The organism is Pseudomonas sp. CFBP13509, from assembly GCF_005233485.1.
Lineage (GTDB): Bacteria > Pseudomonadota > Gammaproteobacteria > Pseudomonadales > Pseudomonadaceae > Aquipseudomonas > Aquipseudomonas marginalis.
Window position 1 is genome coordinate 56,339 of sequence record NZ_QGAA01000002.1, and the last position, 57,671, is coordinate 114,009.

The 57,671-nt window shown below is 62.8% G+C and carries 50 protein-coding genes (2 of these 50 running past the window's edge); 39 read left to right on the forward strand and 11 right to left on the reverse strand.

Annotated features, from left to right (window positions below; translation table 11 throughout):
• The 4 genes from speA to PspCFBP13509_RS03700 form a co-directional block, all read right to left on the reverse strand.
• Positions 1-1,539: the 5' portion of an arginine decarboxylase gene (gene speA, locus PspCFBP13509_RS03685; RefSeq protein ID WP_065925556.1), read on the reverse strand. The gene continues 375 nt to the left of window position 1, outside the view; only the first 1,539 of its 1,914 coding nucleotides appear in the window; it begins with the start codon at positions 1,537-1,539; its stop codon lies beyond the left edge, outside the window.
• 143 nt (positions 1,540-1,682) lie between these two features.
• On the reverse strand, positions 1,683-2,054 hold the full coding sequence (locus PspCFBP13509_RS03690) for a translation initiation factor Sui1 (protein WP_027607992.1): 372 nt from the start codon (positions 2,052-2,054) through the stop codon (positions 1,683-1,685).
• Positions 2,055-2,370: 316 nt separating this feature from the next.
• A complete protein-coding gene (locus PspCFBP13509_RS03695) occupies positions 2,371-2,907 on the reverse strand; it encodes an NUDIX hydrolase (RefSeq protein WP_065925557.1) in 537 nt (178 codons plus the stop codon).
• A gap of 2 nt (positions 2,908-2,909) precedes the next feature.
• The gene (locus PspCFBP13509_RS03700) at positions 2,910-3,887 is read right to left on the reverse strand and encodes a DUF2333 family protein (protein WP_370671257.1); all 978 of its coding nucleotides are present in this window, start codon (positions 3,885-3,887) and stop codon (positions 2,910-2,912) included.
• A gap of 389 nt (positions 3,888-4,276) precedes the next feature.
• Between PspCFBP13509_RS03700 and PspCFBP13509_RS03705 the strand changes: the two genes are divergently transcribed.
• The 13 genes from PspCFBP13509_RS03705 (at position 4,277) to PspCFBP13509_RS03770 (ending at position 21,147) form a co-directional block, all read left to right on the forward strand.
• On the forward strand, positions 4,277-5,947 hold the full coding sequence (locus PspCFBP13509_RS03705; RefSeq protein WP_074848656.1) for a response regulator: 1,671 nt from the start codon (positions 4,277-4,279) through the stop codon (positions 5,945-5,947).
• Positions 5,948-6,000: 53 nt separating this feature from the next.
• Positions 6,001-7,962 (forward strand): methyl-accepting chemotaxis protein, encoded by a 1,962-nt coding sequence (locus PspCFBP13509_RS03710; RefSeq protein ID WP_074848654.1) that lies wholly within the window; start codon positions 6,001-6,003, stop codon positions 7,960-7,962.
• Between the two features lie 246 nt (positions 7,963-8,208).
• On the forward strand, positions 8,209-8,664 hold the full coding sequence (aroQ, locus tag PspCFBP13509_RS03715) for a type II 3-dehydroquinate dehydratase (RefSeq protein WP_137211579.1): 456 nt from the start codon (positions 8,209-8,211) through the stop codon (positions 8,662-8,664).
• 24 nt (positions 8,665-8,688) lie between these two features.
• Positions 8,689-9,159, forward strand: a complete 471-nt coding sequence (gene accB / locus PspCFBP13509_RS03720) for an acetyl-CoA carboxylase biotin carboxyl carrier protein (RefSeq protein ID WP_137211580.1) — start codon at positions 8,689-8,691, stop codon at positions 9,157-9,159.
• Between the two features lie 17 nt (positions 9,160-9,176).
• Positions 9,177-10,538, forward strand: coding sequence for an acetyl-CoA carboxylase biotin carboxylase subunit (gene accC / locus PspCFBP13509_RS03725; RefSeq protein WP_027607998.1), 1,362 nt, complete (start codon positions 9,177-9,179; stop codon positions 10,536-10,538).
• Positions 10,539-10,712: 174 nt separating this feature from the next.
• Entirely contained in the window at positions 10,713-11,591 is an 879-nt protein-coding gene (gene prmA, locus PspCFBP13509_RS03730) for a 50S ribosomal protein L11 methyltransferase (RefSeq protein ID WP_137211581.1), read from the forward strand.
• A 30-nt stretch (positions 11,592-11,621) separates the two neighbouring features.
• On the forward strand, positions 11,622-12,860 hold the full coding sequence (locus PspCFBP13509_RS03735; protein ID WP_137211582.1) for a DUF3426 domain-containing protein: 1,239 nt from the start codon (positions 11,622-11,624) through the stop codon (positions 12,858-12,860).
• 185 nt (positions 12,861-13,045) lie between these two features.
• Entirely contained in the window at positions 13,046-14,059 is a 1,014-nt protein-coding gene (gene dusB / locus PspCFBP13509_RS03745; RefSeq protein ID WP_065925562.1) for a tRNA dihydrouridine synthase DusB, read from the forward strand.
• Positions 14,056-14,376 carry a DNA-binding transcriptional regulator Fis gene (fis, locus tag PspCFBP13509_RS03750; protein WP_002555375.1) on the forward strand — a complete coding sequence of 107 codons (321 nt, stop codon included), beginning with the start codon at positions 14,056-14,058 and terminating at the stop codon, positions 14,374-14,376. Before dusB ends, fis begins: the two co-directional genes overlap by 4 nt.
• An 81-nt stretch (positions 14,377-14,457) precedes the next feature.
• Positions 14,458-16,065 (forward strand): bifunctional phosphoribosylaminoimidazolecarboxamide formyltransferase/IMP cyclohydrolase, encoded by a 1,608-nt coding sequence (gene purH, locus PspCFBP13509_RS03755; RefSeq protein WP_065925563.1) that lies wholly within the window; start codon positions 14,458-14,460, stop codon positions 16,063-16,065.
• 171 nt (positions 16,066-16,236) lie between these two features.
• Positions 16,237-17,529 (forward strand): phosphoribosylamine--glycine ligase, encoded by a 1,293-nt coding sequence (purD, locus tag PspCFBP13509_RS03760; RefSeq protein ID WP_065925564.1) that lies wholly within the window; start codon positions 16,237-16,239, stop codon positions 17,527-17,529.
• Positions 17,530-17,631: 102 nt separating this feature from the next.
• Positions 17,632-20,403, forward strand: a complete 2,772-nt coding sequence (locus PspCFBP13509_RS03765) for a hybrid sensor histidine kinase/response regulator (protein ID WP_027607753.1) — start codon at positions 17,632-17,634, stop codon at positions 20,401-20,403.
• Positions 20,404-20,550: 147 nt separating this feature from the next.
• Positions 20,551-21,147 (forward strand): MarC family protein, encoded by a 597-nt coding sequence (locus PspCFBP13509_RS03770; RefSeq protein ID WP_003217330.1) that lies wholly within the window; start codon positions 20,551-20,553, stop codon positions 21,145-21,147.
• Here PspCFBP13509_RS03770 and PspCFBP13509_RS03775 read toward each other — a convergent pair.
• From PspCFBP13509_RS03775 to cobG, 5 genes are all read right to left on the reverse strand, one after another.
• Entirely contained in the window at positions 21,144-21,923 is a 780-nt protein-coding gene (locus PspCFBP13509_RS03775; protein WP_065925566.1) for a hypothetical protein, read from the reverse strand. The genes PspCFBP13509_RS03770 and PspCFBP13509_RS03775 overlap by 4 nt on opposite strands.
• Before the next feature lie 237 nt (positions 21,924-22,160).
• On the reverse strand, positions 22,161-23,798 hold the full coding sequence (gene cobJ, locus PspCFBP13509_RS03780; RefSeq protein ID WP_137211583.1) for a precorrin-3B C(17)-methyltransferase: 1,638 nt from the start codon (positions 23,796-23,798) through the stop codon (positions 22,161-22,163).
• A complete protein-coding gene (locus PspCFBP13509_RS03785; protein ID WP_137211584.1) occupies positions 23,798-24,529 on the reverse strand; it encodes a precorrin-2 C(20)-methyltransferase in 732 nt (243 codons plus the stop codon). The genes cobJ and PspCFBP13509_RS03785 overlap by 1 nt, the downstream gene beginning before the upstream one ends.
• Positions 24,529-25,155: a precorrin-8X methylmutase gene (locus tag PspCFBP13509_RS03790; RefSeq protein WP_065925569.1), complete on the reverse strand. Its 627-nt coding sequence runs from the start codon at positions 25,153-25,155 to the stop codon at positions 24,529-24,531. The genes PspCFBP13509_RS03785 and PspCFBP13509_RS03790 overlap by 1 nt, the downstream gene beginning before the upstream one ends.
• On the reverse strand, positions 25,148-26,494 hold the full coding sequence (gene cobG, locus PspCFBP13509_RS03795) for a precorrin-3B synthase (protein WP_137211585.1): 1,347 nt from the start codon (positions 26,492-26,494) through the stop codon (positions 25,148-25,150). Before cobG ends, PspCFBP13509_RS03790 begins: the two co-directional genes overlap by 8 nt.
• Before the next feature lie 38 nt (positions 26,495-26,532).
• Here cobG and cbiE point away from each other — a divergent pair, with 38 nt between their 5' ends.
• The 4 genes from cbiE to PspCFBP13509_RS03815 all read left to right on the forward strand — a co-directional run bounded on the left by cbiE (position 26,533) and on the right by PspCFBP13509_RS03815 (position 29,352).
• Positions 26,533-27,738 carry a precorrin-6y C5,15-methyltransferase (decarboxylating) subunit CbiE gene (cbiE, locus tag PspCFBP13509_RS03800; RefSeq protein WP_137211586.1) on the forward strand — a complete coding sequence of 402 codons (1,206 nt, stop codon included), beginning with the start codon at positions 26,533-26,535 and terminating at the stop codon, positions 27,736-27,738.
• Positions 27,735-28,460 (forward strand): cobalt-precorrin-6A reductase, encoded by a 726-nt coding sequence (locus PspCFBP13509_RS03805; protein WP_137211587.1) that lies wholly within the window; start codon positions 27,735-27,737, stop codon positions 28,458-28,460. The genes cbiE and PspCFBP13509_RS03805 overlap by 4 nt, the downstream gene beginning before the upstream one ends.
• 128 nt (positions 28,461-28,588) lie before the next feature.
• Positions 28,589-28,867, forward strand: a complete 279-nt coding sequence (locus PspCFBP13509_RS03810) for a hypothetical protein (RefSeq protein WP_065925573.1) — start codon at positions 28,589-28,591, stop codon at positions 28,865-28,867.
• The gene (locus tag PspCFBP13509_RS03815) at positions 28,864-29,352 is read left to right on the forward strand and encodes a PIN domain-containing protein (protein WP_027607744.1); all 489 of its coding nucleotides are present in this window, start codon (positions 28,864-28,866) and stop codon (positions 29,350-29,352) included. The genes PspCFBP13509_RS03810 and PspCFBP13509_RS03815 overlap by 4 nt, the downstream gene beginning before the upstream one ends.
• A gap of 58 nt (positions 29,353-29,410) precedes the next feature.
• Here the strand turns inward: PspCFBP13509_RS03815 and PspCFBP13509_RS03820 are convergent, their stop codons facing one another.
• Positions 29,411-29,662 (reverse strand): DUF6124 family protein, encoded by a 252-nt coding sequence (locus tag PspCFBP13509_RS03820; RefSeq protein WP_137211588.1) that lies wholly within the window; start codon positions 29,660-29,662, stop codon positions 29,411-29,413.
• A 518-nt stretch (positions 29,663-30,180) separates the two neighbouring features.
• Between PspCFBP13509_RS03820 and PspCFBP13509_RS03825 the strand changes: the two genes are divergently transcribed.
• The 11 genes from PspCFBP13509_RS03825 to PspCFBP13509_RS03875 all read left to right on the forward strand — a co-directional run bounded on the left by PspCFBP13509_RS03825 (position 30,181) and on the right by PspCFBP13509_RS03875 (position 40,933).
• A complete protein-coding gene (locus PspCFBP13509_RS03825) occupies positions 30,181-30,489 on the forward strand; it encodes a type II toxin-antitoxin system RelE/ParE family toxin (protein WP_065925574.1) in 309 nt (102 codons plus the stop codon).
• A 3-nt stretch (positions 30,490-30,492) separates the two neighbouring features.
• Positions 30,493-30,780 (forward strand): addiction module antidote protein, encoded by a 288-nt coding sequence (locus tag PspCFBP13509_RS03830; protein ID WP_065925575.1) that lies wholly within the window; start codon positions 30,493-30,495, stop codon positions 30,778-30,780.
• Positions 30,781-30,877: 97 nt separating this feature from the next.
• Positions 30,878-31,273 (forward strand): DUF2946 domain-containing protein, encoded by a 396-nt coding sequence (locus PspCFBP13509_RS03835; RefSeq protein ID WP_137211589.1) that lies wholly within the window; start codon positions 30,878-30,880, stop codon positions 31,271-31,273.
• Positions 31,274-31,320: 47 nt separating this feature from the next.
• Positions 31,321-31,803, forward strand: coding sequence for a copper chaperone PCu(A)C (locus tag PspCFBP13509_RS03840; protein WP_137211590.1), 483 nt, complete (start codon positions 31,321-31,323; stop codon positions 31,801-31,803).
• Positions 31,804-31,814: 11 nt separating this feature from the next.
• Positions 31,815-32,216, forward strand: a complete 402-nt coding sequence (locus PspCFBP13509_RS03845) for a DUF2946 domain-containing protein (protein ID WP_065925578.1) — start codon at positions 31,815-31,817, stop codon at positions 32,214-32,216.
• 93 nt (positions 32,217-32,309) lie between these two features.
• Positions 32,310-34,379: a TonB-dependent copper receptor gene (locus PspCFBP13509_RS03850; protein WP_137211591.1), complete on the forward strand. Its 2,070-nt coding sequence runs from the start codon at positions 32,310-32,312 to the stop codon at positions 34,377-34,379.
• Positions 34,380-34,511: 132 nt separating this feature from the next.
• Positions 34,512-35,894: a PepSY-associated TM helix domain-containing protein gene (locus PspCFBP13509_RS03855; RefSeq protein WP_137211592.1), complete on the forward strand. Its 1,383-nt coding sequence runs from the start codon at positions 34,512-34,514 to the stop codon at positions 35,892-35,894.
• Between the two features lie 152 nt (positions 35,895-36,046).
• On the forward strand, positions 36,047-38,155 hold the full coding sequence (locus tag PspCFBP13509_RS03860; RefSeq protein WP_137211593.1) for a TonB-dependent receptor: 2,109 nt from the start codon (positions 36,047-36,049) through the stop codon (positions 38,153-38,155).
• 44 nt (positions 38,156-38,199) lie between these two features.
• Positions 38,200-38,982 carry an ABC transporter ATP-binding protein gene (locus tag PspCFBP13509_RS03865; RefSeq protein ID WP_137211594.1) on the forward strand — a complete coding sequence of 261 codons (783 nt, stop codon included), beginning with the start codon at positions 38,200-38,202 and terminating at the stop codon, positions 38,980-38,982.
• On the forward strand, positions 38,979-39,926 hold the full coding sequence (locus PspCFBP13509_RS03870; RefSeq protein WP_065925583.1) for an ABC transporter substrate-binding protein: 948 nt from the start codon (positions 38,979-38,981) through the stop codon (positions 39,924-39,926). The genes PspCFBP13509_RS03865 and PspCFBP13509_RS03870 overlap by 4 nt, the downstream gene beginning before the upstream one ends.
• Positions 39,923-40,933 (forward strand): FecCD family ABC transporter permease, encoded by a 1,011-nt coding sequence (locus tag PspCFBP13509_RS03875; protein WP_137211595.1) that lies wholly within the window; start codon positions 39,923-39,925, stop codon positions 40,931-40,933. The genes PspCFBP13509_RS03870 and PspCFBP13509_RS03875 overlap by 4 nt, the downstream gene beginning before the upstream one ends.
• Before the next feature lie 3 nt (positions 40,934-40,936).
• On the opposite strand, the gene PspCFBP13509_RS03880 is transcribed toward PspCFBP13509_RS03875, so the two are convergent.
• Positions 40,937-47,497, reverse strand: coding sequence for a DUF4329 domain-containing protein (locus tag PspCFBP13509_RS03880; protein ID WP_161985713.1), 6,561 nt, complete (start codon positions 47,495-47,497; stop codon positions 40,937-40,939).
• A 312-nt stretch (positions 47,498-47,809) separates the two neighbouring features.
• Between PspCFBP13509_RS03880 and urtA the strand changes: the two genes are divergently transcribed.
• The 11 genes from urtA to ureC form a co-directional block, all read left to right on the forward strand.
• Complete coding sequence (gene urtA / locus PspCFBP13509_RS03885; RefSeq protein ID WP_027607732.1) at positions 47,810-49,075, forward strand: urea ABC transporter substrate-binding protein; 1,266 nt, start codon at positions 47,810-47,812, stop codon at positions 49,073-49,075.
• A 137-nt stretch (positions 49,076-49,212) separates the two neighbouring features.
• Entirely contained in the window at positions 49,213-50,715 is a 1,503-nt protein-coding gene (urtB, locus tag PspCFBP13509_RS03890; RefSeq protein ID WP_065925586.1) for an urea ABC transporter permease subunit UrtB, read from the forward strand.
• Positions 50,715-51,782: an urea ABC transporter permease subunit UrtC gene (urtC, locus tag PspCFBP13509_RS03895; RefSeq protein ID WP_065947150.1), complete on the forward strand. Its 1,068-nt coding sequence runs from the start codon at positions 50,715-50,717 to the stop codon at positions 51,780-51,782. The genes urtB and urtC overlap by 1 nt, the downstream gene beginning before the upstream one ends.
• Positions 51,779-52,612, forward strand: a complete 834-nt coding sequence (gene urtD, locus PspCFBP13509_RS03900; RefSeq protein WP_174562753.1) for an urea ABC transporter ATP-binding protein UrtD — start codon at positions 51,779-51,781, stop codon at positions 52,610-52,612. The genes urtC and urtD overlap by 4 nt, the downstream gene beginning before the upstream one ends.
• 12 nt (positions 52,613-52,624) lie before the next feature.
• Positions 52,625-53,323 carry an urea ABC transporter ATP-binding subunit UrtE gene (urtE, locus tag PspCFBP13509_RS03905; RefSeq protein ID WP_027607728.1) on the forward strand — a complete coding sequence of 233 codons (699 nt, stop codon included), beginning with the start codon at positions 52,625-52,627 and terminating at the stop codon, positions 53,321-53,323.
• 33 nt (positions 53,324-53,356) lie between these two features.
• Complete coding sequence (locus PspCFBP13509_RS03910; protein WP_098480467.1) at positions 53,357-54,196, forward strand: urease accessory protein UreD; 840 nt, start codon at positions 53,357-53,359, stop codon at positions 54,194-54,196.
• Positions 54,197-54,343: 147 nt separating this feature from the next.
• Entirely contained in the window at positions 54,344-54,646 is a 303-nt protein-coding gene (ureA, locus tag PspCFBP13509_RS03915) for an urease subunit gamma (RefSeq protein WP_003171437.1), read from the forward strand.
• Positions 54,647-54,655: 9 nt separating this feature from the next.
• The gene (locus PspCFBP13509_RS03920; protein ID WP_065925589.1) at positions 54,656-55,168 is read left to right on the forward strand and encodes a GNAT family N-acetyltransferase; all 513 of its coding nucleotides are present in this window, start codon (positions 54,656-54,658) and stop codon (positions 55,166-55,168) included.
• A gap of 5 nt (positions 55,169-55,173) precedes the next feature.
• On the forward strand, positions 55,174-55,707 hold the full coding sequence (locus PspCFBP13509_RS03925; RefSeq protein WP_027607725.1) for a GNAT family N-acetyltransferase: 534 nt from the start codon (positions 55,174-55,176) through the stop codon (positions 55,705-55,707).
• A complete protein-coding gene (locus PspCFBP13509_RS03930) occupies positions 55,704-56,009 on the forward strand; it encodes an urease subunit beta (RefSeq protein ID WP_137211597.1) in 306 nt (101 codons plus the stop codon). Before PspCFBP13509_RS03925 ends, PspCFBP13509_RS03930 begins: the two co-directional genes overlap by 4 nt.
• Positions 56,010-56,119: 110 nt before the next feature.
• Positions 56,120-57,671 carry the 5' portion of an urease subunit alpha gene (ureC, locus tag PspCFBP13509_RS03935; protein WP_137211598.1) on the forward strand. Its footprint extends 149 nt past the window's final position, so only the first 1,552 of its 1,701 coding nucleotides appear in the window; its start codon is at positions 56,120-56,122; its stop codon lies beyond the right edge, outside the window.

Consider the following 57,671-nt stretch of genomic DNA (forward strand, 5'->3'; position numbering starts at 1 on the left):
CTTGCCGTCGGAGTCGCAGGTCAGGTCTTGCAGCACGGCGCGGCGCAGCGGCTCTTCGTCGAGGCGGTGCAGCGGCAGGATCGGCAATACCTGGCCGATGGCCCAGGTGTCCGGCAGGCTCTGGAACACCGAGAAGTTGCAGATGTACTTGTCGGCCAGCTTGTCGTTGAGTTCGTCCAGCACCTGGCGGTGCGAGCGCTGGCGGGCTTTCAGCGAGTTGTGCAGGCGGCGGCACACGGCGAAGTAGCACTGTTCGGCCAGGGCTTTTTCGGCCAGGGTCAGTTTGCCGTCGGCGTACTGGGTGGCCACGTCGCTCATGTAGTGGGTGGCGCGCCAGTAGGTTTCGGTGACCATCTCGATGTCGGTCGGGCCCAGCAGGTCTACCAGCCACTGCACGGTTTCCGGCAGGCTTTCCTTGTTTTCGATGGTCGGGATTTCGTCGTTGTGTTTCTCGACGTCGGTCACCTGCACCACCAGCATGGCGTGGTGCGCGGTCAGGGAGCGGCCGCTTTCAGAGAAGATATTCGGGTGCGGCAGGCTCTGCGCGTCGCAGAATTCCTTGAGCATGCCCACGACCACACCGGCGTAGTCGTCCATGTCGTAGTTGATCGAGCTGGCGTTACGCGAGTGAGTACCGTCGTAGTCCACGCCCAGGCCACCGCCGACGTCGATGTGATCCACCGGCAGGCCGAGGTTGCGCAGTTCGCCGTAGTAACGAATGGCTTCCTTGAACCCGTGCTGGTAGTCGGCCAAGTTGGCGATCTGCGAACCCATGTGGAAGTGCAGCAGGCGGATGCCCTGGTCCAGGCCCGCCGCGCGGAAGCGCTCGACCACCGACAGCAGTTGCGCCGCCGACAACCCGAACTTGGACTTCTCGCCACCGGTGTCCGCCCACTTGCTCGACGCCAGGGAAGACAGGCGCACGCGCAGGCCCACCTGTGGCTTGACCTTGAGGCTGGCGGCCTCTTCGATCACCAGTTCAACCTCGGATTCTTTCTCGATCACGATAAATACGTTGTGGCCGAGCTTCTGGCCCATCAGCGCCAGGCGGATGAACTCGCGGTCCTTGTAACCGTTGCAGACGATGGTGCCGCCCTTCGGCGCCAGAGCCAGCACGGCCAGCAGCTCAGGCTTGGAGCCGGCTTCGAGGCCGATGGAAACATTCTGGGTGGCGATGATGTTCTCTATCACCGCTTCCTGCTGGTTCACCTTGATCGGGTACAGTGCGGTGTACTTGCTCTGGTACTCCAGGCGCTCGATGTTGGCATCGAAAGCGCCGGTCAGCTGGCGTACACGGTCTTGCAGGATGTCGGGAAAACGCACCAGCAGCGGCAGGGAAAGGCCGCTCTTGCGCAGCTCGTCCACTTGCTCGTAGAGGTCGACGGGTGTGCTGTTCGGGCCGTTCGGACGGACTTCAACGCGACCGGCATCATTGATCGCGAAATACCCGGCCCCCCAATGGCGAATCCCGTAAACACTGCGGCTGTCCGCAACTGTCCATTGGCTGCCATCGTCTTTGCGTGTGCGTCGTACGGACATCGAAGTCCCCTATAAATGAAGGCGAAGGCGCCACCTCTCGTTCGAGGCTGGCGCAGTCTAAAGAATGAAAATGACGATTTGCCTGTAAGCAAGGTAGACCCCACTCGCAGGACAGAGTTTAGACACAGGTTGGGAAGAGGCTCTCAGCCGCCGGACTTCTTGGCCTTGTAACCCAGCCTGATCAGCTCGGCCAACAGCAGTTCGACGTGATCGCCCTGGATCTCGATGACACCGTCTTTCAACGCGCCACCGGTGCCACAGCGCTTTTTCAGCGTGGTGGCCAGTGCCTTGAGCGGCTCTTCGGCCAACGGCACGCCGGTGATGGTGGTCACCGTCTTGCCGCCACGGCCTTTGCTTTCGCGGCGCACGCGGGCAATACCGTCGCCTTCGGGGATCAGGGTCTGTTTGCAGGTACACGAATCCACGGGCTGACGACAGTCCGGGCAGTGTCGACCTGCGTCGGTGGAAAATACCAGGCCGCCGAGGGCGGCGAAGGATGCGGCTTTTTTGGCCACCGGCAATCCTCTCGGGAGGACAAAGACTGATCGGCCTCCGCTAAGGGACGACCGACCGCGAAGCCCCACTCAGGCAGGGGCAGCGCTACCGAGCCGCCAAGGCTAATCCCCACCTGTAGGAGCGAGCTTGCTCGCGAAAATCGTCAACGATGAAGCGTGCATTCCGAATGCACGCGGCGTTCTTGAGTTTTTCGCGAGCAAGCTCGCTCCTACAGTGATCCCAGGGTGAAACAATGGCGGTTCGGGTGAAAAGTCGCGCAGTGTAACGGCAAAAAGCCCACTTGCTAAGAGCCAAATGGCGCCAATTTATGCAGCTTTAGCGACGCGAGGCCAGATAGCGCCGCAAGCCCTCCTGGGCGTCCGGGCAGTAAGGCTTGTGCTCGGCTTCCTGCAGGACCGTTTCTACGGGCAAAAAGCGCGCCTCCATGACTTCTTCAGGCTGCAGGCGCAATGGCCCATCCCAGATCGCCGAGTAGGATTTGCACCAGAGCCGACTCTCGCCATCCTCAAAGTAGAAATGGTCATGCTCGGTCAGTTCCACCCCGCCAACACCCAGTTCCTCTTCCAGCTCGCGGGCCGCAGATAACGCGTAGGACTCTCCCGCCGCGACCATCCCGCCCGCCGCCGTATCCCAGAACCCCGGGTACAGGGCCTTGCTCAGGGTGCGCCGATGCACGCACAGCTCACCCTTGGAATTGAACAGGAAGATAAAGGTGCAACGGCCGATCAGGCCGCGCTGGCGCAAATCGGACCTGACGAGGTGGCCGAGCAGGTTGTCCCGCTCGTCGACCCAGCAGATCAGTTCGGCATCAGAGGCCGCACGGTGCGCGGCCTCGTTTTGAGCTGCGTCCATCATCAACCCTGGTTGAGCAGTTGACGCAAATCGATCACCGCCGCGTTGGCCCGGGAAATGTAGTTGGCCATGACCAGCGAATGGTTAGCCAACACGCCGAAACCGCTGCCGTTGAGGATCATCGGGCTCCAGACCGGCTCTTGCGAAGCCTCCAGCTCACGAATGATCTGACGCACGCTGACGGTGGCGTTTTTCTTGGCCAGCACGTCGGCAAAGTCGACTTCGATGGCACGCAACAGGTGGGACAGCGCCCAGGCCTGGCCACGGGCCTCGTAGAACACGTTATCGATCTGCATCCAAGGGGTTTCCACCACTTCTTCGTCGACCTGCGGCACTTCACCCGGCGCCAGGGCTTCGGTTTTCAGTGCGGTGTTCAATTTGACCCGGCCCACGCTGGCCGACAGGCGTTGCGACAGCGAGCCCAGGCGGGTGGCCACATCGCCCAGCCAGTTGTTCAGGTTGTCGGCGCGGGCATAGAACAAGGCGCCACGCTGATTCGGGTCGGACAGGCGTGCTTCATAGCGGTTCAGGGAGTTGATGCCCTCCTGGTACTCCGACTCACTGGACGGCAGCACCCAGCTCTTGTTGTCGAAGTTGAAACGCGGCTCGGCCTTGGCCAGATCGGCGTCTTCGGCCGACTGCGACTGGGAGCGGGCGAAGTCTTTACGCAAGGCGCGGGTCAGGTCGCGCACCTGCACCAGCACGCCGTATTCCCAGCTGGGCATGTTGTCCATCCACAGGCCCGGCGGGAAACGGTCGTTGGAAATATAGCCACCGGGCTTGTTCAACAACGTGCCAACCACGGTCTTGAGGGTTTCGACGGTGGTATAGCCCACCACCATCTGCTTGCCTTCCTTCTCGGCGGCAAGCTGCGCATTCTGCTGGACCGGGAACAGCGCCGGCTCTTCGCTCCAGTACCAGCCCAGGGCGCCGGTGACCAACAGATACAGGCCGAGCACGCTGAGCACGGCTCGGCTCATCAGCAAGGTACGAAAATAGCTGCGGTTGGCCGACTTGGGCTCAGGGGCAGGGCCTTTGGCACTGCCCGCACGGTTTTTCCAGTCCAGCATGGCGATATCCTTTCAATCACTTGAGTTCATGCACTTGAATTGAGGGCGTGCGTTCAAACACTCCGACCACAACCCTACCCCATCGTGCCCGCCCATGCGGGGCTTTTCACCAAACGTGCATACGGCAAGCATTCGACTATAAAGGATGCACGCTTTTTAAGCTGCGCGACCGTCAGGTCACCAACTGAATATCAGGGACACGCAGTTAATTGACATATGACACTCATCCCATTGGAAAGAGGTGCTAGCATAGAGCCATCAGTTCGACCTCAGCATGCACCCTCACTAGTAGTCAGGATATGACCGAGCCAGAAGACCCCAGCCGTGAGCGTCTCAAGCAGCATTTTGCCCAGCGGGTAATTCATCAGGCACGTCAAATTCTTGAGATCTGGCAGCGCCTGCAACGCAGCGAATGGTCAGGCGCCGACCTCTCCGAACTCAGCGAGGCCAACCTGCGCCTGCAACGCTTCGCCGAGCGCTTCGAACAACCCGAACACGGCCAACTGGCCCGGCACATCGGCGAATCGCTCAAGGCCGTCGACGAAAACCGCGGACGCCTGAGCAGCCACCTGATCACCGAACTCAACCGCTTGATGCAGCGCCTGTCCCGCACCGGCCTGCGCCAGGGCGACCAACTGGAACAAACCTTCCTGCCGCCGATGCGCAAGCCGATCTACGTGATGCTGGCCGATCACGACCGCGCCGAGCGCCTGGCCAAGCAGCTGGAATTCTTTGGCATGAGCGCCCAATCCCTGGACAGCGTCGCGGCGTTTCGCGCGTCCCTGGCCGAGCGCCTGCCGTCGGCGATCGTGATGGACGTGGATTTCTGCGGCGCCGGCCTGGGCCTCAAGCTCGCCGCCGAAGCCCAGGAAGGCCTGGAGCATAAACTGCCGCTGTTGTTTTTCAGCCTGCACGAAACCGACACCCCTACTCGCCTCGCCGCCGTGCGCGCCGGCGGCCAGGAATTCCTCACCGGCACGCTGGAAGCCTCCAGCCTGCTGGAAAAGATCGAAGTACTGACCTGCGTCGCCCAGTACGAACCGTACAAAGTGCTGATCATCGATGACTCGCGGGCCCAGGCGCTGCACACCGAGCGCTTGCTCAACAGTGCCGGCATCGTCACCCGCACCTTGATCGAGCCGATCCAGGCCATGGCCGAGCTGGCAGACTTCCAGCCCGACCTGATCATCCTCGACATGTACATGCCGGCCTGTACCGGCACCGAACTGGCCAAGGTCATTCGCCACAATGACCGTTACGTCAGTGTGCCGATCATCTACCTGTCGGCCGAAGACGACCTGGACAAGCAGCTGGACGCCATGAGCGAAGGCGGCGACGACTTCCTCACCAAACCGATCAAGCCGCGCCACCTGATCACCACGGTGCGCAACCGCGCCGCCCGTGCGCGCAACCTCAAGGCGCGGATGGTGCGCGACAGCCTGACCGGGTTGTACAACCACACCCATATCCTGCAATTGCTTGAAGACTGCAGTTTCCGCGCGCGCCGCGAGAACAAGCCGTTGAGCTTTGCCATGCTCGACATCGATCACTTCAAGCGGGTCAATGACAGCCACGGCCACCCCATGGGCGACCGCGTGATCAAGAGCCTGGCGCTGTTTCTCAAGCAACGCCTGCGCAAGACCGACTACATCGGCCGCTACGGCGGTGAAGAATTCGCCATCGTGATGCCCGACACCGACCTGGAATCGGCCTGCAAGGTACTGGATGAAATTCGTGGGCGCTTTGCCGAGATTCACTACCCGGCGCAGCCGCAGGATTTGTGGTGCACCTTCAGCGCCGGGGTGGTGGAGCTGTGTGACGGCTCCGACAGCCTGATGATGGCCGCCCAGGCCGACGAGGCGCTGTACCGCGCCAAGGATGCCGGGCGTAACCGCGTGCAAGCGGCGCGCACGTCAAAGCAAAGTGCCACCTTTTCACCAGAATCCACTGATTCCGTCATAACCCTGTAATGAAAACGCAATAACTTCAGGCACTTACCTTTTGCTGTCGGTTGATACCCCGCATGCGCCTGAAGCTGCTGACCAATCTCAATACCCTCCTGCTGGTGGCCGTGTGCCTGGCACTTGGAGCGACGCTGTGGTGGTCGCAACGGGCGCTGGAACGGCCTTATTTGCTGATGGAGCGCTACCTCGGCCTGTCACAGACCTTCCAGAACCAGGCCGCACGCAATATCGACGACTATCTGGGCAGCGGTGATGCATTGCGCTTGAGCAGCGCCAGCCAGAGCCTGGAAAGCCTGTTGCAGCACCTGGATGAACTGCCCGCCGACCTCGCGCAGAACCTGCGCCCCAGCCTTGCGGACCTGAATGCCTTCAGCAAGACCGACCTGCTGGCGGCCGGTAAGTTGGCAGGTGACCCACAAGCCCTGTTGCTGCAGGCCGAGCGGGAGCTGGGCGCCAACCTGGAGCAGTTGAGCCAGTACGCCAAGGGCGTCAACAGCGCCGAGGCCGCGCGCTACCTGCCGCCGCTGCTGGCGGCCTCACAGCACCTGGGCAAGCTGTCCCTGGCTCGCGACAAACTGGTGAGCAGCGGCCGCGCGGAACTGGCGGACGATGTGGAACGCGAAGTCAGCAATATGCGCAGCCAGGCCGACCTGCTGGAGCAACTGCCATTACTCGGGGTAAAGGCCAGCGCAGAATCCAACACCGATGACTTTTCGGCCTTGATGGGCCTGGAAAACAGCGCAAAAACCGAAGCCCAGGACACCGGCGTCGACCTCAAGCGCGAACTCAACGGCCTGCTGGCCCGCTACCCCGCCGAACTCAAGCGCACCCGCACACAGATCCAGCAACGCGCCGACCTGGCCGCTGCCACCCATTTGAAAATCGCCGCCGTTCAACAGGCCATCGCCGGCCTGGAGCCGGTGGTGCGCGCGCAACACGGCAAGATCCAGGGCGAAGTGCGGCTGATGCAAGGGGTGATGATCGGCCTGATTCTGCTGATCGCCCTGTTGATCGACACCCTGCAGCGGCGCCTGGCGCGGGTGCTGACCAACCTGGCCCCCGCCTTGTCGACCTGGGGCGAGGGCAACTTCAGCCAACCGATCACCTTGGGCAAGACCAACCGCGAACTGCGCGACATCGAAGCGTCCCTCAACCGTTTACGCGCCTATCTGGTGGATCTGGTGGGTACCATCCGTGGCAATGCCGAAGAAGTGGCCGGCAGCAGCCGCGCCCTGGCCGAACTGAGCAGTGGCCTGCACGACGGCGCCGAGCGCCAGGCCGGGGATACTGCGCAGATTCGTGACTCCCTGGGCGAACTGGAAGCCACCATCCAGCAAGTCGCCGGTGATGCCAGCCAGGCGGCCGGCGCCAGTCGCAGCGCGGGCCAGGCGGTCGAGCAAGGCCAGCGCGTGATCGGCCTGAGCCTGACCGGCCTGCACGCGCTGGTGGGTGAAGTGCAGCAAAATGCGCAGATGATCGAAAAACTTGCCGAGGAGTCCGCCACCATTGGCGGCGTATTGACCGTGATTCGCTCGATTGCCGACCAGACCAACCTGCTGGCGCTCAACGCCGCCATCGAAGCCGCACGCGCCGGTGAGGCCGGGCGCGGCTTTGCCGTAGTCGCTGACGAAGTGCGCACCCTGGCCCAACGCACCGCTGGCGCCACCGCCGAAATCCAGGGCTTGATCACCGGCCTGCAAACCGCTGCGCACCAATCGGTGCAGGGCATGCGCGCCCAGGTTGAACACGCCGAGGCTACCGCCCAGCAAGCCCAGGCTGCGGATGGCGCGCTGGATGAAATCGTCGGCGCGATCCAGACCATTTCCGACACCGCCGTGCGGATTGCCGATGTAACGGCGCAGCAAAGTGGCGCCGTGAGTGAGATTCGCGACAACAGCGAGCGGATTCATCAGCTCGGCGAGGATAATTTGCTGCGCATCGGCCAGGGCCGCAGCCAGGGTGAGCATTTGCTGGTGCTGGGTGGGCAGCTCAATACGGCTGTGCAGGCGTTCCGTGTCTGACCGACCCCATGAAGATCCAAAATCAAATGAAGATCAAAATGTGGGAGGGGGCTTGCTCCCTCCCACATTTGATCTCCACGGGATTCAAGGGCGTATTACCCATGACCGGATCCCGACCCCCAGTCACAAATTTTGCGCAATCCTCGCTAATCGTGCCGCCTACTGCATAGAACTGGACAGTCACAAAGGCTTTGCGGCATAGTCGCCGGGTTCTGCCTTGCCCACATCAATAACAAGGAACAGCCGATGGCGACCTTACTGGTTCTTCACGGACCCAACCTGAACCTGCTCGGCACCCGTGAACCGGGCGTCTACGGGGCAGTGACCCTCGATCAGATCAACCTTGACCTGGAACGACGGGCACGTGAAACCGGCCACCATCTGCTCTACCTGCAAAGCAATGCCGAGTATGAATTGATTGATCGCATCCATGCCGCCCGTAGCGAAGGTGTGGACTTTATCCTGATCAATCCCGCCGCTTTTACGCACACAAGCGTTGCATTACGTGACGCGCTGCTGGCGGTGAGCATCCCATTCATCGAAGTGCATTTATCGAACGTGCACAAACGTGAACCTTTCCGCCATCACTCTTACTTCTCCGACGTTGCGGTAGGAGTGATCTGCGGCCTTGGCGCCAGCGGTTACCGACTGGCCCTGGAGGCCGCCCTGGAACAGCTTGAACAACCGGCCAAGCGCCCCTGACCGACCCTTGGGAGTTGATGATTCATGGATATCCGTAAAGTTAAGAAACTGATCGAACTGCTGGAAGAATCCGGTATCGACGAGCTGGAAATCAAGGAAGGCGAAGAGTCCGTACGGATCAGCCGCCACAGCAAGACCCCGGCCCAACAGTTCTACGCACCACAGATGCAAGCACCGGCACCGGCTGCTGCTCCGGCCGCCGCGCCTGCTGCCGCCGCCGCACCTGCCGTACCTGCCGCACCTGCAGCCCCTGCGCTGAACGGTTTCGTGGTCAAGTCGCCAATGGTCGGTACGTTCTACCGCACCCCGGCACCGACCTCGCCAGCCTTCGTTGAAGTAGGCAAGACCGTGAAAGTGGGCGACACCATCTGCATCGTTGAAGCGATGAAGATGATGAACCACATCACGGCCGAAAAAGCCGGCGTCATCGAATCCATCCTGGTAGAAAACGGTCAGCCGGTTGAGTACGACCAGCCGCTGTTCACCATCGTTTGAACCGCGGAGCGCCTTCGATGTTGAAACCTGCGAAGAAACTGCAAAAAGTCCTGATCGCCAACCGCGGCGAGATCGCGCTGCGTATCCTGCGCGCCTGTAAGGAAGAGGGCATCAAGACCGTCGCTGTTTACTCGACGGCCGATACCGAATTGATGCACGTGAAACTGGCGGACGAGAGCATCTGCATCGGCCCGCCACTGGCCACGAACTCGTACCTGAAAGTCTCGAACATCATCGCCGCCGCTGAAGTGACCGGCGCTGATGGCATCCACCCGGGCTACGGCTTCCTCGCGGAAAACGCCGATTTCGCCGAACAGGTGGAAAAATCCGGGTTTGCCTTCATCGGCCCGAAAGCCGAAACCATTCGCCTGATGGGCGACAAGGTCTCGGCCAAGGACGCCATGATCGCCGCCGGCGTGCCAACCGTTCCTGGCTCCGACGGCCCACTGCCTGAAGACGAGGAAACCGCACTGCGCATTGGTCGCGAAGTCGGCTACCCGGTGATCATCAAGGCCGCCGGTGGCGGTGGTGGTCGCGGCATGCGCGTGGTGCATAAGGAAGAAGAGCTGATCGAAGCGGCCAAGCAGACTCGCTCCGAAGCGGCTGCCTGGTTCGGCAACCCGATGGTCTACCTGGAGAAGTACCTGACCAACCCACGTCACGTGGAAGTGCAGGTACTGTCCGACGGCCAGGGCCACGCCATCCACCTGGGCGATCGCGATTGCTCGCTGCAACGTCGTCACCAGAAGGTGTTGGAAGAAGCCCCGGCACCGGGCCTGGATGAAAAAGCGCGTCAGGAAGTCCTGGCTCGCTGCGTCAAGGCGTGCATCGACATCAACTACCGTGGCGCCGGTACCTTTGAGTTCCTCTACGAGAACGGCCGTTTCTACTTCATCGAGATGAACACTCGCGTGCAGGTAGAGCATCCGGTGTCGGAGATGGTCACCGGTATCGACATCGTCAAGGAGATGCTCAGCATCGCCGCCGGCAACGTGCTGTCCTTCACCCAGGACGACGTGAAGATCCACGGTCACTCCCTGGAGTGCCGGATCAACGCCGAAGACCCGAAGACCTTTATCCCAAGCCCTGGCCTGGTCAAGCATTTCCACGCGCCCGGCGGCAACGGCGTACGTGTGGATTCGCACCTGTACAGCGGCTACAAGGTTCCGTCCAACTACGACTCGCTGATCGGCAAGCTGATCACCTGGGGCGCGACCCGCGACGAGGCCATGGCCCGTATGCGCAATGCCCTGGACGAAATCGTGGTCGACGGCATCAAGACCAACATCCCGCTGCACCGGGACCTGGTTCGTGATGAAGGCTTCTGCGAAGGTGGTGTGAACATTCACTACCTGGAACACAAGCTGGCCAACCAGTAAGTGTTCCACCCAACAAAGCCGCCTTCGGGCGGCTTTGTTGTTTCTGCACACCGCCCCTCCCACATTTGGTCCGCATTCACTCAGTAATGTCGTCTTATGCTGTTCGCTCGCGTAAACTTGCGCGCTTTCGCAGCCTACCCCGCTGCACACTCATTTTTTTCAAAGGTGCCCGCCATGCCTTGGCTGCAAGTCCGTCTCGCCATCAGCCCAGAACAAGCCGAAACCTACGAAGACGCGTTCCTCGAAGTGGGCGCCGTCTCGGTGACCTTCATGGACGCCGAAGACCAGCCGATCTTCGAACCCGAGCTGAATACCACCCCGCTGTGGTCCCACACCCATCTGCTGGCCCTGTTCGAAGACGGCACCGATGCCCCCGCCGTACTGGCCCATATGGAATTGCTCACCGGCAGCCCGTTGCCCGAGCATCACAGCGAAATCATCGAAGACCAGGACTGGGAACGCAGCTGGATGGACAACTTCCAGCCGATGCGCTTCGGCCAACGCCTGTGGATCGTGCCGAGCTGGCATGCCGCCCCGGAGCCGAACGCGGTCAACCTGCTGCTGGATCCGGGCCTCGCATTCGGCACTGGCACCCACCCCACCACCGCGCTGTGCCTGGAGTGGCTGGACGGCCAGGACCTGACGGACAGCCACGTGCTGGATTTCGGCTGCGGCTCGGGGATCCTGGCGATTGCCGCCCTGTTGCTGGGCGCCAAGGAAGCCGTGGGCACCGACATCGACGTGCAGGCCCTGGAAGCGTCCCGCGATAACGCCGGGCGCAACAACATTCCTGAAGGCAAATTCCCGCTCTACCTGCCGCAGGATTTGCCCCAGGTGCAGGCCGACGTGCTGGTCGCCAATATCCTCGCCGGCCCGCTGGTGTCCCTGGCGCCACAACTGTCGAGCCTGGTCAAGCCGGGCGGGCGCCTGGCGCTGTCGGGCATCCTCGCCGAGCAGGGCGAAGATGTCGCCGCCGCCTACGCCAAGGATTTCGAGCTGGATCCGATCGCTAACCGTGATGGCTGGGTACGCATCAGCGGGCGTCGGCGCTAGAATGAGCGCTTGCCTGAATCGGATGGCCGCATGACCGACAGTTTCGTCACCCAGTGCCCGCATTGCCAAACCCGCTTTCGCGTCAACCACGCCCAATTGAGCGTGGCTCGCGGCGTGGTTCGCTGCGGCTCGTGCCTGCAAGTCTTCAACGCTGCCCGCCAGCTGCTGGAGCAGCGCGCCCAGGCGCCTGCGCCGGAGCAGCCGGCCACGATCGAGCCCGTGCGCGAAGCCGCGCCTGAGCCACAGCGGGCAATCAGCCAGAAGCAGTGGAGTGCCGAAGAGCTGGACCTGGACAACCTGGACCTGGACCAGGAACTGGCCAAGCTTGAACGCCGCGAGATTCAGCACACGCTGCCCGTGGGCGCGGAACGCCGCCAGCCCGGTGCCGACCGTCGGCAGAAAGAAGACGCTCTCAGCGCCAGCCGCGAAACCGTCAAGGCCGAAGAAGAAAAATGGGCCGCCAGCCTGTTCAGCGAACCGCCTGGAGAACGCGCCAACGCTTCCGAAGACGAACCTGAACCGGCCAAAGCCCCTGCGACCAGGCAGCGCACCGAGCCCTCCATGTCGTTGCACCTCGACGATGAGCCTGCGCTGCGCTCAACCCCGGAAGATGAACACTCCGACCCGCCGTTCACGCCCCTGACAGCGGCAGCGGATGAAGCGGAGCCCGAAGAGCGTGTGCAATCCCATCGCAAGCGCCCACGCCCCGAGGCCGGCGTCCATGACGACCTGCTCCAGGACCTGGAAGACGACCCTCTGCACCTGTACGCGCAAAAACGCCCGCAGGGCCTGGGCCGTCGCCTGATCTGGATACTGCTGGTACTGATCGCCGCCGCCGGCCTGGCTGCGCAGTACATTGCCTATCAGTTCGACGATCTGGCCCGCCAGGACGCTTACCGCCCATGGTTCCAGCAACTGTGCCCCACACTGGGCTGCACGGTGCCGTCGCGGGTCGATATCGCCCATATCAAGAGCAGTAACCTGGTGGTACGCAGCCACCCGGAGTTCGCCGGGGCGCTGGTGGTGGATGCGATCATCTATAACCGCGCGACGTTCTCCCAGCCCTTTCCGCTGCTGGAACTGCGTTTCGCCGACCTCAACGGCAACCTGATTGCCAGTCGTCGCTTCAAGCCCGCCGAATACCTGAGCGGCGAGTTGGCCGGGGTGAGCGAAATGCCATCACAAACCCCGATCCATATCTCCCTGGATATCCTCGATCCGGGCAATAAAGCCGTGAATTACAGCCTGAGCTTCCACTCGCCCGAGTGAATCGGCCTACGCACCGTCGCTTGACGGTGGAGTATTGACTGGGCCCCGCCCATCCAAACCGGCGGCGATAAAGAAATAACTGTTCAGATTTTATCCAATTCAGCCTTTATCCAGTCATCGAGAGCGGGTATCATGCCAACCCTTTTTCGAACTCTAATGATCCGGCCCCACAACAGGGAAGTCCTATGTCGGCGGTACGCATCGGCCCATATACATTGCAGAATGGCTTGATTCTCGCCCCGATGGCGGGCGTCACCGACCAGCCCTTTCGTCAGCTGTGCAAGCGTTTGGGCGCGGGTCTAGTAGTCTCGGAAATGGTCACCAGCGACATGAGCTTGTGGAACACCCGCAAATCGCGGATGCGCATGATCCACGAAGGTGATCCCGAGCCCCGCTCGGTCCAGATCGCCGGGGGTGATGCGCAGATGCTGGCGGATGCGGCCCGGGCCAACGTGGCGTTGGGCGCACAGATCATCGATATCAACATGGGCTGCCCGGCCAAGAAGGTCTGCAACAAGGCCGCCGGTTCCGCGCTGTTGAAAGATGAGCAGTTGGTTGCCGAGATCCTGCAGGCCGTTGTTGCCGCAGTGGATGTGCCGGTGACCCTGAAGATTCGTACCGGTTGGGACCGGGACAACAAGAACGGCCTGACGGTGGCGAAGATCGCCGAACAGGCAGGCATTACAGCGCTGGCGGTGCATGGTCGCACCCGCGCCGACCTTTACACCGGTGAAGCCGAGTACGACACCATCGCCGCGATCAAGCAGGCGGTGTCGATGCCGGTATTTGCCAATGGCGACATCGACTCGGCCGAAAAAGCCCGGCGCGTGCTGCACGCCACCGGTGCCGATGGTGTGTTGATTGGCCGGGCCGCCCAGGGGCGGCCGTGGATTTTTCGTGAGGTCGAGCATTTCCTGCGTACGGGTGAAGTCCTGCCGGCGCCGGAACTGGTCGAGGTGGAACGTATTCTGCTAGAGCATCTGGCTGCACTTCACACCTTCTATGGAGAGGTGATGGGCGTGCGTATTGCTCGCAAGCATGTGGGTTGGTATCTCGCAACCCTGCCAGGCGCCAGGGAGTTTCGCGCCGGGTTCAATCGTTTGGATGAAACGCAAGCACAGGTCACCGCCGTTCGTGAGTTTTTTGCCGAACGAGACAAGAGCCTGAGAGCAGGGGACGGAGAATGGGTGGCCGCATGACGATGATGACCGAGACTTTAGTGAGTGGAACAACACCCGTGAGCGACAACGTCAATTTGAAACAGCACCTCAACACGCCGAGCGAAGAAGGCCAGACCCTTCGCGGGAGTGTCGAGAAGGCGCTGCATAATTATTTCGCCCACCTTGAGGGCGCTTCCGTCACGGACGTGTACAACCTGGTGCTCTCCGAAGTCGAGGCGCCCCTGCTCGAAAGCGTGATGAACTACGTCAAGGGCAACCAGACCAAAGCCAGTGAGCTGCTGGGCCTCAACCGTGGCACCTTGCGCAAAAAGCTCAAGCAATACGATTTGCTGTAAGCATTCAATCAAACCAGAAAGGCGCCCGCGTAAAACCGGTCGCCTTTTTTGCTGACTCCTTTGCTTTTGATGGAAATTGAAATGACCGACCAGACTACCCGCCTGCCGATCCGCCGCGCCTTGATCAGTGTCTCCGACAAGACCGGGATCCTCGAATTTGCCCGGGAGCTGGAAGCCCTGGGCGTGGAAATCCTCTCCACGGGCGGGACCTTCAAGCTGCTGCAGGACAACGGCGTGGCCGCAGTGGAAGTGGCGGACTACACCGGTTTCGCAGAAATGATGGACGGTCGCGTCAAGACCCTGCACCCGAAAATCCACGGCGGCATCCTCGGCCGTCGCGGCATCGACGACGCCATCATGACCGAGCATGGCATCAAGCCGATCGACCTGGTGGCCGTCAACCTCTACCCGTTCGAAGCCACCATCAACAAGCCGGGCTGCGACCTGCCGACCGCCATCGAAAACATCGATATCGGCGGCCCGACCATGGTTCGCTCGGCGGCCAAGAACCACAAAGACGTGGCCATCGTGGTCAACGCCAGCGACTACGCCCACGTGCTGGAAAGCCTGAAAGCCGGCGGCCTGAGCTACGCCCAGCGTTTCGACCTGATGCTCAAGGCGTTCGAACACACCGCCGCCTATGACGGCATGATCGCCAACTACATGGGCACCGTGAACCAGGCCGCCGAAACCCTGAGCACAGAAGGCCGCAGCCAGTTCCCGCGCACCTTCAACAGCCAGTTCATCAAGGCCCAGGAAATGCGCTACGGCGAGAACCCGCACCAGAGCGCGGCGTTCTACGTGGAGGCCAAGCCTGCCGAAGTGGGCATCGCCACTGCGACCCAACTGCAAGGCAAAGAACTGTCCTACAACAACGTGGCCGACACCGACGCCGCGCTGGAATGCGTGAAGAGCTTCGTCAAGCCGGCCTGCGTGATCGTCAAGCACGCCAACCCGTGCGGCGTGGCCGTGAGCCCGGACGCTGAGGGCGGCATCCGCCAGGCGTACGAACTGGCCTACGCCACCGACACCGAATCGGCCTTCGGCGGCATCATCGCCTTCAACCGTGAACTGGATGCAGAGACGGCCAAGGCCATCGTCGAGCGTCAGTTCGTCGAAGTGATCATCGCCCCTTCCGTGAGCGAAGAAGCCCGCGCCATCGTGGCCGCCAAAGCCAACGTGCGCCTGCTGGCCTGCGGCGAGTGGTCGGCTGAACGTGCCGCTGCCTGGGACTACAAGCGCGTCAACGGCGGCCTGCTGGTACAGAGCCGCGACATCGGCATGATCGGCAGCGCAGACCTCAAGGTAGTGACCAAGCGCGCCCCGACCGAGCAAGAGATCAACGACCTGATCTTCGCCTGGAAAGTGGCCAAGTACGTTAAATCCAACGCCATCGTCTACGCCAAGAACCGCCAGACCATCGGTGTCGGCGCAGGCCAGATGAGCCGCGTGAATTCGGCGCGTATCGCCGCGATCAAGGCCGAGCATGCCGGTCTGCAGGTGGCCGGCTCGGTGATGGCGTCGGATGCATTCTTCCCGTTCCGTGATGGCCTGGACAACGCCGCGAAAGCCGGCGTGACTGCCGTGATCCAACCGGGTGGCTCAATGCGTGATGCCGAGGTGATCGCCGCTGCTGATGAAGCCGGCATTGCCATGGTCTTCACCGGCATGCGCCACTTCCGTCACTGATCCAAATGTGGGAGGGGCTTTTTGTGGTGAGCGGGCTTGCCCCGCGCTGAGCTGCGCAGCAGCCCCACTGGATCTCCAGTGAACACAGCGGGGGGCAAGCCCCCTCACCACAAAAGCCCTCCCACATTTAAAAGCGCTCCAGCGGCGCCTACAGAATTTGAGGTTTTTGAAATGAATGTTTTGATCATTGGCAGCGGTGGCCGTGAACACGCCCTGGCCTGGAAAGTTGCCCAGGACCCACGGGTCCAGAAAGTCTTCGTCGCCCCCGGCAATGCCGGTACCGCCATCGAAGCCAAGTGCGAAAACGTCGCCATCGACGTACTGGCCCTTGAGCAACTGGCCGACTTCGCCGAGAAAAACGTCTCCCTGACCATCGTCGGTCCGGAAGTGCCATTGGTTGCCGGTGTCGTAGACCTGTTCCGCAGCCGCGGCCTGGATTGCTTCGGCCCAACCGCCGGCGCCGCCCAGCTGGAAGGCTCGAAAGCCTTCACCAAGGATTTCCTGGCGCGCCACAAGATCCCGACGGCCGACTACCAGAACTTCACCGAGATCGAGCCCGCCCTGGCCTACCTGCGTGAAAAAGGTGCGCCGATCGTGATCAAGGCCGACGGCCTGGCCGCCGGTAAAGGCGTGATCGTCGCCATGACCCTGCAGGAAGCCGAAGACGCCGTGCGTGACATGCTCGCCGGTAACGCCTTTGGTGACGCGGGTTCGCGCGTCGTCATCGAGGAATTCCTCGACGGCGAAGAAGCCAGCTTTATCGTGATGGTCGACGGCAAGAACGTGCTGCCGATGGCCACCAGCCAGGACCACAAACGCGTCGGCGACGCCGACACTGGCCCGAACACGGGCGGCATGGGTGCCTACTCCCCTGCCCCGGTGGTGACCGCCGACGTGCACCAGCGCGTGATGGACCTGGTGATCTGGCCGACCGTGCGCGGCATGGCCGATGAAGGCAATGTGTACACCGGCTTCCTCTACGCCGGACTGATGATCGACAAAGCCGGTAACCCGAAAGTCATCGAGTTCAACTGCCGCTTCGGCGACCCGGAAACCCAGCCGGTGATGCTGCGCCTGCAATCGAGCCTGGTGCTGCTGGTGGAAGCCGCGCTGGCCCAGGCCCTGGACAAGGTTGAAGCGCAGTGGGATCCACGTCCGAGCGTCGGCATTGTGCTGGCCGCCGGTGGCTACCCGGCCGACTACGCCAAGGGCGATGTGATTGAAGGCCTGGACGCGGCGGCCACCTTGGAAGGCAAGGTGTTCCATGCGGGCACCGCGCTCAAGGACGGCAAGGTCGTGACCGCCGGAGGCCGTGTGCTGTGCGCCACCGCCATGGGTGCCAGCGTCGACGCCGCACAGCAACAGGCGTACAAGCTGGCCGCAAAAATCGACTGGCAAGGCTGCTTCTACCGCACGGACATCGGCTACCGCGCCATTGCCCGTGAACGTGGCGAAAGCCAGTAACGCTAGCTATCCGTTCGGTTAGGCAAGGGCTTCTGGCCCTTGCCGTATACAGGCCTCCCCGCGCATAGTTAACCGTGCATCAACCTACGAAGGGATTTCGCCGTGCGCTGGCTCAGGATCGCCATAGGTTTTACTGTCAGTCTGCTGACGCTGCTCTGCCTGTTCCCGGCCCAGGCCGCCGCGCAAGGCAGTGGCTGGGCAGTATTGCTTGATGAACAGGCCGACCTGCAGCTGAGCGACATCCGTTCCTCGCGCTACACCAATCAATTCAGCCCCATCGAACTGGACCGCATTACCGCCGCGGAACCGGACGGTGCGTTGTGGGTACGTTTCAAGCTGCAACCCGGCAAGCACGAGCAGGTGCTGCGGGTATTCGCCCCGGACCTGGCGCACCTGAGCCTCTATGTGCTGGACGGCGACACCCTGATCGAGCAACAAAGCAGCGGTAACCGCCAGCCCCAGGCGGAACGCCCTCTGCCCAGCAACGACTTCATGCTGCCGATGCCCCAGAGCCAACAGACCCTCGACGTCTACCTGCGCCTGGTTTCCGAGCACGAACTGCGCCCCTATATCACCCTGGAACCGGCCGTGCTGGCCGCCGCCGACCAGACCCAGACATTGATCTACGGCCTGCTGTTCGGCTGCCTGCTGATGCTGATCCTGCACAACCTCACGCGCTTCGCTTACCACCGCTCGCGCAGCAGCCTGTGGCTGGCGGCCTGCGAACTGCTGCTGATGCTCAGCCTGGCGCTGCTGCTCAACCTGGTAGGCCCATGGCTGCCGAACTGGCACGCGGTCCAGACCCCGGGCGCCTACCTGGCCCTGCTGCTGACAGCGCCCTGCGGGCTGATGTTTGCCTATCGCTTCTTCATGCCCCTGGGTCCGCACCCGCTGAACAAGCTGTTGATGGCCGACATCCTGTTTATCGTGCTGTGCGGCCTGCTGCTGTTGTTCGTCAGTACCCTGCCGCTGAACATCATCACCTACGCGCTGGTGGCCCTGGCGGGCCTGAGCATGCTGTTTGTCTCGGCGTATCACTGGCAGAAAGGCTATCGCCCGGCGCGCTTGTTCGTGGCGGGCATGGTGGTGTTCAACATCGGCACGCTGATCATTCTCCCGGCGTTGCTGGGGCTGACGATGGTGTCGCCCCAGGGGTTGATCGTCACATTGCTGGCCTTCATCTGCCTGAGCGGCCTGTTGATGAGCCTGGCCCTGGGCGAGCGCCAGCGCGCGATTGTCGAGGCCCGCTTCAGCCTCAGCCGCGACCTGGCCGCCAGCAATGCCGAGATCGCCGCCAAGGCCGAATTCCTGGCCAAGATCAGCCACGAAATCCGCACCCCCATGAACGGCGTGCTGGGCATGACCGAACTGCTGCTGGGCACGCCACTGTCGGTGAAACAGCGCGACTACGTGCAAACCATCCACAGCGCCGGTAACGAGCTGCTGACATTGATCAACGAGATCCTCGACATCTCCAAGCTCGAATCCGGGCAGATCGAGCTGGATGACGTGCAATTCGACCTCAATGCGCTGATCGAAGACTGCCTGAGCATCTTCCGCGCCAAGGCCGAGCAGCAGAACGTCGAGTTGATCAGCTTCATCCAGCCACAGGTGCCCCGCGTCATCAGCGGCGATCCGACCCGCCTGCGCCAGGCGCTGTTGAGCCTGCTGGAAAACGCCCTGCACAAAACCGACGAAGGCGAAGTGCTGATCGTCGTCGCCCTGGATGACCGCAGCACCAAGCCGCGCCTGCGCATTGCCGTGCAGGACAGCGGCCTGCCAATGGAAGCCGCTGAACGCGAGGCCCTGCTGCACAGCGAACTGCACAGCAAGAACTTCCTCTCGGCCACCCGCTTGAGCGGCCACCTGGGCCTGGTGATCGCGCGCCAGCTGATCCTGTTGATGAACGGTGAGTTCGGCATCAAGAGCGGCAGCCATCAGGGCAGCACGTTATGGCTGACCCTGCCGCTGGACCCGGAACGCCTGGAACACCCCACCTCCGACCTCGACGGCCCGCTCAAAGGCGCGCGCGTGCTGGTGGTGGACGACAACGATACGTGCCGCAAAGTGTTGGTGCAGCAATGCTCGGCCTGGGGCCTGAATGTCAGCGCCGTGCCGTCGGGTAAAGAGGCCTTGGCCTTGCTGCGCACCAAGGCGCACCTGCGCGATTACTTCGATGTGGTGCTGCTGGACCAGAACATGCCCGGCATGACCGGCATGCAACTGGCGGCGAAGATCAAGGAAGACCCGAGCCTGAACCACGACATCCTGCTGATCATGCTCACCGGCATCAGCAATGCGCCGAGCAAGATCATCGCGCGTAACTGCGGGATCAAGCGCATCCTCGCCAAGCCGGTTGCCGGTTACACCCTCAAGACCACCCTGGCCGACGAGTTGACCCAACGCAGCAAAGGTGGCGTGCAGCCCCGTCCGCCCCTCAGCGTCCCGGCGGCGGTGACCGTGCCCAGCGACTTCAGGATCCTGGTGGCCGAAGACAACAGCATCTCCACCAAAGTGATTCGCGGCATGCTCGGCAAGCTCAACCTCGACCCGGATACCGCCAGCAACGGTGAGGAAGCCCTCGAGGCGATGAAGGCCCAGCGTTATGACCTGGTGTTGATGGACTGTGAGATGCCGGTTCTCGATGGTTTCTCGGCTACCCAGCAACTGCGGGCGTGGGAAGTCAGCCACCAGCGCATTCGCACACCCGTGGTAGCGCTCACGGCGCATATCCTCTCGGAGCACAAAGAACGCGCACGCCAGGCGGGGATGGACGGGCACATGGCCAAGCCGGTGGAGTTATCACAATTGCGTGAGCTGGTGGAGTTCTGGGTGGCGCAGCGTCAACAACGGCCTGAACACGCCCCGTCCTGACTTTAAATGCAATTCCAATGTGGGTGGGGGCTTGCTTCAGTCAAGAGCGAACACTGTAACTGACTGGCATTAGGGCGAGCCCCCTCCCACATTTGATCTCTGGCGCCTGATAGACTCTCCACACTTTCCCCGCCTGCGAGCCCCCCCATGCTCCACGTGTTATTCAGCGTTTACCTGAAGATGCTGGTGCTCTACAGCCCGTTCTTCGTGCTGTCCTGCTTTATCAGCCTGACCCGTGGTTATTCGAGCAAAGAGCGGCGGCGCCTGGCCTGGAAAGTAGCGCTGGCGACCCTGGTGTCGAGCGTGTTGCTCTACCTGTTCGGCCGGGTGATCTTCAGCGTGTTCGGCATCACCGTGGATGCCTTTCGCATCGGCGCCGGCAGTGTGCTGTTTATCTCCGCCCTGGGCATGGCCCAGGGCAAGTCGGCCGTGCAGACCGACAATGTGCAGCAGGACGTGACCATCGTGCCGCTGACCATTCCCCTCACGGTCGGCCCCGGCACCATCGGTGCGCTGTTGGTCATGGGCGTCAGCCAACCGCACTGGGATGACAAGATCACGGCCATCCTCAGCATCGCCCTGGCCAGCCTCACGGTCGGTGTGGTGCTGTACCTGTCCAACCGTATCGAACGGATTCTCGGTGACCAGGGCCTGCAGATTGTCAGTCGGTTGATGGGATTGTTCGTGTGTGCCCTCGCCGCGCAAATCATCTTTACCGGGGTGCGCGGCTACCTGGTGCCTTAGATCCGGTATTTGGCAATCGCCGACTGCACCTTGTCGCCCGCGCTCTCGCGCATCAGTTGGAGGGTTTTTTCGTTGACCATCGAGGTATTCAGCACCAGGCAGGTCTGCCCGCTGAAGGCCTCGAACGAGGAACTGTCCCACTCCAGAAACGGCAGCCCAACCTGTTTGTTCACGCCTTGGGTGCTGTACGTCACCAGCACCATCATCAATTCGCCGTCGGTTTCGGCGCAGGATGCCAGGCCGAAATCACCGCCCTGGTGCACCGTACTGTTGCGCTTGAACAGTTCGAAAGAACTCGGTTGCTGCTTCAGTGCCTCCAGCGCATCGGCCGCCAGTTTCGGCAGCGCCGTAACCAGCGGTCCCGAAACCGACACCCCCGCCAGTATCGCGGTGATGATATTCAACGCCGCCAGTTGCACGGTCAGGCCCTTGCCCGACTGTGAGACCCGCTCGAAACTGCTGCGCACCGGTAGCCAGCCCAGGCTGATCATCACCTTGATAAATTCGTCGTACCAGGCCTCGGTACCTCGCTGGATTTTCAATACATCGCTGACGTAGCCGCTGGCCAGCAGATAGCTTTTGCGGATGTATTCCCGGTTCAACCCGGACAACCCCTCGGCAAACGAAATCACGCTGTTGTTGACTACCGCCGCGTTGCAGTCGTCCTCCGTGTCGAGCGGCAATGAGGGCTGCGCACCTCGCGCCCTCGGCAATGTGTAGCGCGCAATCAACTTGCGCCGTTTTGTGTTGTTGATCCTTCTGTGATGTCGCTCCATTTCAGTTCTCCACAAACACCCCGGCTCGGGGCTTGTGTCCACACTAGTCCAGTCAGCGGCGGCTCTTCCATGCCACAAACATCGCTTGCCGGCACGCGGCAAAAAACGCTGCCCAGCAATGACAGGGCGCCCCTCGGGGCCTTCCGGCTTTCGTCACTCAAAAAAGAAAAAGCCCCGAGCAACAGCAGGTGATCACCCATTGTCATTCGGAGCTTTCGTGCAGCCACCCAAGCGTTTTCAGGAGGCAGGCTTTGCACCGTACCAGCGCGGCGTGTACACCCATTCACCGCCATCGGCGCGAGGGAATGTGCAGGTAGTGGATGAGCCGACCAGCACCATGGTGCGCATGTCCACCTGGTCTGGCGTGAGTTGCCCGAGGGTGGTGACGCGCAGGGTCTGGCCGGGGCGACCGATATCGCGACCCAGCACTACCGGGGTCTCAGGCGTGCGGTGTTGCGCGACTATTTCCAGGGCGCGCCCCAGCTGCCAAGGCCGCGAACGCGAAATCGGGTTGTAGAACGCCAGGGCCAGGTCGGCCTGGGACGCGAGGTCCAGGCGCTTTTCGATGATCGACCAGGGCTTGAGGTTGTCCGACAGCGACATCACGCAAAAGTCGTGGCCCAACGGCGCGCCGGCCTGGGCCGCGGTGGCCAGGGAGGCCGAAACCCCCGGCAGGATTTCCAGGTCGACCTGATGCCACGCCGGATCGCCGGACTCGTGCAACGCCTCGATCACCGCCGCCGCCATGGCGAAGACGCCCGGGTCGCCGGACGACACCACCACCACCGAACGCCCCTGGGCGGCCAGCTCGAAGGCGTGGCGGGCGCGCTGCATCTCTTCGCGGTTATCGGTGCAATGCTGTACCTGATCGTCACGGAACGGCCCGGCCATGCGCACATAGGTTTCATAGCCCAGCACATCGGTGCAGCGCGCCAGTTCGGCCTTGACCGCCGGCACCATCAGCTCGGCGGCGCCAGGGCCCAGGCCAATCACGGCAAGGCGGCCACGGCGGCGGCCGACCTGGGCCAGGTCCAGCGGTTGATCAGCCACCTCGATGACAATATCGGCAGCCTGGGTAACGCCGCCAAAGCGCAGCGGCACGCCCAACGCCGACGCGGCTTCGTGCAACGACGGGTCAGCCATCTGCGTATCGCTGGCCAACAGGCACGCCAGGGATTGCACGGCAATGCCCGCCTCGTGCAAGGCCGCGCGCACACGCTCGGCCAACTGCGCACCCGGCTTGCAGGTCACGCACACCGTCTTTGGATAGATCAGCAACTCGTTGGCGGAAGGCACACGCTCGGCACTGCCCACGTGAATGGCTAGATGCGCTTGCTGGTCCTGAGGCAAATTCGCCTGGTCCAACCACGGCGCCGCGCCTTCGATGCGCACGCTTTCGCCGGCCAGCAGGTCGGACACGAAGCGCTTGCCCAGCTCCAGGTCCGCCAGCTCATAACCCGCAGGCGGGTTGAGCAGGCAGGTGCCGAAACGCAACTCGCCACTGGTGGTGATCGCCGCAGTGACACCCAGCGCCGCCGCGATGTCCCGTGCCATGACGTTCACCCCGCCAAGACCACCGAGCAACGGCACCACGGCGCTGCCGTCTTCCGCCACGGCCAGCACGGCGGGTTCTTCGCCTTTCTCCAGCAGCAGCGGCGCCAGGGTGCGGATCACGATGCCGGCGGCACACAGGGCGATCAGCGGCGTGCCCTGCTGGTAGAGCTGACGCAGGGTCGCGCCGAATTCGCCGTAAGGCTGGTCCGCCCCCTCAACCCGCCCGGCCAGGCCGTGGATCAGTGCCCCAGGGTAAACCTGCTGGATCCTGCGCGCGGTGGCCAGGCTACCCTGGCCCAGAATGACAATCGCCGGGTTCATCAACCTTGCCACCTTTCACCCGGCACGATGATCAGCGAGAAGTACGGCGAAGACATCGGCTCCACCTGGTCCAGCGCCACGATTTTCTGGTTGGCCATGGTCGCGCGCTCCACATACAGCGCGCGCTCGGCCAGGCCAAGTTCTTCGAGTACCTGGCGCACCTTGGGGAAGTTGCGCCCCAGCTTCATGATCACCGCCGCGTCAGCATCCGCCAGGCGGCGCTTGAGGTCTTCGTGGGGCAATACGCCCGACAGCACCGACAGGCTCTGGTTGCGATACACCAACGGCGCGCCCAGCACCGAGGCGCCGCCAAGCATCGAGCACACACCGGGGATAACCTGGGCTTCGTAGCGCTCGGCCAAGCGGTCATGCAAATACATATAGGAGCCGTAGAAGAACGGATCGCCTTCACAGATCACCGCCACGTCGCGACCGGCGTCCAGGTGCACGGCCACCTCGACACTGGCGGTGTCGTAGAAGTCGCTGATCACTTGTTCATAGGACAACGGCGCCGGCAGCGCTTCGGTGGTTACCGGGTACACCAGCGGCATCAGGGTTTGTTGCGGCACCAGGTGGTCTTCGATGATGCCGAAGGCGTTACCCTTCTTGCCCTTGGCCACGAAATAGGCCACCACCGGCGATTCGCGCAGCAGGCGCAGGGCCTTGAGGGTAATCAGTTCCGGGTCGCCGGGGCCGACGCCCATGCCGATCAAACGTCCGCGTGCCGGCATTATTCGACCTCCGTGGCGAGCGCATTCACCGCCGCCGCGGCCATGGCACTGCCGCCCAGGCGGCCCTGCATGATCACGAACGGTACGCCACGGCTGTCCGCCGCCAGCATCGCCTTGGATTCGGCAGCGCCGACAAAGCCGACCGGGAAGCCGAGGATCAACGCCGGTTTCGGTGCCCCCGCGTCAAGCATTTCCAGCAGGTAGAACAACGCGGTCGGCGCGTTGCCGATTACCACCACGCTACCTTCCAGGTGCGGACGCCACAGCTCCAGGGCCGCAGCGGAGCGGGTATTGCCCAGCTCCCGCGCCAACTCCGGCACGCTGTCGTCGCGCAGGGTGCAGATCACCGGGTTGTTGGCGGGCAGGCGCGCACGGGTCACGCCTTCGGAGACCATCCGCGCATCACACAGAATCGGCGCGCCAGCGGCCAGCGCATCGCGCCCGGCCTTACCCGCACCTTCGGAGAACTGCAGGCCGTCGATGGCCTCGACCATGCCGCAGGCATGGATCACCCGCACCGCGAGTTTCTCCAGGTCGGCCGGGATACGCTCCAACTTGGCTTCCGCGCGAATAATGGCGAAGGAGTTGCGATAGATCTCCTGACCGTCGCGGATGTAATCAATCATCGGTGTTGCTCCGTGGGCGAGCGCGCAGCAAGGCGCCCGCCGCTTCAATGGAAAGGGTGCGTGCGCGCAGCCGGCCGAAACCGGGGTGGGCTGCATCGCGAAAATACAGGTCGTAGTGGCCGGGGCTCACCGCTAGCAAGGTGACCGGCGCGATATGTGCGGCGGCGCAGGAACGTGGGCAGCCGGACAGGTGCACGTCATGGCCGGGATGCAGCGCGGCCAAGTGCACGGCGTCGGCCTTGGTGTCGGCGAGGGCTTTGGCGCAGCCGCTGGAACCGGTGCAGGCGATCACGCGGGCCAAGGGTTGGTCGACGGTGCAGAGGAAGCCCAGTTGCGCCAGGCGTTGGGTCACGGCGTGAGGTTTTTCGACGTTGGGCAGTAACACACCTTGCCAGGGGGTGAAGCGCAAGGTGCCGTCGCCATATTCGCTGGCGAGCTGCGCCACGCCTGTGAGCATCGTCGAATCCAGGCGCCCCAAGGGTGCGATGGCCGCGACGTAGAATTGATTGCTTTGAGCCTGTGGATAACTCCCGAGGTGCAGCAAAGCGCCGCTGGGCGGGCGTTTGAAGCCATCGGCCGGCAGCAGCGGCAGGCTGAGGCGGCTCAACAACTTATCCACAGCCAGGTGGCGCATGCGGGTTTGTTCCGGGGTGGCGAGGTCAAGAAACGCCTCCAGCACTGCCACCACCAACCCATGACCCTGTGCCAACGGCACGGCGGCCAACGGTGCATCCAATCCTGGACAACCTGCCAGGCCGAACGCAAGGAGCGTCTCGCCATTGCGTACGAACGCCGACAGCCACAGATCATGATGATGCTCGAGCATCGCCAGGGCCTCACCGCCATCCAGTTGCACGGCGAACTTGGCCGACAGCTCATGGAAACGCGGACGGTTTTGCAGGGTGGCGAGGATCTGCTCGGCCAGCGGCCGGGTGTCGAACAGCATCTGCGGGTCGATACCGGCGCTGGGGCTGAGCATCAGGTTGCGCACGTCATCGCCAGCGGCGTTACTCGGGCCCAGATCGGCGGCCAGCAGCATGGCGATCAAGGCGTCTTGCTCGGCACCGATCCCACGTATCTGCAGGTTGGCGCGGTTGGTCGCCTCGATCACCCCGCCCGCATAGGCCTGGGCCGCGTCCGCCACGGCACGGGCCTGGGCGGCGCTGATCGAGCCACCGGCCAGTTTGATCCGGCAGATGCCGCCATCCAACGCCTGGACGATACGCAGCAACCCCGGACAAGCCGAGGGGCGCAAGGTATTCACAGCGGGCGTTGGGTTCACGGGGCTACCGGTTGACGGGTAAAGGCGCGGTATTATGCCTGCTTTGTCCGGCGGCATGAAAAGCCTGCCCGTCGGATGTCGCTCAAGGAATTGATATGTCGCCCTGGCTGACGGTTGTAGGCATCGGTGAAGACGGCTTCAAGGGGCTGGGCAGGAATGCCCGGCATGCCCTGTTGCGCGCTTCGCGGATTATAGGTGGCCAGCGCCAGTTGGACCTGTTGCCGGTGTGTATTCGCGGTGAGCGCCAGGTGTGGCCGAGCCCGTTCTCCCTGGAACCGGTACTGGCGCGGCGTGACGAGCCTGTGTGCGTGCTGGCCAGTGGTGACCCGATGTTTTATGGCGTGGGGGCCAGCCTGGCGCGACAGGTGGCGGCTGAAGAACTGCTGGTTTTACCGGCGCCGTCGTCGGTGTCGTTGGCGGCGGCGCGGCTGGGCTGGCCGTTGCAGGAGGTGGTGACGCTGTCCGTAGTGGCACGGCCAGTGGCGGCGATCAATGCGCATCTGGCCACAGGTGTGCGTTTATTGGTACTGAGTAATGACGGCGGCAGTCCCGCGTTGATTGCTGCGTTGTTGGCTGAATCCGGGTTCGGGCCCAGCCGATTGACAGTATTTGAACACCTGGGCAGCGCGAATGAGCGGCGCATCGACGGTTTGGCTGAGGATTGGCAGCACGCCTGTGTCGCCGATTTGAACCTGGTCGCCATCGACTGCGTGGCCTCCAGCGACACACCACGTCTGTCGCGCCTCGCAGGCTTGCCCGATTCCGCCTTCCAGCACGACGGCCAACTGACCAAACGCGATGTGCGCGCCATGACCCTCGCCCGCCTCGCCCCGATGCCCGGCGAACTGCTGTGGGACGTGGGTGCGGGCAGCGGCTCCATCGGTATCGAATGGATGCGCGCCCATCCGAGCTGCCGCGCATTGGCGATTGAAGCAGACGAAGGCCGCCAGAGCCTTATTGAACACAATCGCGACGCCCTCGGCGTGCCCGGTTTGCAGTTGATTCGTGGCAAAGCCCCGGAAGCGTTGCACGGCCTTACAGCTCCCGACGCCATCTTCATCGGCGGCGGCGTCACCCGCGACGGTGTGCTCGACACCTGTTGGCAACACCTGCGCCCCGGCGGTCGGTTGGTGGCCAATGCCGTCACCCTGCAAAGTGAAATGACCTTGATGAACTGGCGCGCGGAGCATGGCGGCGAACTGACGCGCATCCACGTCGCTCAGGCCCAGCCGCTGGGTGAATTCGATACGTGGAGGCAGGCGCTTCCAATCACCCTGCTGGAAGTGGTCAAGCCGCGATGAAACGCATCCTGCTGCTGGGCGGTGTGACCGAAGCGCTGGCTATCGCGCGCACCTTGGGGCCGGAGCATATCTACAGCCTGGCGGGTGTGGGGCGTGTGCCTACCGATCTCACCTGCCAAGTGCGTGTCGGCGGTTATGGCGGCGCCGAAGGGTTGGCGCAGTTTGTTCGCGACGAACAGATCAACCTGATCCTCGACGCGACCCATCCGTATGCGGCGCAGATCAGCCAGAACGCCGCGCTGGCGGCGCAGTTGTGCGGTGTCCCCTGCTGGGCGTTGCGCCGACCGGCGTGGCAGCCGCAGGCCGGCGATGACTGGCGGGAGGTCAGTGACTGGGCTGAGTTGATCGACGCCTTGAAACCCTTCAAGCGTCCGCTGTTCACCTTGGGTCGCGAGCCGTTGCAGCACCTTGATGAAATCCCGCCCGAGCAGTTCTGGACGCTGCGCGCGCTGGATGTGTATCCCGGCAATGATCGCTGTGAAGTGATTGGCGCACGCGGTCCGTTCCTGATCGAAGATGAACGCGCGTTGTTTGAACGGCGTGGGATTGATGTGCTGATCAGCAAGAACAGTGGCAGCACGGCCACCGAGCCGAAGCTGGAAGTGGCGCGGGAACGGGGCGTGCCGGTGTTGGTGTTGAAGCGGCCGGTGTTGGCGGCGGTGGATCGGGAGCTTTTGTCGCCCGCAGAAACAATCGATTCGTTGGCAGATTTCATTCGATAGATCAGGATCATCCGCCACCCTCTATCCAATCTATTTTGTTACCTCAAGGGACGGCGATGAACCCACAACACGAAGTGCTAAACTCCAGGAACAGTTCAAGCCAGGCCCAACGGTATTCAGGAGCTGACATGATAGAAGTTAAAGAAGCCGTACAAGTCGCCAAGGCGGTCGCAAACGACTTTCTCGGGCAAGAAACAGCACTACAAGACCTGATGCTTGAGGAAGTAGAGTTAGACCCAGACAATAAAACCTGGGCAATAACACTGGGCTTCAATGTCCCCAACCCTAATAACTATGAAAGGCTAGGCGCATCTTTAGCCGGACAAATGCATGCAAGAAAATACAAAACATTCATCATCGACTCGGAGACTGGCGAGTTCCGCTCCATGAAGATCCGCGAAGTATGATCGAAGCCTACATCAAGCAATACCGAAGAAAAGGAATCATCGTTGATACTAACTTGCTGCTTCTGGCACTGATAGGAGGAACGTCCAGCATCGTGGAGTTCAAGAGAACACGCGGCTACAGCGATGCAGACTATCAACTTTTGCTCAAAGTGATTGACCAGTTCGAAAAACTTGTTTCAACCCCTCACATTCTCGCTGAAGTCAGCAACCTGACAAATGGACTTCATGGAAACAAGCTGCGCGATTTTTATGCAACGTTAAAAAACTCACTATCAACAATAATCGAAGTCCATCATCCAGCCTTGGATATAAGTCGCGATTATGAGCTGTCACCCTACGGCCTTACCGACGTTGGCATTGTTGCCGCAGCAAAAGATAACTATCTGGTTTTGACTGACGATCTCAGAGTCGCTGGGTTTGCTCATCAGCACTGCGTAGATGTCGTCAACTTCAATCATATACGGGAAGCCAGCTGGGAGGTCTAAGACCTGCCACACGATCATTCCCACACATATGCGCAGGAACGATCGCTCATCGAACTTGTTAACTACTCGCGGCGGTTGCCTGCCCTGCGCCTTCGTGCACCCTGTCAGCGAGCAATTGTGCCAGCTCGATCAACTGCGCAACGCCCAGTAATTCCTCGCGTGGTGCGCCTTCCAGGTTAAAGGCAAGGTCGCAACTCAGCGCGTTGGCCGAAGCAAGTGTTTCACTGAGGTTGACCAACAGGTCTTCGATGCTGATGCCATCGGCCACGGTGAACAGCCGGACGGGGGGATTGGGGGTGGGTTTGATCATTGTGAAGCTCCTCAGGAATGTGGAGCTGCCACTGATTCGCCGCGACGCGATAGGGTGGCAGCTGTACGCAGGTTCGCGGACCGGTCCCGAGGCAACCCGGCATACACAAAGGTATCCCGCGCACAGCCGCCATAGCGCCGCACAGTAGACGATAAAAAAGCATCAACTGAAAGCAGACGATAGCGCTTTTGCTCTTAGGAAGTCGGGCCGCGACGCCCGTCCGCTGCGTTTACAGCGGTGTACGGAGACTAGAGACCGAGTGTCCTAGGGACAACCTCAAATCCCTGTCGGAAATTTCTGCTTGTACGAATAACCAGCCAAACGACTAGCGATTTGGCCTCCCTCCAAAAAGTCGATTCCCCCTACAAACACTTCCGAACCAGCTGGCTGGCTCAGCCAAAAGCCCCCGCCCTAACCTCCCCCCTCGCGGTTTCGCGTCAGCCATCCGCGAGGGGGACGCCTGCTTTTTGCAGCGCGTCGAAACTTGCCAACATGTATCCCAAGGAATACGATCCGAGATGATTCACTTCAAGAGATCTGATGAGTTTCAGGAATGGCTTTATTCGCTACGCAGTAAACCCGTCCATGGACGTGTGCTTACAAGATTGGACAACGCAAGAATGGGCAATTTTGGAGACTGCGAAAACGTCGGAAATGGCGTATCCGAAATGCGCATCCACTATGGTCCTGGATACCGATACCGGGTGTACTTCAAGCGTATAGGTGAGGTGGTTTATCTACTGTTGATAGGTGGCGATAAATCAACGCAAAAACGCGACATCGAGCGAGCTAAAGAAATTGCCGAAGAATTTGAGAAAAAGGAGTGACCCATGACTCAATTTAAAGATTTCGACATAGCCGAGCATCTGACGACTCCTGAGGACATGGCGGAGTATCTCGAAGCTTCTTTCGAAGAGGATTCTGGTGACGGATTGCTGATTCGTTCAGCGCTCAACAACATCGCCCGCGCCCAAGGCATGACCCAAATTGCTCGCGACGCCGGCCTCGGAAGAGAAAGTCTATACAAAGCCCTCTCCAGCAATGGCAATCCCGAGTTCGCGACTATCATGAAAGTCATGAAGGCTTTGGGCCTCAAGCTTCACGCTACAGCGATCTGATAGCACTGCGACACCAAACCACACCACCACTTTTTACTTATCCCCCCCGATCAGGCTAAATACCCGCCTGATCGTTTAACCCTACGGATTGTCCGCCATGGCCCGTCAACGCGTTGCAATTGCCTGGATCGCCTGCCTTGCAGTGCTGTTCAACGCCTTTGCCATGCCAATGGCCAGCGCGATGCAGCAGTCCAAGGACCCCGTGCAGCAATTGCTGGGGGGCAGTTTCTGTTCGTCCACTGGCGCCAGCCTGAAGACCATTGCCCTGGGCAAGCTGGAGATTCCGGCGCCGCAGCCGGACGATCATTCCACCATGCAGCATTGCTGGTGTTGCTCGGGCTCGGCGCCGTTGGTGGCGTTGCCGGGGCATGTGCCGCAGTTGTATCTCACGCGATTCGAGACGGTACAGCGTCAACCACACACACCATTGCAAACCCCAACCCCGCGCCAGCAATGGCCGAGCCTTAACCCCCGCGCCTCTCCGACGGCCTGATCTTCTTCGCAAGTGAACTGCGTTTAGAACCGTTCTGGAGAACTGCCATGCTTAAATCTTCCCTGCTTCTGGCTGCGTTGCTGCTGCCGGTGTTCAGTGCTGCCAATGCCGAAGACTACAAGGCCGGCGAACTGCTGGTCAGCGATCCCTGGTCCCAGGAATTGCCGCCCAACGCGCCCACCGTCGCCGCGTATTTCGTGATTCATAACACCGGTGCGACACCGGATCGCCTGCTCAGTGTCGACACGCCAGTGGCCGATAAGGCCGAGCTGCATGAGCATGTGATGCAGGGCGACTTGATGAAGATGCAGCAAGTCCCCAGCGTTGCCGTACCGGCCAAGGGTGACTTGACCTTCGCGCCCATGGCGTATCACGTCATGTTGCTGGGCCTCAAGGACCGCAGCCTGCTGGCCGATGGCAAGCAATTCCCGCTGACCCTGACCTTTGAAAAAGCCGGCAAGGTCGAGGTGGAAGTCTCGGTACAGAAAGTACCGCCGATGGTCGGCCACGAGCACAAGCACCCTCAATAGACTGACTCCAGATGGGCGCCCCTCGCGCCAGGCTATCCCCACACCGCCGCGTGAAGCGCGGCAGTTGGATCAGCCTGTTCGCCATGCTGATGATCTTTATCGGTCCGCTGATTTCCCAAGCGATGCCGATGGATCATCACGCCGGTATGTCGATGAACATGTCCATGGACATGCCCGGCGACCACGGCGACGCCCATCACAAGAAAGCCCCTGACGAACACCACGCGCTCTGGTCCAAGTGCGGCTATTGCGACTTGCTCTACAGTTGCCCGGCCCTGCCCGGCAGCGTGTCATTCGTGGCCATCGGCAGCCCGCCGCCGACCAATGCCCTTACCCCCGCACCGCGCCTGGGCCATGCCCGGCAGAGCATCTTCCCCGGCGCCCGCAGCCGCGCCCCGCCCATCGCCTCGTAAGCCCCTGCCACCGTTACGTCACCCCGGCCGACTTTAGACAGACAGCCGCAGGCTGCTGGCCGTGTTGTTTACGATTGATTGATGGAATTTGTCATGTCCAGGTTTACTGCTGACTCCCGTTTGGGAAGCACCTCTGTGCTCGCTGCCCTATGCGGCGCCCTGCTCGTTCCCCACGCCCAGGCCGATGAACACGCCGAGCATGAGCTGACGCCCACGGTGATCACCGCCATTGCGCCCAGCTCGCCGCTGACCGTGGTCACCAACCCCAAGGACCCTCGCCAACCGGTGCCCGCCAGCGACGGCGGCGACTACCTCAAGACCATCCCCGGCTTCGCCCTGGTACGCAACGGCGGCACCAATGGCGACCCGGTACTGCGCGGCATGTTCGGTTCGCGCCTGAACATCCTCACCAACGGCAGCATGATGCTCGGCGCCTGCCCCGGCAGGATGGATGCGCCGACCTCGTACATTTCGCCGGAAACCTACGACAAGCTCACCGTGATCAAGGGCCCGCAAACCGTACTCTGGGGCCCCGGTGCTTCAGCCGGCACCATCCTGTTCGAGCGCGAACCGGAACACTTCGGTGAACTCGGCACGCGGCTCAACGCGAGTGTGCTGGCAGGCTCCAACGGGCGCTTCGACAAGGTCATCGATGCCGCCGCCGGTGGGCCGCTGGGCTATGTGCGGGTGATCGGCAACCAGGCCCATGCCGATGACTACAAGGACGGCAACAACGACACCGTCGCCTCGCGCTACGACAAATGGAATGGCGACGTCGCCGTCGGCTTCACCCCGGATGCCGACACCCTGCTGGAGCTCACCGCCGGCCGTGGCGACGGCGAAGCGCGTTACGCCGGGCGCGGCATGGACGGTTCGCAGTTCCTGCGCGAAAGCCTGGGCCTGCGCTTCGAGAAATCGAATATCGGCGAAGTGCTGGATAAGGTCGAAGCCCAGGTCTACTACAACTATGCCGACCACGTGATGGACAACTACAGCCTGCGCACGCCCTCGGGCACCGGGATGATGGCCGGGCCCATGGCCTCCAACGTCGACCGCCGCACCCTCGGCGCGCGCATCAAGGCCACCTGGCGCTGGGCCGATGTGCAACTGATCAGCGGCCTGGATGCGCAGACCAACGAACACCGCCAACGCAGCAGCATGGGCATCGACACCTACAAGGATTTGCCCAAGGTCAAGGACGCCAACTTCCACAACTACGGCGTATTCGGCGAGCTGACCTGGTACGCCGCCGACCATGACCGCCTGATCACCGGTGCGCGCCTGGACCGCGCCTCGGCCAAGGACTTCCGGCAAACCACCGGCTCCGGGATGAGTGCACGCGCCAACCCGACCGCCGACGACACCCGCGCCGACACCCTGCCCTCGGGCTTTATGCGCTACGAGCACGACCTGGCCGACAGCCCGACCACGCTCTATGCCGGCCTGGGCCACTCGGAACGCTTCCCGGATTACTGGGAGCTGTTCTCGCCCAACACCGGCGCGGTTGGTTCGGTCAACGCCTTCGATGGCGTGAAACCGGAGAAAACCACCCAACTCGACTTCGGCGCGCAATACAAAGCCGACGACCTGGAAGCCTGGGCGTCGGGCTACGTCGGCCAGGTGCGTGATTTCATCCTGTTCGATTACCGGGCGGGGATGATGGGCACCACCTCCCAGGCGCGCAATGTGGACGCACGCATCATGGGCGGTGAAGTGGGCGCGGCCTACAAGCTAACCCCCAATTGGAAAGCCGACGCCACCCTCGCCTACGCCTGGGGCAAGAACAGCAGCGACGGCAAGGCCCTGCCGCAAATGCCGCCGTTGGACGCACGCTTCGGCCTGACCTACAGCGAAGACGACTGGAGTGCCGGCGCGTTGTGGCGGGTAGTGGCGGCGCAGAACCGCATCGACCAGAACAAGGGCAATGTGGTCGGCAAGGACTACGACAAGAGCGGCGGCTTTGGCGTGTTCTCGGTCAATGGCGCGTATCGCATCAACAAGAATTTCAAGGTCAGCACCGGCGTCGACAACCTGTTCGGCAAGGCCTACGCCGAACACCTGAACCTGGCCGGCAACGCCGGATTCGGCTACCCGGCCAACGATCCGCAGGCCATCAAGGAGCCGGGGCGGACCCTTTGGACCAAGGTCGACATGAGCTTCTAAACGCATCGGGGGCGCCCCCCTTCCCACATAGGAACGCACTCCAAATGTGGGAGGGGCGGTGCGACGATTCGACTTGCCCCCGATAGCGGCCTGATCAACGACAAAAAATTCAAGCTTTGCGGAGCATCCCCGATGACCACTCAAAAAGTTTCCTTCTACAACCTGGCCTGGCGCTGGCACTTCTACGCCGGCCTCTTCGTCGCCCCCTTCATGGTACTGCTGGCCCTGACCGGCATCATCTACCTGTTCAAACCCCAGCTCGATCCGCTGATGTACGGCGACCTGCTCAAGGTGCAAAGCGCCGAGCACGCCTTGAGCGCCGACGAGCAATTGCAACGCGCCCAGGCGGCCTTTCCCCAGGGCAAGATCAGCAAGTACCTGCCACCCGTCGACGCCACCAGCAGCGCGCAGTTCGTGATGCACGTCGGCGGGCGCGAAGTGACGGTGTTCGTCGACCCCTATCGCGGCACCGTACTCGGCGAGCAGGATGCGAAAAACAACCTGCAAGCCATCGCCCGCGCCCTGCACGGCGAGCTGATGATCGGCACCGTCGGCGACCGCCTGGTAGAGCTCGCCGCCGGTTGGGGCGTGATGCTGGTGGTGTCCGGCCTGTACCTGTGGTGGCCGCGTGGCAAAACGTCGGCCGGCGTGTTGTGGCCGCGCTTCACAACCCGTGGCCGCGTGTTCTGGCGTGACCTGCATGCCGTCGCCGGCTTCTGGGGCGCGGCGTTTCTGCTGGTGATGCTGCTCAGCGGCATGACCTGGACCGGCTTCTGGGGCAAGCAATACGCCGACCTCTGGAACACTTTCCCGGCGGCGATGTGGAACAACGTGCCGCAGTCCGATCAGCAGGCGCGGGTGCTCAATACCGCAACGCAACAGACCGTGCCCTGGGCGATGGAAAACACGCCGATGCCGATGTCCGGCGACCATGCCGAACACATGAACCACGGCGCCATGCACGCTGCTCCCGCCGCGCCCACGGTGCGCCTGCAACAGGTGGTGGACCTGGCCACGGCACGCAAGGTCGAGCCCGGCTACAGCATCACTTTCCCCACCACCGCCGAAGGCGTGTTCACCGTCGCGGTGTTCGCCGACGACCCGCGCAACGACGCCACCCTGCATGTGGACCAGTACACCGGCAAGGTCCTCACCGATGTGCGCTGGGCGCACTACAACACCGTGGCACGGGCCACCGAGACCGGCGTGATGCTGCACGAAGGCAAGATGTTCGGCTGGGTGAACCAGCTGATCGTGCTGCTGATCTGCCTGATGATCCTGCTCAGCGCGGTGAGTGGCGTGGTGATCTGGTGGAAGCGTCGGCCCCAGGGCGGCCTGGGTGTTCCGCCGTTGCGTCATGACCTGCCGAAGTGGAAAACCGCGATGGTGATCATGCTCGCGCTGGCGCTCCTGTTCCCGCTGGTGGGCGCCTCATTGATCGCGGTCTGGGCGCTGGATCGCCTGGTGTTGTCACGGTTGTTCAGCCAACGTGAATCCACCTCAGGTTCGCTATGAAGTAGGCGAGATGCCCTACATAGAGGCGTTAGGTAGTCTTACGCGGGCTTTCGCCAAAGACGCAGGAAGTGTTAACTTATAACACTTGCTGCATACCTCAGCTCGCCGCGCCCAGCGGCGAGCACCGCCTCGAAGAAGCGATTTTCCGCCCAATGAACAAGTACCTAGTGTCCGGCCTGTGCCTGCTCGCCCTGCATGACAGCGCCCAGGCCCTGACCCTGCCCGCCAGCCCGGTGACCGCAGCGGCCGTGGATGACCAACACGTCGACCTGAACACGCCGACCACCGCAGGCTCGCGCCTGAATCTCAGCGCGCTGCAAACCCCGGGCAGTGTCGAAAGCCAGACCGGTACGCAGATCCGCGAGCGTGGCGACGCCAGCGTGCAGGACGCCATTTCCCGTGCCACCGGCATCAGCCGCACCGGCACACCGGGCGATGGCGGCACCTCGCTGTCGGCCCGTGGTTTTACCGGCCAGGGCTCGGTGATGCAACTGTACGACGGCACCCGCATGTACATGGGCATGGGCACCTCGACCTTCCCGGTGGACACCTGGGCGGTGGAACGCGTAGACGTTTTGCGCGGCCCGGCCTCGGTGCTGTACGGCGAAGGCGCCACCGGTGCGGTGATCAATACCGTGCCGAAAAAACCCTTCGAAGGCGAGATCGAAAACCACCTCCGCCTCGGCTACGGCGCCTACGATCGCCAGCAACAAGCTCTGGACAGCGGCGGCTCGCTGACCGACACCCTGAGCTATCGCCTGAACCTCAACCGCCTGCGCAGCCACGGCTTTATCGACCATGGCGACTCCAGCAGCGACTTCGTCAGCGGCGCCCTGCGCTGGCAGGCGGCGGACAACCTGAGCTTCACCCTGGCCAGCGACTATGGCGACCAGCGCCCGCAGAACTACTTCGGCACGCCGCTGATCAATGGCCAGTTGCACAAGGGCCTGCGCCACAAGAACTACAACGTCAGCAACGACACCCAGCACTACAACGACCAGTGGACGCGCCTGATCAGCGAGTGGCAGATCAATGACAACGTCAGTGCCACCAATGAACTGTTCTACCTGAAGAACCAGCGCCGCTGGCAGAACGCCGAGAACTACAACGTCACCAACGGGCAACTGACCCGCAGCGGCAACTTCGGCATCAAGCACAACCAGGAACAGGTCGGCGATCGCCAGACCGTCACCTTCAAGCACAGCCTGTTCGGCCTCGACAGCCAGACCGTGACGGGCGTGGAATACAACCGCATCCGTTTCCGCCTGGCCAGCAACTCACCGTTCAACGACGTGCTGCCCGGCGGCCAGCCGGTGGATATCAACGATCCGGCGCCCGCTCGGTTCGACAGCCAGAACCCGTTCAAACCGCTGTTCGCCACCACCACCAAAACCGTTGCCGGTTTCGCCGAAAACCGCCTGCAACTCACCGACCAACTGGCGCTGGTCACCGGCATCCGCCGCGACTACGCCCACGTCGAGCGCGATGATTTACGTGACGCCAGCCAAAGCGACAAGACCCTCACCGGCAATAACTGGAAGGCTGGCCTGGTCTACGCAATCACCCCCGACACCTCGGTCTACAGCCAGTACGCCACCAGCACCGACGGGGTCGGCGGCCTGATTTCCCTGAGCCCTGGCCAGCAGCAGTTCGACCTCTCCACCGCCAGGCAAACCGAGATCGGCCTCAAGCAGGCCTTCTGGGATCAACGCGGCGAATGGACAGTGGCGGCCTACCATATCGTCAAGAAGAAACTGCTCACCGACGTCCCTGGCAACCCGGACCTCAAGCAGCAAGTCGGCCAGCAATCCTCCAGCGGCCTGGAAGCCAGCCTCGACCTGCAACTGCCGCACGCCTGGGCGCTGCAAGCCAACGCAGCCATCGTGCGGGCGCAGTACGACGACTTCAAACAGGCTGTCGACGGCGTACAAGTGTCCCGCGACGGCAACCGTCCGGTGGACGTGCCACGCCGCACCGCCAACCTGTGGCTGAGCAAGGCCCTGAGCGACGACATCCGCGCCGGTGCCGGAGTGCGCTATGTCGATGCACGGTATGCCGACATGGCCAACCAGAACGAGCTGCCGAGCTACACCGTGGTCGATGCCACGCTGTCGTGGAAGGCGATGCGCAACACCACCCTGGGCCTGCAACTGAACAACCTGTTCGACCGCACCTACGCGGTCAGCCAGTACAACGACGGCCAGCAATGGATCCTCGGTGAACCGCGCTCGTTCTTCGTCACGGCGGACTACACCTTCTAACTGACCAAAACACGGCTAGATCCCTGCAGGCCTTGAGAGACTTGATGACTTCACTCACCCTCACCCGCATCAACTGGGCCCCGGCGAACCACAGCCAACACCCGTTCCAACTGCGTGACGCCGGCCTTCACGTCGCTGCGGGGGAGTTCGTCGGGCTGATCGGCCCCAACGGCAGCGGCAAGACCAGCCTGTTGCGCTGCGCCTATCGGTTCACCCAGCCGGAACGCGGCGACGTATTGCTCGCCCATCGGAACCTGTGGAAGCAAGGCGCCAAGTGGTGTGCGCAACGTATCGCCGTGGTGTTGCAGGAGTTCCCGGATGCCTTTGGCCTGCGAGTCGATGAAGTGGTCGCCATGGGCCGCACGCCCCACAAGGGCCTGTTCGACAGCGACACCCTGGAGGATCGGCAGCTGGTGCAACAGGCGCTGGTATCGGTGGGCATGCAGGGCTTTGAAGCGCATGCCTTCGCCACCCTCTCGGGCGGTGAAAAACAGCGCGTCATCCTCGCCCGCGCCCTGGCCCAGCAACCGCAATTGCTGATCCTCGACGAGCCGACCAACCACCTCGATCCACGCTACCAGCTTGAGCTGTTGAGGCTGGTCAAGCGCCTGGGTATCGGCACCCTGGCCAGCATCCACGACCTCAACCTGGCCGCCGCTTTTTGTGATCGGCTCTACGTGATCGACCACGGGCGCATCGTCGCCAGCGGCACGCCTCACCAGGTGCTGACCACTGAACTGCTGCGCGATGTGTTCGGCGTCGAGGCGCTGATCGACACTCATCCCCTGGCCGACTATCCCCGCATCACCTGGATAACCCAACCATGATCCTGCGCGCCTTCGCCCTTGTGGCCCTGCTGTTCGGTGCTTCACCAGCCTTCGCTGAAGCCACCCATTACCCGGTCACCGTCAAAAGCTGCAACCGCGACGTGACCTTCCAGGAGGCGCCGAAGCATGCGGTGAGCCATGACATCAATATGACCCAGATGATGCTCGCCCTGGGCCTCAAACCGCGGATGGCCGGCTATAGCGGCATCACCGGCTGGAAGTCGGTCACCCCGGACATGGCCCGGACCCTCGATGGCCTGCCGGAGCTGGCGAGCAAGTACCCGTCGGTGGAAACCCTGCTCAATGCCAATGTGGATTTCTTCTTTGCCGGCTGGGACTACGGCATGCGCGTGGGCGGCGACCTGACGCCGAACACCCTGCAGCCGCTGGGGATCAACGTCTACGAGCTGACCGAGTCGTGCGCCTTCGTGATGAAGCGCCCGGCCGCGACCCTGGACGACACCTATAACGACCTGCGCAACCTGGGCAGGATCTTCGACGTGCAGGACCGCGCCAATGCCTTGATCGCACAGATGCAGGCACAGGTCGCCGAGGTGCAGACAGACCTGCCCGCCGACAAGCCGCGCGTGTTCCTCTACGACAGCGGTGAAGACCGCGCCATGACCTCCGGCCGCCTCGGCATGCCCCAGGCGCTGATCGACGCAGCCGGCGGGCGCAACATCCTCGATGACGTCGACGCCAGTTGGACCCGCGTCAACTGGGAGACCGTGGTCGAGCGCAATCCACAGGTGATCGTGATCGTCGACTACAGCGAAGTCACCGCCGATCAAAAACAGCAGTTCCTGCTCAACAACCCGGCGCTGCAAGGGGTGGACGCGATCAGGCACCAGCGCTTTATCGTGATCCCGTATGTACAAGCCACGCCAGGCATCGATAACGTGCTGGCGGTGGAAACCCTGGCCAAGGGGTTCCACGGCGAATGATCACCCGTCGTTACACCCTGCTGCTTGCCGCCCTGGGCGCATTGCTGCTGGTGTCCTGCGTGATATCCCTGGGCTTCGGCCCGGCGCGGGTACCAGCGGACGTGGTGTGGCGCATCCTGCTGTACAAGGTCTTCGGCATCGGCGAAGTGAGTTGGTCGGCCGGGCAGGTACCTATCGTCTGGCTGATCCGCGTGCCGCGCATGCTGCTGGGGGCGTTGGTGGGGGCCGGGCTGGCGTTGATCGGTGCGGTGTTGCAGGCGGTCACGCGTAATCCGCTGGCCGATCCGCACCTGCTGGGTGTCACTTCCGGCGCGACCCTGGGCGCGGTGATCGTGGTGCTGCATGTAGGTGAAATCATCGGCTTGCTGACCTTGCCCATCGCCGCCTTTATCGGCGCCCTGTCGAGCATGATCGTGGTGCTCGCGGTAGCCAGTCGCAATGGCCGGCTGGAGAGTGATCGCCTGTTGCTGTGCGGCGTGGCAGTGTCGTTCGTGATGATGGCGGCGGCCAATCTGCTGCTGTTCATGGGCGACCATCGCGCCGCCTCGGCGGTGATGTTCTGGATGCTCGGCGGCCTCGGCCTGGCACGCTGGGAACTGCTGGCGATTCCGGGCGCCAGCGTAGTGCTCGGGCTGCTGGTGCTGGTGGGCATGGCCCGCCCGTTGAACGCGCTGATGGCCGGCGAACAGACCGCCGTGACCCTTGGCCTGAACGCCCGCAATGTACGGCTGAAGGTGTTCCTGGTCGCCTCGTTGATGACCGGCGTGCTGGTGTCCATCAGCGGCTCCATCGGCTTTGTCGGGCTGATGGTGCCGCACATCGCCCGGCGCCTGGTGGGCGCCGAACATCGTCGGTTGCTGCCGGTATGCGCATTGCTGGGCAGCCTGTTCATGGTCTGGGTCGATGTGGCGGCGCGCACCTTGATCGCCCCCGAAGACCTGCCGATTGGCGTGGCCACGGCGGCGATCGGCGGCCTGTTCTTCATCGGCCTGATGCGCAAGCGCTGACGCTTACAGCTCGTCGCGGTCGCGCAGGCTCAGCGGTTCGTCGACCTCGGGCACGGCGATTTCCAGGCCATTGGAGCGCTCCACTTGCTGTTCGGACAGTAGCCCCTCGTTCATCCAGAAGCCGTCCTTGTCCAGCACAAACAGCTTCCCGGTCCTGGCCACGCCCTTCAGGAACACGGTGGGATACACGTCGGGGCCGCCCACCAGGACCAGGCTTTCCTGCGCCGAATAACTGGGCAGGTACTTCAACAGCGCACCGGCCTGGCTCGACAGATAAAGACCCGGCGACGGCCGCGACAGCCCGCGCAACACCCTGATGAAATAACTCAGGAAGGTCGGCGCCACGAAATGACGCGTCAGGGCGATATCCTTCGGCGCCCGGCTGTCGGTGGCCGGCATGCTGTTGTAGAGCAGATGGACACCCGCAACCGCATATGGCTGCGGAAAGTCCGGCAGGGGCGCTGGCGGCACCGCCGGTTGTACAAGGCCCAGCGGCCCGCTGTAGAACAGGCGCAGAATCAGCGATTGGTCGGCCCCGGCCGCTACCGGCAAGGTAGCCAGGAACGACGTGCCCGCTGCGTTGGCGAGTATCGCCGAAAGATACTGTTTGCCCCGATATGGCGAAAGCTGGCGCCGGAGATAGCGCGCGGCATCATCCCCATCGGAAAAAACCGGACCGCAGGCCGCACGCCAAGGCGGCACAAACACCTCATCGACACCGGGCTGCCAGAACGTATCGACACGATTGCGCGTGGTCCAGACCTCGCCTCGGACCAGCGTATCCAGGACCCCTTTGTCGAGCAGGCGATGGACGTAACTGAGCAGGGTCATCCGGCCCGCGCGCAACTGCTGCCGTGTTTCAAGCAGCGAGCCCCACGAATCCAGCTGCGCATCCGTGCCCAGGTATTGATACCTGAGCAGGGCACCGTCCGCGCATGACAGGTAAAACGTGAGTTGCTTGCCCCTGATGCCGTGAATCGAGAAGCGGATGCCGATGTCCATGTCCGTGGGCGAAAAAAATGCCTGGTGCAACGGATCCGTGGCCGGCGTGACGCTGTCGCTGCTGGCGCACAGGTAGAAGCCTTCCAGCCCATAACCCTGGGGGAAAAGACCGTCGGGAAAGACTTGCGCAAAGTCACGATAGCTCTGGCGCACCAGCGGCATGCTGACCATGTAGTGCCCGTTTTTCTGCGATTTGAACACGTAGCCGAACTGCAGGTGTTCGCCATGCCGACGATGCTGATGGGCATACCGCACCGCGTCCTGCTCCTGGGTGAACAGCGGACTGAACGCCGGGTCTGCCAGTGCGTTCCGGATCGCCAATGGCGCGGGACGGTCGCTATTGACGATGAAGGCGCCAGTGATCCGGCGTGGCGTGCCCCACGTCGGGCTGCCCTCTACCACTCGCAAGATACCCGCATTGGCCAGGCGCGTGACAAATTCGCCAGGCGCCAGCACGGCATTGCGAATCTGACGCTCGAGCAGGTTTTCCAGGCGATCGAGTCGTGTCTCGTCGAGGGGCAAAAGCTGTTTCCTCAGCGCTTCTTCCAGCGCGGAGTGGCTGCGTGTGTAGCTCACCACACAGCCATCGGAACCCAGCAGGTACTCGCGGTTCAGGCGGGCGTCCTGGCCTGCGAGGGCCGATGAAATCACGCGGGTGGACAGCATGTTGCGATAGAGGCCGGCCTGCGCCAGTTCAAGTACGAAGGGCAACTCCCGCGCCGGGCTGGAACGGTAACGTGCAACCACCGTATGGGCCGCCGGGAAGCCACCGGTACTGACCACCTCATCCGGGAAAATCCACTTGGGGTCGAAGTCTTCCTGGGGCACCTTGAGCGGCTCGGTGGCGACAAACAGGCCATCGGGACGCTGCAGAATCAACCCGCCCAGCAGACCATTGCCCTGCAGCAGCGAACGGGCGTGCCGGGCCGCATCGTCCTGGGAATGAAAGGCCGGGCCCAGGCGACGGCGGATGAAGTTGGCGTAGGGTCGCCAGGCCACGCCACCCTGGCCCACCGCTCCCCGGCGGTCCCAGCACTGGCTGGTGTAGAGCACCCGCAGGTCCGCAGGCCGGGCGACCTGTGACACATAGCGCTGGACGTCCAGCGTCCCGTTGTGCAGGTTCATCCCGGCGATGATCACGCCCGTGCCGTCGGTGGCCTCCTTGAGCAGGGAGGATGCCGGAGGTTGGTAGCGCAACAAGGCGCCATCGTGTGTCGACACATACACCGGCAGTATCGCAGTGGCTGCCGGACGCGGCAGATGCCGGGCATCCTGTTCGGCGCGCAGCAGCACCTCGGGGGTGATGAAGAACCGCGCCAGCCAGGCCTCGGGGGTGGGCAATCCCGCCGGCACCCATTGCTGCGAAAACAGCAGGCCGGCCAGCTCGAACCCCTTGGCGAATTCGCCACCGGCCAGATAACCGACGCCCCTGGAGGAGTCACTCAACCAACGCCCGCCGGAGGTGATCGCCAGCAGTTCACTGACCACAAACTCATCGCGCTGCGGATGCTTAAGGATGTACGCCGTACAGCGTTGTGCATCCAGGTTCCTGCCGTACCAGCGCACATGGGCATTGAGTGCCGCGGCATCGAGACTGTCGAAGATCGCGCCGAACGCCGGTGCCTGCAGATCGACTTCGGCGTAGTCGAAGTTGGGCGTCCAGTCGCTGTAGACCCTGCCACGCGGCCCCCACAACGCGCTGCGCACCAGCACGCTCAGGGTGCCGGCATCGGCCAGCCGGGCGACGATGTCCACCGGTTTGAGCTGGCCGCTCTCCAGCCGTTCGAAATAGCCATGCTGGCCGGGCTCGCGCTGGGTATTGCTCAGTACCAGCAGCTCATTGGCAGAACCACTGGGGCGATAGCTGATCAGGTTATTCGGCGAACCGCTCAGATAGGCCGGCAGCCGCGATTCGATCACCGAACGGATCTCCACATCGGAGAACAGCGTGGCGTTGACTTCCAGGTCGGCCAGCGTCCAGCCAAGACGCCGTTGGCGTTCCAGGTCAGCCACGGATAACGCGGTATGCGAACTGTAGCGCGCATAGAGCTGATGGTCCGCAGGCGGCACCAGATAAGCGCTGCCGTTGGCAGGGCGCAGCAGGTCGGAGGCAAAGCCGTCGCCGGAAATGGCCACCGGCTCAGTGAACACAAATCGCCCATCGTCCCGCTTGAGGACATACCCGGCATAGGCATTGCTGCGGCGAACGCCGATGCGTTCATGGGCATGCCGCGCAGCGTCGTCCGCGGTCAGGAACATCCCGCTCAAGGGCCGCTCGCCGGAGCCAAGCGGCAAGTGCTCGCTGTCATACAACGGCCCGAGGGTGTTCCACAGGCCACCTTGCTGGACCACCGACAACTCCCCCGCGCGCATCACGCGGCGCACGAAATCCCGCGGCGACAATGTGCCGTCGAGCAAGGCCGCTTCATTGCCGTTGTCGGTCACGGTTTGTCCGTCGACGACAAACAGCTCGTTGGCAGACGAGGCACTCGGCACCTGCCAGTGCAGCAAAGCGTTATCAGCGGTGCGCAGATACAGCTTGAGACCGAGCGCGGCGATCTGCATACCGGCGCTGGCGATCGACTGTCTCATGGCATCCACCAGCACCGCCGGCGTAGCGAAACGCTTATAGAGCCATGCGTCCATGGGTGGCAGCCTCTGCGGCGCCTGTGCTGATTGGGCGTGATAGAGACCCACCAGGCGATAATTCGGCACCAGCCTTGGCTCACCGCGGTCCCCCACGGGAAACAGACTGTCCAGGGTCGTCCCCAACGGCGCCGGCAGCGTAGCGATGTAATTCGAGGTGGTACGGTGTTTCAGCACCACGCCCACCGCCGCCTGCCCCAGCAAGTCGACGCTGCTCAGGGCGACCAGCACCGCACTGTGCCCCATCGACAGCAGCGGGGTAAAAAACGGCAGGTCCTGCACCGAGGTGGCAGGACTGCCCAGGGTCCAGCCGTGCAGCACACGCCCCCGCACCCCACCCCAGACCTTGCTGCCCACCACGACCCGCAAGTCCCCGGCCTGCGCCAGGTTCCACACCGCCCCCTCGAACCCGGTGAGAGGCTGCGCCGGCTCGATCCCCGTCAACTGCCGCAACAGGGATTGTTCGGCCTGGGAACCGCTGCTCGTGTACTTGAGCAATGTGCCGTCAGGACCGGACAGATAATGCACCGGGGTGAAATCACGGTGGGACAGGGCAAACACCTGATCGGCATTCGAAAAGAAGCTGCCGGTCAGCGCGACCTGGTCCGGGTTGAAGCCCGGGTTGTAGCGCTCCACCTCGCCAGGCTCGGCCGGGTAGGAACGGTAGAAGCCCTGGCATTCATAAGAGGGCGGAGCAATGAACTGGGCGCGATCATCCGTGGCCAGGAGGGTGAGGAAGTCGAACCGCGCGCCGGTGCTGACTTGCGGCTCGGTGGCAAAGAAATGCCCGCCAGGCTTTTTCAGGATGACCCCACCGAACTCACGCTCGCGTCGCGTCCCGATACGCCGGTGAGCCCAGAGCGCCGCATCATCCGCGGACACAAACGCCGGGCTCAAGGCCGGCAGAGTGGCCACGGCGGTCGCGCCGCTTGGCAGGGACGGCGCAGCGGCAAACGCTCGCCAGTGCCGGCCAATCACGCCAGGCGGCCCCCATAGCGCATTGCCCAGGACCACCCGCAGGCGACTGACCCCAGCCAACTTGCGCACGCCTTCGGCAGGCGTATAGGTACCGTCCGCCAGGTCTCTGGCAATCAGGCTGCCGCCCGGCGCCGGCGCGAACAATCGCGTGAATGCGGCCTGGTCCGCCCCTTCCGGCTCCAGCACAAGCAGGCAGTCTGCCGCGCCAGAGAGGTAGCCCGGCACGCGCAGTTGATGAATCCTGTGGGCCTCGACATCAGTAAAGCCCTGGAAGTAGACACTGGCATCGTCACGGGTCCACTTCGTCTTGAAGTCGGCATCGAGGTTCCCCCATGACAACGCCATGTGCGAGCCGAACCAGGCGTGCAGTTGATAACCACCGGGCAACGCCAACTGTTTGCTGTAAGCGTCCCACGGATAGAACCCCTGGAACCCATAAGGGTTGGTGCCCGCCTGCAGCAATTGCGTCAGTACAAAGTGCTGGTCGGGGTGCTTCAGAATCAGCGCCACATAGGCGCGGTCACGGCGCTCGCCCACCTGCGCATGGGCAAACTGTGCGGCCTTGTCGGCCGACGAAAACGCCTGGCCGAGGCTGGCCTGCTTGAACGGGAAGCGTGCATAGGGCGTCCAGTTGTTCTCGACCACGCCTTCCACGTCCCACAGCGGGCTGGTCTGTTCGACGCTCAACTCACCGGCTTCGGCCACCTGCTTCACAAACTGGCGCGGGGTCAGGGTTCCCGCCGCGAGGGCCAGGTGAAGGCCGGGCTCATCGGTGGTGAACAATCGCGTTTCCGCCGGTGAGCCGCTGAACCGGTAGCGCAGCAAGGCATTGTCCTTGGTGCGCAGGTACAGCGAGATGCCCAGCACGGAGGGCGCCGTATGCATGTAGCGGCGGGCCGTGGCGATGTAGGCCGCCAGCTCCCGAGGGCTGAAGAACTGCTGGTACAGCCACGGTTCCACCGTCGGAAACTGCGCCGGTACCGGCCGCGACAGATAGAAGAAGCCCTGCAGGTGAAAGCCTTCCGGCAAGGGTGGCCCGCCCGCCAGCAAAGGCAGGTGGTTGTCGGTGGGCAACTGCTCGGCACTGCTGAGTACGAAGGGCTGGGTGGCGGCGAATTCATCGCGCAGCTCATGCTTGAGCAGCAGGGCCATCTGGCTGACATTCGGCATGCGCCGCATGCGCGCCTGCACGGCGTTGAGCGCCTGGGTGGCCTCGGGATACACCGCCCCACAGGCGATGGTGGGCTGGCCGCTGTTCAGTGGCAGATAGGGCCGCCAGCGCTGATCGATGACACCGGGCACCCCGCCCCAGTCCTCGCTGGCGACCAGCAACGACAGGCGGCCTACCGACGCCACTTTCTTGATAAAGCCTTCGAGCGTGCCATCGTGACCATCGGCGGGCACGGCCGTGCTGACGTCGTCGATCCAGTCGACAAACTTGCGTTCGGCCTCGGAAAAACCCGGCTGGTACTTGAGCAATACACCCTGGGGGCCCGACAAGTAGGCGGTGCCGAACGCACGCCCTTCGTAGTGGTTGAAGACCACATCGCGGGTGGAAAAAAAGCTGTTGAAGATACGCACCTGGCGATCCCGATAATCGGGATTGAGGGCCTTGAGCTGAGCAAACTGGTCAGGGTGAGAATGCACCCCGCCCACCAGTTTGTAGCCCGCAGGATCGAGGAACTCGTTCTGCGCCCCGCGCTCCAGCAACAGCGAAAAGTCGAACGTCGCCGCCTTGCCGGGAATCGGCTCGGTGGCAAACACTTTGCTATCGGCCAGGCGCTGGAGAATGACACTGCCGTACTCGCGATCGCGCTTGTCGCCAATGCGCTCGTGCACATAGCGTGCAGCATCGTCGGCACTGATAAACCCAGGGCTGAGGGTGTATCGAAGGCCCCTCGCTGCCGCGCGCTCCTCTCTGGATAAATGCTCTTGCATGACACTCCCTTGATCATGTTCGTCGTCGGTGCCCATGGGCACCGGGCTCGCACAACGCTTGCCATGCAGAAGCGTCCTCGCTTGAACCGCCAGCAGGGCGCTGCATAGTTATCGAGGCCCCCAGGCACTCTTTAGGCGCATCCCCTGCACCGCCAACGCCTGCACGCTCCGCATTGGTGCGCCAACGCCAGGCACCGGGCTCCAGCCCCCGCAAAACCGGGTGTTTGGCCATCGGGCACAGCCCTTGCTAGTACCCCTTCAGCGTTCACATCGGCCTATCAAAAAAAACTAAACGTTTACGGAGACCGCACCATGAAGCGTCGCAGCTTGATCAAGGCTTTCACCCTGTCCGCCTCCATTGTCGCCATGGGCCTGACCTGGACCGTGCAGGCCGCCGAGACCATCAAGGTCGGCATCCTGCACTCGCTCTCCGGGACCATGGCCATCTCCGAAACGTCCCTCAAAGACATGGCGCTGATGACCATCGACGAGATCAACGCCAAGGGCGGGGTGAACGGCAAGATGCTTGAGCCGGTGGTGGTGGACCCTGCGTCGAACTGGCCGTTGTTCGCGGAAAAGGGCCGGCAGCTGCTGACCCAGGACAAGGTCGCCGTGGTGTTTGGCTGCTGGACCTCGGTGTCGCGCAAGTCGGTATTGCCGGTGTTCGAAGAGCTCAACGGCCTGCTGTTCTACCCGGTGCAATACGAGGGTGAAGAGATGTCGCCGAACGTGTTCTACACCGGTGCGGCGCCGAACCAGCAGGCGATCCCGGCGGTGGAATACCTGATGAGCGAAGAAGGCGGCAGCGCCAAGCGTTTCTTCCTGCTCGGCACCGACTATGTGTACCCGCGCACCACCAACAAGATCCTGCGTTCGTTCCTGCATTCCAAAGGCGTGGCGGACAAGGACATCGAAGAGGTCTACACCCCGTTCGGCCATGCCGATTACCAGACCATCGTCGCCAACATCAAGAAGTTCTCCGCCGGTGGCAAGACGGCGGTGATTTCCACCGTGAACGGCGACTCCAACGTGCCGTTCTACAAGGAGCTGGCCAACCAGGGTTTGAAGGCGACCGACGTACCGGTGGTGGCCTTCTCCGTGGGTGAAGAAGAACTGCGCGGCATCGACACCAAGCCGCTGGTGGGCAACCTCGCGGCCTGGAACTACTTCCAGTCAGTGGAGAACCCGGTGAACAAGAAGTTTGTCGCCGACTGGAAAGCCTACGCGAAGAAACACAACCTGCCGGGCGCGGACAAAGCGGTGACCAACGACCCGATGGAAGCCACCTACGTGGGCATCCACATGTGGGCGCAGGCAGCCGAGAAAGCCAAGTCCACCGACGTCGACAAAGTGCGCGAAGCCCTGGCCGGCCAGACCTTCGCCGCGCCGTCGGGCTTTACCCTGACCATGGACAAGACCAACCACCACCTGCACAAGCCGGTGATGATCGGCGAGATCCAATCCGATGGGCAGTTCTCGGTGGTGTGGCAGACCCAGGAGCCGATCCGGGCGCAGCCGTGGAGCCCGTACATTCCTGGCAATGACAAAAAGCCGGACTACGCAGTGAAGAGCAACTAAAGCCCGACCACAGGTCAACTGTGGGAGGGGGCTTGCCCCCGATAACGGCGTGTCAGGCAATGCACTTGTCACTGACCCACTGCTATCGGGGGCAAGCCCCCTCCCACACTGTCCGCGCATGACTAGGACATTTGTTTATGCCCGCTGCCCTCAATCGCTATTTCCTGGCATGGCTGCTGTTACTGCCTTTGGCGGTACATGCCGGCGACGCCGAAGACTTCCTGGCCGCCAACCCGACGCAACAAGCCAAGCTCCTCCAGGACTGGGCCGCCCAGCCCGACCCGGCGCGCATCGAGTTGGTGGACGCCCTGCAACAAGGTCAGCTCACGCTCAACGGCGAGACCAAGACCGTGCGCCTGAACAACCGCCTGCGCGGCTTGATCGACAACGTGCAGGCCAGCCAGCAACTGCTCGCCGCCGACCCCAAGGTGCGCCTGGCCGCGGCACGCACCCTGCAAAAAAGCGCGCAACCTGCGCAACTCAAGTTTCTTGACCAGCAGGTCGCCGCCGAGACCAATGAGGACGTGCACACCGCCCTCAGCCTGGCCCTGGCCAACCTGCAACTGGTCGACACCGACCCGGCCGTGCGCCTCGCCGCCGTGCGTTTGCTCGGCAGTACCGGCGACCCGCTGGCCCGCACGCGCCTCGAAGCGCTGCTGGCGCCCGGGGTGGAAACCGACGCCGCCGTGCACACCGCCGCCGAGACCAGCCTGGCACAGGTCAAACGAAAACTGATGATGGGTGAGATCCTCGGCCAGGCCTTCAGCGGCATGTCCCTGGGCTCGATCCTGCTGCTGGCGGCCCTGGGCCTGGCGATCACCTTCGGCCTGCTCGGTGTGATCAACATGGCCCACGGCGAGATGCTGATGCTCGGCGCCTACTCCACCTATGTGGTGCAGCTGCTGATGCAGCGCTACGTGCCGGCGGCCATCGAGTTCTACCCGCTGATCGCGCTGCCGGTGGCGTTCTTCGTCACCGCCGCCATCGGCATGGCCCTGGAACGTACGGTGATTCGTCACCTGTACGGGCGCCCGCTGGAAACCCTGCTCGCCACCTGGGGCATCAGCCTGATGCTGATCCAACTGGTGCGCCTGGTGTTCGGCGCGCAGAACGTCGAGGTCTCCAACCCTGCGTGGTTGTCCGGCGGGATCCAGGTGCTGCCCAACCTGGTGCTGCCGTACAACCGCATCGTGATCATCGCCTTCGCACTGTTTGTGGTGGTGCTGACGTGGCTGCTGCTGAACAAGACCCGCCTGGGCCTCAACGTGCGCGCCGTCACCCAGAACCGCAACATGGCCGCCTGCTGCGGCGTGCCCACCGGGCGTGTGGACATGCTCGCCTTTGGCCTGGGCTCCGGCATCGCCGGGCTTGGCGGGGTGGCGCTGAGCCAGATCGGCAACGTCGGTCCGGACCTGGGCCAGAGCTATATCATCGACTCGTTCCTGGTGGTGGTGCTCGGCGGTGTCGGCCAGTTGGCCGGTAGCGTCATGGCGGCGTTTGGCTTGGGTATCGCCAACAAGATCCTGGAACCACAGATCGGTGCCGTGCTCGGCAAGATCCTGATCCTCGCGCTGATCATTCTGTTTATCCAGAAACGCCCGCAGGGACTCTTCGCACTGAAAGGACGGGTGATCGACTGATGAACCAGCCATTGATGCTTACGGCCACGCAAAAGGCCGGCACCCAGGTGACGATTGCAGTCGGCGCGGTGGTGCTGTTGCTGCTGCTGGCCCTGCCGTTGTGTTCGCTGCTGTCGCCGGAAAACCCGCTGCATGTATCGGCCTACACCCTGACACTGGTGGGCAAGATCCTCTGCTACGCCATTGTCGCCCTGGCCCTGGACCTGGTGTGGGGCTACGCGGGGATGTTGTCCCTGGGTCACGGCCTGTTCTTTGCCCTCGGCGGCTATGCCATGGGCATGTACCTGATGCGCCAGGCTTCCGGCGATGAGCTGCCGGCGTTCATGACGTTTTTGTCGTGGACCGAATTGCCCTGGTATTGGGTCGGCACCGAGCACTTCCTCTGGGCCCTGTGCCTGGTGGTGTTGGCGCCGGGCGTGCTGGCGCTGGTGTTCGGTTTTTTCGCCTTTCGCTCGCGGATCAAGGGCGTGTATTTCTCGATCATGACCCAGGCGCTGACCTTTGCCGGGATGCTGTTGTTCTTTCGCAACGAGACCGGGTTCGGCGGCAATAACGGCTTCACCAACTTCCGCAGCATCCTCGGTTTCGGCATCACCGAACCGGGCACGCGGGCGGTGCTGTTCGTGGCCACGGTGGTGCTGCTGGTGGCGAGCCTGTACATCGGCTGGCGCCTGGCCCGGAGCAAGTTCGGCCGGGTGCTGACCGCCCTGCGCGATGCCGAGAACCGCCTGATGTTCTGCGGCTACGACCCGCGCGGCTTCAAGCTGTTCGTGTGGGTGCTGAGCGCGGTGCTGTGCGGCCTGGCAGGCGCGTTGTACGTGCCGCAGGTGGGCATCATCAACCCGAGTGAAATGTCGCCGACCAACTCCATCGAAGCCGCCGTGTGGGTGGCCCTGGGCGGGCGTGGCACGCTGATCGGGCCGTTGCTTGGCGCCGGCGTGGTCAACGGCATGAAGAGCTGGTTCACCGTGGCCTTCCCGGAGTACTGGCTGTTCTTCCTCGGGGCGCTGTTCATCATCGTCACCCTGTACCTGCCCAAGGGCGTTATCGGGCTGTTGAAGAAATGAGGAACGTCATGCTCGAACCTATTTTCGATGCGGGCAGCGGCCGCGATGCCATCGGCATCGGCCAGGCCGCAGGCACCGGCCTGAACACCCGCCACGGCACCATCCTGACCCTGGAAGATATCAGCGTCAGCTTCGATGGGTTCAAGGCGCTCAACGACTTGAACCTGTACATCGGCGTCGGTGAATTGCGCTGCATCATCGGCCCCAACGGCGCGGGCAAGACCACCCTGATGGACGTGATCACCGGCAAGACCCGGCCCAGCCACGGCAAGGCCTGGTTTGGCGAAACCCTCGACTTGACCAGCATGAGCGAAGTGCAGATCGCCCAGGCCGGCATCGGCCGCAAGTTCCAGAAACCCACGGTGTTCGAAGCCCTGAGCGTGTTCGAAAACCTGGAGCTGGCGCAGAAGACCGACAAGTCGGTGTGGGCCAGCCTGCGTGCGCGCCTGAGCGGCGAGCAAAAGGATGGAATCGACGAAGTGCTCGACACCATCCGCCTCACCGCCTCCGTGCATCGGCCCGCCGGCTTGCTCTCCCACGGCCAGAAGCAGTTCCTGGAAATCGGCATGCTGCTGATGCAAGACCCGCAACTGTTGCTGCTGGACGAACCGGTGGCGGGCATGACCGACGCCGAGACCGAATTCACCGCCGAACTGTTCAAGCGCCTGGCGGGCAAGCATTCGTTGATGGTGGTGGAACACGACATGGGCTTTGTCGGCTCGATTGCCGACCACGTGACCGTGTTGCATCAAGGCAGCGTGCTGGCCGAAGGGTCGCTGGAACAGGTGCAGGAAAATGAGCGGGTGATCGAGGTGTACCTCGGTCGCTAAGGAGAACTGAACATGCTGCAAGTCGACAAGCTGCACCAGTACTACGGCGGTAGCCACATCCTGCGCGGGCTGTCCTTCGACGTGAAGATCGGCGAGGTCACCTGCCTGCTCGGGCGTAACGGCGTGGGCAAGACCACCCTGCTCAAATGCCTGATGGGTTTGCTGCCGGCCAAGGAAGGCGCGGTGAACTGGGAGGGCAAGGCCATCACCGGCTTCAAGCCGCACCAGCGCGTGCACGCCGGCATCGCCTACGTGCCCCAGGGTCGGGAGATTTTCGGGCGGCTGACGGTGGAAGAAAACCTGCTGATGGGCCTGTCGCGTTTTCCCGGTTCCGAAGCCAAGGAAGTGCCGGCGTTTATCTATGAACTGTTCCCGGTTTTGCTGCAAATGAAGCACCGGCGCGGCGGCGATTTGTCCGGCGGCCAGCAGCAACAGTTGGCCATCGGCCGCGCCCTGGCCAGCCGCCCGCGCCTGTTGATCCTCGATGAGCCCACCGAAGGCATCCAGCCTTCGGTGATCAAGGAGATCGGCGCCGTGATCAAGAAGCTCGCGGCGCGCGGCGATATGGCAATCCTGTTGGTGGAGCAGTTCTACGACTTTGCCGCCGAGCTGGCCGACCAGTACCTGGTGATGTCGCGCGGTGAAATCGTGCAGCAGGGCCGTGGTGAAAATATGGAGAGTGAGGGTGTGCGCGGTTTGGTTACCATCTAACCTGTAGCGTCCTGACGATAAGCACAAGAAACCATGAACCTGCCCGTTTCCCCTGCCCTGTTCACCCCCAGCTGGCACGCCGAGCTGGACCTCGGCTACGCGCGTTTCGGCGACACCACGCGCCCGGTGATGCGCCGTCACCTTGGCCCGCTGCGGGTGCAAAAGCACCTGTACGCCGAAGGCCCCGAGGTGTGCCAGCACATCATCGTGCACCCGCCCGGCGGGATTGCTGGCGGCGACCGCCTGGACATCCGCGCCCATGTCGCCGAGGGTGCGTGGGCGCAATTGACCAGCCCCGGCGCGGCGAAGTGGTATCGCGCCAGCGGCCCGGCGTATCAGCAACTTGATCTCACCGTGGAGGCCGGCGCGACCCTGGAATGGCTGCCCCAGGAAACCATTGTGTTCAGCGCCGCCCAGGCCGAACTCAGCACCCGCATCGACCTGCACGGCGATGCCCGGCTGTTCTACTGGGACGTGATCGCCCTGGGGCGTCCGGCCAGTGGCGAGCGCTTCGACCTGGGCCACTTTCAATCGCACCTGGATATCCGCCGCGACGGCCAGTTGCTCTGGCACGAGCGCCAGCGCATTGTGGGCGCCGATGGCCTGCTCGACTCGCCCATCGGCCTGGATGGCCAACCGGTGTTCGCCACCCTGCTGGTGACCGGCGATATCGAGCCCGAATTACTCGAACACTGCCGCGCCCTGCCCCACGCCGTGCGCGGCGACCTGACCCAACTGCCCGGCTTGCTGGTCGCCCGCTGCCTGGCCAGTGAAGCGCTGCTGGCGCGGGGATGGTTGATTGATTTATGGAAATTGTTACGCCCCGCCATGTTTGGGCGAGAGGCGGTTGCACCACGAATCTGGAGCACATGAAGATCAACAGGTGGGAGGGGGCTTGCTCCCGATGGCGGTGGGTCAGTGACAGCTGTATTGCCTGATACTGCCCTATCGGGGGCAAGCCCCCTCCCACACTTGATCTCTGTTGTATTTAAGAATGCATTCTTTGAAGGACCTTGAACCATGGACCTGACCCCACGGGAAAAAGACAAACTGCTGATCTTCACCGCAGGCCTAGTGGCCGAACGGCGCCTGGCGCGCGGTGTGAAGCTCAACTACCCGGAAACCATCGCCTATATCTCCGCCGCCTTGATGGAAGGCGCCCGCGATGGCCGCACCGTGGCCGACCTGATGCACTACGGCACCACCCTGCTCAGCCGTGAACAGGTGATGGAAGGCATCCCGGAAATGATCCCGGACATCCAGGTGGAAGCCACCTTCCCCGATGGCACCAAGCTGGTGACCGTCCACCAACCCATCGCGTGAGGCACGGCCATGATTCGTGATGCAACCGAGCAAGACCTGCCGGCGATCCGTGACATCTACAACGACGCGGTACTCAACACCACGGCGATCTGGAACGAACAACTGGTGGATCTCGGCAACCGCCAGGCCTGGCTCAGTGCACGCCAGGCCCAGGGCTATCCGATTCTGGTGGCGACCGAAAATGAGCAAGTGATCGGCTATGCCTCGTTTGGCGATTGGCGCGCGTTCGAAGGCTACCGCTACAGCGTCGAACACTCGGTGTATGTACGCAACGACCAGCGCGGCAAGGGCCTTGGCCCACGTCTGATGCAGGCCCTGATCGAACGCGCCAGAACCTGTGGCAAGCATGTGATGGTGGCGGCCATCGAAAGCGGCAACCTGGCCTCGATCCGCCTGCATGAGCGCCTGGGTTTCGTCACCACCGGGCAAATGCCTCAGGTGGGCATCAAGTTCGGCCGCTGGCTGGACCTGACCTTTATGCAACTGACATTGAATCCGGGCGCGCAACCGCCCAAGGAGTGAGTTCGATGAACGCCGCGCAACTGCGTCGAGTCAATGCTGAAAGTTTTGCCCACTACCGTCGGGGCCTGATCGAGCTGTTGCTGGATGCGGTCAAGCACGGTGCGTCGGTGGGTTTCATGGCCGACTTCGATGAAGCCCAGGCCCGTGCCTATCTGGACGGGGTACAGGCGAGCATTGAAGACGCCAGCCTGTTGCTGTGGGTGGTGGTGCGCGATGAGCAGGTGATCGCCAGCGTGCAGTTGGCGCTGTGCCAGAAAGCCAACGGCCTTAACCGCGCCGAAGTGCAAAAGCTGCTGGTGCACAGCAACGCGCGGCGCCACGGCCTGGGCCAACAATTGATGAACACCCTGGAACTCGCCGCGCGCCAGCACAAGCGCGGCCTGCTGTACCTGGACACCGAAGCCGGCTCGCCTGCCGAAGCCTTCTACCAGTCGCTGCGCTACACCAAGATCGGTGAACTGCCCGACTACTGCCAAAGCCCGGACGGGCGCTACAGCCCGACCGCCATCTACTTCAAGACCCTGGGGCAACCTGCATGATTCCTGGCGAATATCAGATCCAGCCTGGCGAGATCGAACTCAACGTCGGCCGACGCACCGTCACCCTCAATGTGGCCAACAGCGGCGACCGGCCGATCCAGGTGGGTTCGCACTACCATTTTTTCGAGACCAATGATGCGCTGACATTTGACCGTGCCTTGAGCCGTGGCATGCGCCTGAATATTCCGGCGGGCACGGCGGTGCGGTTCGAGCCGGGGCAGAGCCGTGAGGTCGAGCTGGTGGATTTGAGCGGCGGGCGGCGGGTGTTCGGGTTTGCCGGGCGGATCATGGGCGACCTTTAGGGCCTCATCGGGGTAAGCCCCCTCCCACAGGGGAACGCATTCCAAAGGTGGTAGGGGGCTTGCCCCCGATAGCGATTTCACATTCAACACAAATATTTCAGGGCACACACATGAAAATCAGCCGCCAAGCCTACGCCGACATGTACGGCCCCACCGTCGGTGACAAGGTCCGCCTGGCCGACACCGAGCTGTTCGTCGAAGTCGAGCAGGACTTCACCGTCTACGGCGAAGAAGTGAAATTCGGCGGCGGCAAAGTGATCCGCGACGGCCAGGGCCAGAGCCAATTGCTCGCCCATGAAGTCGTCGACACCCTGATCACCAACGCGCTGATCATCGACCACTGGGGCATCGTCAAGGCCGACGTCGGCTTGAAGAACGGCCGCATCCACGCGATCGGCAAGGCCGGTAACCCGGATATCCAGCCCGGCGTGACCATGGCCATCGGCGCCAGCACCGAAGTGATCGCCGGCGAAGGCATGATCCTCACCGCCGGCGGCATCGACTCCCACGTGCATTTCATCTGTCCGCAGCAGATCGAAGAGGCGCTGACCAGCGGTGTCACCACCATGATCGGCGGCGGTACCGGGCCGGCCACCGGCACCAACGCCACCACCTGCACCTCCGGGCCCTGGCACCTGGCGCGCATGCTGCAGGCCAGCGACTCGTTCCCGATGAACATCGGGTTTACCAGCAAGGGCAACGCCAGCTTGCCCGAGCCGTTGATCGAACAGGTCAAGGCCGGCGCCATCGGCTTGAAGCTGCACGAAGACTGGGGCACCACGCCCGCCAGCATCGACAACTGCCTGAGCGTCGCCGACCAGTACGACGTACAGGTGGCGATCCACAGCGACACCCTCAACGAATCCGGTTTTGTCGAAACCACCCTGGCCGCGCTCAAGGGCCGCACCATCCACACCTACCACACCGAAGGTGCCGGCGGCGGCCACGCGCCGGACATCATCAAGGCCTGCGGCTTTCCCAACGTGCTGCCCAGCTCCACCAACCCGACAAGGCCGTTCACGCGCAACACCATCGACGAGCACCTGGACATGTTGATGGTCTGCCATCACCTGGACCCGAGTATTGCCGAAGACGTGGCCTTCGCCGAAAGCCGCATCCGCCGCGAGACCATCGCCGCCGAAGACATCCTGCACGACCTCGGCGCGTTCTCGATGATCAGCTCCGACAGCCAGGCCATGGGCCGCGTCGGTGAAGTGATCACGCGCACCTGGCAGACCGCCGACAAGATGAAGAAACAGCGCGGCGCCCTGCCCGGTGACGGCCCGGGCAACGACAACTTCCGCGCCAAGCGCTACATCGCCAAGTACACCATCAACCCGGCGATTACCCATGGCATCAGCCATATCGTCGGTTCCATCGAAGTGGGCAAGTGGGCTGACCTGGTGCTGTGGCGCCCGGCGTTCTTCGGCATCAAGCCGACCCTGATCCTCAAGGGCGGTGCGATTGCGTCCAGCCTGATGGGCGATGCCAATGCGTCGATCCCCACCCCGCAGCCGGTGCACTACCGCCCGATGTTCGCCAGTTTCGGCAGCTCATTGCATGCCACCAGCCTGACGTTTATCAGCCAGGCGGCGCTGGACGCAGGCTTGCCGCAAGCCCTGGGTTTGAAGAAGCAGATTGGGGTGGTGAAGGGCTGTCGCG

Bases quoted from the DNA above. Each gene is read 5' to 3' on its own strand.
- PspCFBP13509_RS03695 (WP_065925557.1), bottom strand. From the start codon at position 2,907: ATGGACGCAGCTCAAAACGAGGCCGCGCACCGTGCGGCCTCTGATGCC.
- PspCFBP13509_RS03700 (WP_370671257.1), bottom strand. From the start codon at position 3,887: ATGAGCCGAGCCGTGCTCAGCGTGCTCGGCCTGTATCTGTTGGTCACC.
- PspCFBP13509_RS03705 (WP_074848656.1), top strand. From the start codon at position 4,277: ATGACCGAGCCAGAAGACCCCAGCCGTGAGCGTCTCAAGCAGCATTTT.
- PspCFBP13509_RS03710 (WP_074848654.1), top strand. From the start codon at position 6,001: ATGCGCCTGAAGCTGCTGACCAATCTCAATACCCTCCTGCTGGTGGCC.
- aroQ (WP_137211579.1), top strand. From the start codon at position 8,209: ATGGCGACCTTACTGGTTCTTCACGGACCCAACCTGAACCTGCTCGGC.
- accB (WP_137211580.1), top strand. From the start codon at position 8,689: ATGGATATCCGTAAAGTTAAGAAACTGATCGAACTGCTGGAAGAATCC.
- accC (WP_027607998.1), top strand. From the start codon at position 9,177: ATGTTGAAACCTGCGAAGAAACTGCAAAAAGTCCTGATCGCCAACCGC.
- prmA (WP_137211581.1), top strand. From the start codon at position 10,713: ATGCCTTGGCTGCAAGTCCGTCTCGCCATCAGCCCAGAACAAGCCGAA.
- PspCFBP13509_RS03735 (WP_137211582.1), top strand. From the start codon at position 11,622: ATGACCGACAGTTTCGTCACCCAGTGCCCGCATTGCCAAACCCGCTTT.
- dusB (WP_065925562.1), top strand. From the start codon at position 13,046: ATGTCGGCGGTACGCATCGGCCCATATACATTGCAGAATGGCTTGATT.
- fis (WP_002555375.1), top strand. From the start codon at position 14,056: ATGACGATGATGACCGAGACTTTAGTGAGTGGAACAACACCCGTGAGC.
- purH (WP_065925563.1), top strand. From the start codon at position 14,458: ATGACCGACCAGACTACCCGCCTGCCGATCCGCCGCGCCTTGATCAGT.
- purD (WP_065925564.1), top strand. From the start codon at position 16,237: ATGAATGTTTTGATCATTGGCAGCGGTGGCCGTGAACACGCCCTGGCC.
- PspCFBP13509_RS03770 (WP_003217330.1), top strand. From the start codon at position 20,551: ATGCTCCACGTGTTATTCAGCGTTTACCTGAAGATGCTGGTGCTCTAC.
- PspCFBP13509_RS03775 (WP_065925566.1), bottom strand. From the start codon at position 21,923: ATGGAGCGACATCACAGAAGGATCAACAACACAAAACGGCGCAAGTTG.
- cobJ (WP_137211583.1), bottom strand. From the start codon at position 23,798: ATGAACCCGGCGATTGTCATTCTGGGCCAGGGTAGCCTGGCCACCGCG.
- PspCFBP13509_RS03785 (WP_137211584.1), bottom strand. From the start codon at position 24,529: ATGCCGGCACGCGGACGTTTGATCGGCATGGGCGTCGGCCCCGGCGAC.
- PspCFBP13509_RS03790 (WP_065925569.1), bottom strand. From the start codon at position 25,155: ATGATTGATTACATCCGCGACGGTCAGGAGATCTATCGCAACTCCTTC.
- cobG (WP_137211585.1), bottom strand. From the start codon at position 26,494: ATGCCGCCGGACAAAGCAGGCATAATACCGCGCCTTTACCCGTCAACC.
- cbiE (WP_137211586.1), top strand. From the start codon at position 26,533: ATGTCGCCCTGGCTGACGGTTGTAGGCATCGGTGAAGACGGCTTCAAG.
- PspCFBP13509_RS03805 (WP_137211587.1), top strand. From the start codon at position 27,735: ATGAAACGCATCCTGCTGCTGGGCGGTGTGACCGAAGCGCTGGCTATC.
- PspCFBP13509_RS03810 (WP_065925573.1), top strand. From the start codon at position 28,589: ATGATAGAAGTTAAAGAAGCCGTACAAGTCGCCAAGGCGGTCGCAAAC.
- PspCFBP13509_RS03815 (WP_027607744.1), top strand. From the start codon at position 28,864: ATGATCGAAGCCTACATCAAGCAATACCGAAGAAAAGGAATCATCGTT.
- PspCFBP13509_RS03820 (WP_137211588.1), bottom strand. From the start codon at position 29,662: ATGATCAAACCCACCCCCAATCCCCCCGTCCGGCTGTTCACCGTGGCC.
- PspCFBP13509_RS03825 (WP_065925574.1), top strand. From the start codon at position 30,181: ATGATTCACTTCAAGAGATCTGATGAGTTTCAGGAATGGCTTTATTCG.
- PspCFBP13509_RS03830 (WP_065925575.1), top strand. From the start codon at position 30,493: ATGACTCAATTTAAAGATTTCGACATAGCCGAGCATCTGACGACTCCT.
- PspCFBP13509_RS03835 (WP_137211589.1), top strand. From the start codon at position 30,878: ATGGCCCGTCAACGCGTTGCAATTGCCTGGATCGCCTGCCTTGCAGTG.
- PspCFBP13509_RS03840 (WP_137211590.1), top strand. From the start codon at position 31,321: ATGCTTAAATCTTCCCTGCTTCTGGCTGCGTTGCTGCTGCCGGTGTTC.
- PspCFBP13509_RS03845 (WP_065925578.1), top strand. From the start codon at position 31,815: ATGGGCGCCCCTCGCGCCAGGCTATCCCCACACCGCCGCGTGAAGCGC.
- PspCFBP13509_RS03850 (WP_137211591.1), top strand. From the start codon at position 32,310: ATGTCCAGGTTTACTGCTGACTCCCGTTTGGGAAGCACCTCTGTGCTC.
- PspCFBP13509_RS03855 (WP_137211592.1), top strand. From the start codon at position 34,512: ATGACCACTCAAAAAGTTTCCTTCTACAACCTGGCCTGGCGCTGGCAC.
- PspCFBP13509_RS03860 (WP_137211593.1), top strand. From the start codon at position 36,047: ATGAACAAGTACCTAGTGTCCGGCCTGTGCCTGCTCGCCCTGCATGAC.
- PspCFBP13509_RS03865 (WP_137211594.1), top strand. From the start codon at position 38,200: ATGACTTCACTCACCCTCACCCGCATCAACTGGGCCCCGGCGAACCAC.
- PspCFBP13509_RS03870 (WP_065925583.1), top strand. From the start codon at position 38,979: ATGATCCTGCGCGCCTTCGCCCTTGTGGCCCTGCTGTTCGGTGCTTCA.
- PspCFBP13509_RS03875 (WP_137211595.1), top strand. From the start codon at position 39,923: ATGATCACCCGTCGTTACACCCTGCTGCTTGCCGCCCTGGGCGCATTG.
- PspCFBP13509_RS03880 (WP_161985713.1), bottom strand. From the start codon at position 47,497: ATGCAAGAGCATTTATCCAGAGAGGAGCGCGCGGCAGCGAGGGGCCTT.
- urtA (WP_027607732.1), top strand. From the start codon at position 47,810: ATGAAGCGTCGCAGCTTGATCAAGGCTTTCACCCTGTCCGCCTCCATT.
- urtB (WP_065925586.1), top strand. From the start codon at position 49,213: ATGCCCGCTGCCCTCAATCGCTATTTCCTGGCATGGCTGCTGTTACTG.
- urtC (WP_065947150.1), top strand. From the start codon at position 50,715: ATGAACCAGCCATTGATGCTTACGGCCACGCAAAAGGCCGGCACCCAG.
- urtD (WP_174562753.1), top strand. From the start codon at position 51,779: ATGAGGAACGTCATGCTCGAACCTATTTTCGATGCGGGCAGCGGCCGC.
- urtE (WP_027607728.1), top strand. From the start codon at position 52,625: ATGCTGCAAGTCGACAAGCTGCACCAGTACTACGGCGGTAGCCACATC.
- PspCFBP13509_RS03910 (WP_098480467.1), top strand. From the start codon at position 53,357: ATGAACCTGCCCGTTTCCCCTGCCCTGTTCACCCCCAGCTGGCACGCC.
- ureA (WP_003171437.1), top strand. From the start codon at position 54,344: ATGGACCTGACCCCACGGGAAAAAGACAAACTGCTGATCTTCACCGCA.
- PspCFBP13509_RS03920 (WP_065925589.1), top strand. From the start codon at position 54,656: ATGATTCGTGATGCAACCGAGCAAGACCTGCCGGCGATCCGTGACATC.
- PspCFBP13509_RS03925 (WP_027607725.1), top strand. From the start codon at position 55,174: ATGAACGCCGCGCAACTGCGTCGAGTCAATGCTGAAAGTTTTGCCCAC.
- PspCFBP13509_RS03930 (WP_137211597.1), top strand. From the start codon at position 55,704: ATGATTCCTGGCGAATATCAGATCCAGCCTGGCGAGATCGAACTCAAC.